General features: G+C 65.3%; 54 protein-coding genes (2 of these 54 running past the window's edge). 30 read left to right on the forward strand and 24 right to left on the reverse strand.

The features are described 5' to 3' along the window. Positions 1–260, forward strand: the 3' end of a protein-coding gene (gene phnE, locus QA639_RS12055) for a phosphonate ABC transporter, permease protein PhnE (protein ID WP_028334542.1). It extends 589 nt beyond the left edge of the window; only the last 260 of its 849 coding nucleotides appear in the window; its start codon lies off the left edge, out of view; its stop codon occupies positions 258–260. A 170-nt stretch (positions 261–430) separates the two neighbouring features. Here phnE and phnF read toward each other — a convergent pair whose 3' ends face one another. Further along, a complete protein-coding gene (gene phnF / locus QA639_RS12060) occupies positions 431–1,156 on the reverse strand; it encodes a phosphonate metabolism transcriptional regulator PhnF (RefSeq protein ID WP_028334541.1) in 726 nt (241 codons plus the stop codon). Positions 1,157–1,272: 116 nt separating this feature from the next. On the opposite strand from phnF, the gene phnG reads away from it, so the two are divergent. The 9 genes from phnG (at position 1,273) to QA639_RS12105 (ending at position 8,278) form a co-directional block, all read left to right on the forward strand. Continuing rightward, positions 1,273–1,734, forward strand: a complete 462-nt coding sequence (phnG, locus tag QA639_RS12065; protein ID WP_283089834.1) for a phosphonate C-P lyase system protein PhnG — start codon at positions 1,273–1,275, stop codon at positions 1,732–1,734. A gap of 4 nt (positions 1,735–1,738) precedes the next feature. After that, the gene (gene phnH / locus QA639_RS12070; RefSeq protein ID WP_283089835.1) at positions 1,739–2,347 is read left to right on the forward strand and encodes a phosphonate C-P lyase system protein PhnH; all 609 of its coding nucleotides are present in this window, start codon (positions 1,739–1,741) and stop codon (positions 2,345–2,347) included. A gap of 3 nt (positions 2,348–2,350) precedes the next feature. Further along, positions 2,351–3,454, forward strand: coding sequence for a carbon-phosphorus lyase complex subunit (locus QA639_RS12075; protein ID WP_050387858.1), 1,104 nt, complete (start codon positions 2,351–2,353; stop codon positions 3,452–3,454). Next, positions 3,451–4,335, forward strand: coding sequence for an alpha-D-ribose 1-methylphosphonate 5-phosphate C-P-lyase PhnJ (locus QA639_RS12080; protein WP_283089836.1), 885 nt, complete (start codon positions 3,451–3,453; stop codon positions 4,333–4,335). Before QA639_RS12075 ends, QA639_RS12080 begins: the two co-directional genes overlap by 4 nt. Further along, positions 4,328–5,125 (forward strand): phosphonate C-P lyase system protein PhnK, encoded by a 798-nt coding sequence (phnK, locus tag QA639_RS12085; RefSeq protein WP_050387857.1) that lies wholly within the window; start codon positions 4,328–4,330, stop codon positions 5,123–5,125. The genes QA639_RS12080 and phnK overlap by 8 nt, the downstream gene beginning before the upstream one ends. Positions 5,126–5,133: 8 nt before the next feature. Then, positions 5,134–5,832 (forward strand): phosphonate C-P lyase system protein PhnL, encoded by a 699-nt coding sequence (phnL, locus tag QA639_RS12090; RefSeq protein ID WP_225646316.1) that lies wholly within the window; start codon positions 5,134–5,136, stop codon positions 5,830–5,832. Positions 5,833–5,845: 13 nt separating this feature from the next. Then, the gene (locus QA639_RS12095) at positions 5,846–7,000 is read left to right on the forward strand and encodes an alpha-D-ribose 1-methylphosphonate 5-triphosphate diphosphatase (RefSeq protein WP_028334535.1); all 1,155 of its coding nucleotides are present in this window, start codon (positions 5,846–5,848) and stop codon (positions 6,998–7,000) included. Continuing rightward, a complete protein-coding gene (gene phnN, locus QA639_RS12100) occupies positions 6,997–7,590 on the forward strand; it encodes a phosphonate metabolism protein/1,5-bisphosphokinase (PRPP-forming) PhnN (protein WP_028334534.1) in 594 nt (197 codons plus the stop codon). Before QA639_RS12095 ends, phnN begins: the two co-directional genes overlap by 4 nt. Before the next feature lie 76 nt (positions 7,591–7,666). Further along, positions 7,667–8,278 carry a pyridoxamine 5'-phosphate oxidase family protein gene (locus QA639_RS12105; protein WP_028334533.1) on the forward strand — a complete coding sequence of 204 codons (612 nt, stop codon included), beginning with the start codon at positions 7,667–7,669 and terminating at the stop codon, positions 8,276–8,278. 110 nt (positions 8,279–8,388) lie between these two features. Here QA639_RS12105 and QA639_RS12110 read toward each other — a convergent pair whose 3' ends face one another. Further along, the gene (locus QA639_RS12110) at positions 8,389–10,113 is read right to left on the reverse strand and encodes a SulP family inorganic anion transporter (protein WP_283089837.1); all 1,725 of its coding nucleotides are present in this window, start codon (positions 10,111–10,113) and stop codon (positions 8,389–8,391) included. Positions 10,114–10,182: 69 nt separating this feature from the next. Then, on the reverse strand, positions 10,183–10,782 hold the full coding sequence (locus tag QA639_RS12115) for a TetR/AcrR family transcriptional regulator (RefSeq protein ID WP_283089838.1): 600 nt from the start codon (positions 10,780–10,782) through the stop codon (positions 10,183–10,185). A gap of 204 nt (positions 10,783–10,986) precedes the next feature. Between QA639_RS12115 and QA639_RS12120 the strand changes: the two genes are divergently transcribed. Together QA639_RS12120 and QA639_RS12125 are read left to right on the forward strand one after the other, a co-directional pair. Further along, a complete protein-coding gene (locus QA639_RS12120) occupies positions 10,987–12,231 on the forward strand; it encodes an efflux RND transporter periplasmic adaptor subunit (RefSeq protein WP_028334530.1) in 1,245 nt (414 codons plus the stop codon). Positions 12,232–12,254: 23 nt separating this feature from the next. Further along, a complete protein-coding gene (locus QA639_RS12125; protein ID WP_028334529.1) occupies positions 12,255–15,437 on the forward strand; it encodes an efflux RND transporter permease subunit in 3,183 nt (1,060 codons plus the stop codon). Between the two features lie 136 nt (positions 15,438–15,573). Here QA639_RS12125 and QA639_RS12130 read toward each other — a convergent pair whose 3' ends face one another. The 4 genes from QA639_RS12130 to QA639_RS12145 all read right to left on the reverse strand — a co-directional run bounded on the left by QA639_RS12130 (position 15,574) and on the right by QA639_RS12145 (position 18,362). After that, a complete protein-coding gene (locus tag QA639_RS12130; RefSeq protein WP_016845043.1) occupies positions 15,574–15,792 on the reverse strand; it encodes a hypothetical protein in 219 nt (72 codons plus the stop codon). A 216-nt stretch (positions 15,793–16,008) separates the two neighbouring features. Next, on the reverse strand, positions 16,009–16,809 hold the full coding sequence (locus tag QA639_RS12135) for an SDR family NAD(P)-dependent oxidoreductase (RefSeq protein WP_028334527.1): 801 nt from the start codon (positions 16,807–16,809) through the stop codon (positions 16,009–16,011). A 1-nt stretch (position 16,810) separates the two neighbouring features. After that, a complete protein-coding gene (locus tag QA639_RS12140) occupies positions 16,811–17,365 on the reverse strand; it encodes a carboxymuconolactone decarboxylase family protein (protein ID WP_050387849.1) in 555 nt (184 codons plus the stop codon). 46 nt (positions 17,366–17,411) lie between these two features. Then, positions 17,412–18,362, reverse strand: a complete 951-nt coding sequence (locus tag QA639_RS12145) for a hotdog family protein (protein WP_157345574.1) — start codon at positions 18,360–18,362, stop codon at positions 17,412–17,414. A gap of 233 nt (positions 18,363–18,595) precedes the next feature. Between QA639_RS12145 and QA639_RS12150 the strand changes: the two genes are divergently transcribed. The 4 genes from QA639_RS12150 (at position 18,596) to QA639_RS12165 (ending at position 25,427) form a co-directional block, all read left to right on the forward strand. Then, positions 18,596–22,069 (forward strand): indolepyruvate ferredoxin oxidoreductase family protein, encoded by a 3,474-nt coding sequence (locus QA639_RS12150; protein WP_157345576.1) that lies wholly within the window; start codon positions 18,596–18,598, stop codon positions 22,067–22,069. A 124-nt stretch (positions 22,070–22,193) separates the two neighbouring features. Then, positions 22,194–22,625 carry a hypothetical protein gene (locus QA639_RS12155; protein WP_157345577.1) on the forward strand — a complete coding sequence of 144 codons (432 nt, stop codon included), beginning with the start codon at positions 22,194–22,196 and terminating at the stop codon, positions 22,623–22,625. A gap of 247 nt (positions 22,626–22,872) precedes the next feature. Continuing rightward, positions 22,873–24,441, forward strand: coding sequence for an alkaline phosphatase D family protein (locus QA639_RS12160; RefSeq protein ID WP_283089839.1), 1,569 nt, complete (start codon positions 22,873–22,875; stop codon positions 24,439–24,441). A 167-nt stretch (positions 24,442–24,608) separates the two neighbouring features. Further along, positions 24,609–25,427: an aldo/keto reductase gene (locus QA639_RS12165; protein ID WP_157345581.1), complete on the forward strand. Its 819-nt coding sequence runs from the start codon at positions 24,609–24,611 to the stop codon at positions 25,425–25,427. A 70-nt stretch (positions 25,428–25,497) separates the two neighbouring features. Here the strand turns inward: QA639_RS12165 and QA639_RS12170 are convergent, their stop codons facing one another. After that, entirely contained in the window at positions 25,498–25,728 is a 231-nt protein-coding gene (locus QA639_RS12170) for a hypothetical protein (protein ID WP_028352140.1), read from the reverse strand. Between the two features lie 232 nt (positions 25,729–25,960). On the opposite strand from QA639_RS12170, the gene QA639_RS12175 reads away from it, so the two are divergent. After that, complete coding sequence (locus QA639_RS12175) at positions 25,961–27,241, forward strand: amidohydrolase family protein (RefSeq protein WP_283089840.1); 1,281 nt, start codon at positions 25,961–25,963, stop codon at positions 27,239–27,241. 121 nt (positions 27,242–27,362) lie between these two features. Here the strand turns inward: QA639_RS12175 and QA639_RS12180 are convergent, their stop codons facing one another. Both QA639_RS12180 and QA639_RS12185 read right to left on the reverse strand, forming a co-directional pair. Then, positions 27,363–28,601 (reverse strand): aminotransferase-like domain-containing protein, encoded by a 1,239-nt coding sequence (locus QA639_RS12180; RefSeq protein ID WP_157345583.1) that lies wholly within the window; start codon positions 28,599–28,601, stop codon positions 27,363–27,365. 60 nt (positions 28,602–28,661) lie between these two features. Continuing rightward, positions 28,662–29,204, reverse strand: a complete 543-nt coding sequence (locus QA639_RS12185) for a DUF3124 domain-containing protein (RefSeq protein ID WP_028334518.1) — start codon at positions 29,202–29,204, stop codon at positions 28,662–28,664. A gap of 59 nt (positions 29,205–29,263) precedes the next feature. On the opposite strand from QA639_RS12185, the gene QA639_RS12190 reads away from it, so the two are divergent. From QA639_RS12190 to QA639_RS12205, 4 genes are all read left to right on the forward strand, one after another. Beyond that, entirely contained in the window at positions 29,264–30,997 is a 1,734-nt protein-coding gene (locus QA639_RS12190) for a cation:proton antiporter (protein ID WP_028334517.1), read from the forward strand. 247 nt (positions 30,998–31,244) lie between these two features. Further along, complete coding sequence (gene ribB / locus QA639_RS12195; protein WP_157345587.1) at positions 31,245–32,321, forward strand: 3,4-dihydroxy-2-butanone-4-phosphate synthase; 1,077 nt, start codon at positions 31,245–31,247, stop codon at positions 32,319–32,321. 130 nt (positions 32,322–32,451) lie between these two features. Further along, a complete protein-coding gene (locus QA639_RS12200) occupies positions 32,452–33,666 on the forward strand; it encodes an acyl-CoA dehydrogenase (RefSeq protein WP_028334515.1) in 1,215 nt (404 codons plus the stop codon). Positions 33,667–33,798: 132 nt separating this feature from the next. Next, complete coding sequence (locus QA639_RS12205; RefSeq protein WP_157345589.1) at positions 33,799–34,716, forward strand: MBL fold metallo-hydrolase; 918 nt, start codon at positions 33,799–33,801, stop codon at positions 34,714–34,716. A gap of 96 nt (positions 34,717–34,812) precedes the next feature. On the opposite strand, the gene QA639_RS12210 is transcribed toward QA639_RS12205, so the two are convergent. Then, positions 34,813–35,670 carry a DUF1499 domain-containing protein gene (locus QA639_RS12210; RefSeq protein ID WP_157345591.1) on the reverse strand — a complete coding sequence of 286 codons (858 nt, stop codon included), beginning with the start codon at positions 35,668–35,670 and terminating at the stop codon, positions 34,813–34,815. A 288-nt stretch (positions 35,671–35,958) separates the two neighbouring features. Further along, complete coding sequence (locus QA639_RS12215; protein ID WP_028334512.1) at positions 35,959–37,587, reverse strand: fatty-acid--CoA ligase; 1,629 nt, start codon at positions 37,585–37,587, stop codon at positions 35,959–35,961. A gap of 76 nt (positions 37,588–37,663) precedes the next feature. Here QA639_RS12215 and QA639_RS12220 point away from each other — a divergent pair, with 76 nt between their 5' ends. Continuing rightward, positions 37,664–38,812 carry an extensin family protein gene (locus tag QA639_RS12220; protein ID WP_050387836.1) on the forward strand — a complete coding sequence of 383 codons (1,149 nt, stop codon included), beginning with the start codon at positions 37,664–37,666 and terminating at the stop codon, positions 38,810–38,812. Positions 38,813–38,829: 17 nt separating this feature from the next. Here QA639_RS12220 and QA639_RS12225 read toward each other — a convergent pair whose 3' ends face one another. Further along, on the reverse strand, positions 38,830–39,507 hold the full coding sequence (locus tag QA639_RS12225) for a L,D-transpeptidase (protein ID WP_018270352.1): 678 nt from the start codon (positions 39,505–39,507) through the stop codon (positions 38,830–38,832). Between the two features lie 338 nt (positions 39,508–39,845). Between QA639_RS12225 and QA639_RS12230 the strand changes: the two genes are divergently transcribed. Continuing rightward, entirely contained in the window at positions 39,846–40,823 is a 978-nt protein-coding gene (locus tag QA639_RS12230; RefSeq protein WP_028334510.1) for a magnesium transporter CorA family protein, read from the forward strand. A 130-nt stretch (positions 40,824–40,953) separates the two neighbouring features. Further along, positions 40,954–41,178 (forward strand): hypothetical protein, encoded by a 225-nt coding sequence (locus tag QA639_RS12235; RefSeq protein WP_028334509.1) that lies wholly within the window; start codon positions 40,954–40,956, stop codon positions 41,176–41,178. Positions 41,179–41,311: 133 nt separating this feature from the next. On the opposite strand, the gene QA639_RS12240 is transcribed toward QA639_RS12235, so the two are convergent. Then, positions 41,312–42,064, reverse strand: a complete 753-nt coding sequence (locus QA639_RS12240) for an SDR family NAD(P)-dependent oxidoreductase (protein WP_018270354.1) — start codon at positions 42,062–42,064, stop codon at positions 41,312–41,314. 154 nt (positions 42,065–42,218) lie between these two features. Beyond that, positions 42,219–42,860 carry a pyridoxamine 5'-phosphate oxidase gene (pdxH, locus tag QA639_RS12245; RefSeq protein ID WP_018270355.1) on the reverse strand — a complete coding sequence of 214 codons (642 nt, stop codon included), beginning with the start codon at positions 42,858–42,860 and terminating at the stop codon, positions 42,219–42,221. A 108-nt stretch (positions 42,861–42,968) separates the two neighbouring features. On the opposite strand from pdxH, the gene QA639_RS12250 reads away from it, so the two are divergent. Beyond that, positions 42,969–43,376, forward strand: a complete 408-nt coding sequence (locus QA639_RS12250; RefSeq protein WP_028334508.1) for an RT0821/Lpp0805 family surface protein — start codon at positions 42,969–42,971, stop codon at positions 43,374–43,376. A gap of 119 nt (positions 43,377–43,495) precedes the next feature. After that, positions 43,496–44,455 (forward strand): DnaJ C-terminal domain-containing protein, encoded by a 960-nt coding sequence (locus tag QA639_RS12255; protein ID WP_157345593.1) that lies wholly within the window; start codon positions 43,496–43,498, stop codon positions 44,453–44,455. A gap of 388 nt (positions 44,456–44,843) precedes the next feature. Here the strand turns inward: QA639_RS12255 and QA639_RS12260 are convergent, their stop codons facing one another. Next, on the reverse strand, positions 44,844–45,608 hold the full coding sequence (locus tag QA639_RS12260) for an anti-sigma factor family protein (protein ID WP_157345596.1): 765 nt from the start codon (positions 45,606–45,608) through the stop codon (positions 44,844–44,846). A 67-nt stretch (positions 45,609–45,675) separates the two neighbouring features. Continuing rightward, positions 45,676–46,164 carry a sigma-70 family RNA polymerase sigma factor gene (locus QA639_RS12265; protein ID WP_028334505.1) on the reverse strand — a complete coding sequence of 163 codons (489 nt, stop codon included), beginning with the start codon at positions 46,162–46,164 and terminating at the stop codon, positions 45,676–45,678. A 227-nt stretch (positions 46,165–46,391) separates the two neighbouring features. Between QA639_RS12265 and QA639_RS12270 the strand changes: the two genes are divergently transcribed. The 3 genes from QA639_RS12270 (at position 46,392) to QA639_RS12280 (ending at position 49,448) form a co-directional block, all read left to right on the forward strand. Next, positions 46,392–46,991: a histidine phosphatase family protein gene (locus QA639_RS12270; RefSeq protein WP_157345599.1), complete on the forward strand. Its 600-nt coding sequence runs from the start codon at positions 46,392–46,394 to the stop codon at positions 46,989–46,991. Between the two features lie 130 nt (positions 46,992–47,121). Further along, positions 47,122–48,210 carry a chorismate synthase gene (gene aroC / locus QA639_RS12275; protein WP_050387833.1) on the forward strand — a complete coding sequence of 363 codons (1,089 nt, stop codon included), beginning with the start codon at positions 47,122–47,124 and terminating at the stop codon, positions 48,208–48,210. A 44-nt stretch (positions 48,211–48,254) separates the two neighbouring features. Then, a complete protein-coding gene (locus tag QA639_RS12280) occupies positions 48,255–49,448 on the forward strand; it encodes an adenylate/guanylate cyclase domain-containing protein (RefSeq protein WP_157345601.1) in 1,194 nt (397 codons plus the stop codon). Here QA639_RS12280 and QA639_RS12285 read toward each other — a convergent pair. Next, a complete protein-coding gene (locus QA639_RS12285; RefSeq protein ID WP_244978630.1) occupies positions 49,445–50,209 on the reverse strand; it encodes a hypothetical protein in 765 nt (254 codons plus the stop codon). The two genes, QA639_RS12280 and QA639_RS12285, sit on opposite strands and share 4 nt — an antisense overlap. 90 nt (positions 50,210–50,299) lie before the next feature. Then, positions 50,300–50,605 carry an ATP-dependent Clp protease adapter ClpS gene (gene clpS / locus QA639_RS12290; protein ID WP_021076758.1) on the reverse strand — a complete coding sequence of 102 codons (306 nt, stop codon included), beginning with the start codon at positions 50,603–50,605 and terminating at the stop codon, positions 50,300–50,302. A gap of 232 nt (positions 50,606–50,837) precedes the next feature. On the opposite strand from clpS, the gene QA639_RS12295 reads away from it, so the two are divergent. Next, a complete protein-coding gene (locus QA639_RS12295; protein ID WP_028334500.1) occupies positions 50,838–51,689 on the forward strand; it encodes a DUF1194 domain-containing protein in 852 nt (283 codons plus the stop codon). Positions 51,690–51,793: 104 nt separating this feature from the next. On the opposite strand, the gene QA639_RS12300 is transcribed toward QA639_RS12295, so the two are convergent. The 5 genes from QA639_RS12300 to dxs form a co-directional block, all read right to left on the reverse strand. Continuing rightward, positions 51,794–52,627 (reverse strand): nucleotidyltransferase domain-containing protein, encoded by an 834-nt coding sequence (locus QA639_RS12300; RefSeq protein WP_157345602.1) that lies wholly within the window; start codon positions 52,625–52,627, stop codon positions 51,794–51,796. Between the two features lie 54 nt (positions 52,628–52,681). Further along, positions 52,682–53,923, reverse strand: a complete 1,242-nt coding sequence (locus QA639_RS12305; RefSeq protein WP_283089841.1) for a class I SAM-dependent RNA methyltransferase — start codon at positions 53,921–53,923, stop codon at positions 52,682–52,684. Then, positions 53,916–54,677, reverse strand: a complete 762-nt coding sequence (locus QA639_RS12310; RefSeq protein ID WP_283089842.1) for a TlyA family RNA methyltransferase — start codon at positions 54,675–54,677, stop codon at positions 53,916–53,918. The genes QA639_RS12305 and QA639_RS12310 overlap by 8 nt, the downstream gene beginning before the upstream one ends. Beyond that, entirely contained in the window at positions 54,674–55,237 is a 564-nt protein-coding gene (locus tag QA639_RS12315) for a nucleoside 2-deoxyribosyltransferase (protein ID WP_028334496.1), read from the reverse strand. The genes QA639_RS12310 and QA639_RS12315 overlap by 4 nt, the downstream gene beginning before the upstream one ends. Positions 55,238–55,340: 103 nt before the next feature. After that, a protein-coding gene (gene dxs, locus QA639_RS12320) for a 1-deoxy-D-xylulose-5-phosphate synthase (RefSeq protein ID WP_028334495.1) crosses the window boundary here: on the reverse strand, positions 55,341–56,437 show its 3' portion. 832 nt of this gene lie beyond the right edge of the window; the window shows 1,097 of its 1,929 coding nt (coding positions 833–1,929); the start codon falls outside the window, past its right edge — the gene reads right to left on this strand; it ends in the stop codon at positions 55,341–55,343.

Here is a 56,437-nt window from a genome sequence, read left to right on the forward strand (position 1 = left end):
GCTTCGGCCTGCTGCCGCAGGTGCTGCCCGTGATCGCCGGGCAGGTGCTCTACTTCATCGAGTCGAATACCCGTTCGGCGACCATCATCGGCATCGTCGGTGCCGGCGGCATCGGCTTGCAGCTCGCCGAGCAGATCCGCGTGCTGGAATGGCAGAAGGTGTCGTTCCTGATCCTGATGATCCTGATCGCAGTTGCCGCGATCGACTTCATCTCGAGCAAGCTGCGCTTTGCGATCATCGGGCAGCGTGCGGTGGTGTAGCTTCTTCTTCGCCTCTCCCCGCGTGCGGGGAGAGGCCGGAATTTTCGCGCAGCGCAAATTCCGGGTGACGCGGACTCTCCGGGGACTCACAGCTTCCGGATTCGCGGAGACAGGCCCCTCACCCCCACCCTCTCCCCGCCAGAGCGGGGCGAGGGAGAAGTGCTCAGTCGTCAACCATTCTCGACCAGAAACTCCACGCGCTCGGCGGCGAAGCGCGAGCGCTTGGTCACCAGCGGCTGGTCCAGCATGTCGACGTCGGTTGCGTCGACCACCAGCACCGGCCGTCCCAGCGGCAGGTCGAGCCGCGCGGCGTCGGTCGCATCGACGATCGCCGCGGTGATCCGGGTCGAGGCGCGGTGGTAGTCCTTGACGCCGTAATGGCCGAGCAGCTTCGTCATCGAGCGGACGTTGGCGAATACGCTGCCGGCATCGGGAAACCGCTCGGCCGACAGCCAGGTGGTGGAAACACAGATCGGCGTTCGGTCGGCGAGCCGCACCGCTTCGATCCGGATCAGCGGCGCACCGATCTTCAGCCCCAGCTCGCGCGCGATCTCGCGATTGGCGGTGTCGCTGCTCGCATCGATCAACTGGCCGCGCGGCTCGTGGCCGCCGGCGCCGACGATCTCGGAAAACCGCGTGCGTGAGCGCAAGGGATAGGCGAGGCGCTGGGCTTCGACATAGGTGCCGCTGCCGCGTTCCGCGCGCACCAGGCCGCGCTCGGCCAATGCGGCGAGCGCCCGCCGCACGGTGTGCCGGTTGACCCGGTACGTCTCGGCGATCTCCATCTCGCCGGGCAGCTTTTCGCCGGCGGCAAAGCGGCCGTCAGCGATGCCGCGCTCGATGCCGTCGGCGACCTGCCGCCACAAGGCGACGCCGGAACTTTCCTGCATGCTCATGGCGCGGTGATACCAGAAATCTTTGGTTTGTCACGAAACAGTCATGGCGCTCCGCTATCAAGTTGTCTAGTATCATAGACAACTTGATGCAAGCAAGGTTGCCCAAAGGTTTGCCCATGAGTTCGACCGGACCAAACAGCAAACAGGCCCAGCGCAAGGCCGCGATGACGGTGCTGGCGCACGCCGCCGTTGCGGACATCGCCGGCAGGTTGGCGGCGATCGCGGTGCCCGCGCATGAGAACCTGCGCGAGCCGGAAAACGGCCTTGTGATGCTGCGCGGGCGGATCGGCGGCGACGGTGCGCCGTTCAATCTCGGCGAGGCGACGGTGTCGCGCGCGGCGGTGCGGCTTGCGACCGGCGAGGTCGGCTTCGGCCACACGCTCGGCCGCGACGCGCGGAAGGCGCAGATGATCGCGCTGTGCGACGCCATGGTGCAGTCGGCGGAGTTGTCCGGCGAGGTGGAGGCCAAGGTGATTGCGCCGCTGCGCGTCGCCATGAACGCCGAACGCGGCCGCAAGGCAGCGGAAACCGCGGCGACGCGGGTCGATTTCTACACGATGGTGCGCGGTGAGGGATGATGCAATGACGACGATTGCCGAAATGCCCGCGGGCTTTGCCGACAAGGTGCTGTCGGCGCAGTCGACTTTCCGTTCCGTGATGGATGCGATGGCGCGTCCGGGCAGCGTGCAGCGCGTCGCCGCGAGCGTGGGAACACCGGCCGGCATGATGCGCGGCTCGGCCGCGATCGCGCTGACGCTGTTCGATCACGACACGCCGATCTGGCTCGACGCCGCGATGTCGGCGACGCCGGACGTCGCCCGCTGGCTGAAGTTTCACGCCAGCGCGCCGGTGGTGGCCGATTCCTCGATCGCGAGCTTCGCTTTGATCGGCGATGCCGCGAGCCTGCCGGCGCTCGATTGCTTTGCGTTCGGCAGCAGCGAGTATCCTGACCGCTCGACCACGCTGATCCTGCAGGTCGACAGCCTGTCGCAGGGGCCGGCCTTCGAGCTGAAAGGACCCGGCATCGACGGCAGCGCCGTGCTGCAGGCGATGATCAAGCCGCGCGACCTGTTCCAGCGGCTTGCGATCAACGAAGCCCTGTTCCCGCGCGGCATCGATGTCGTGCTGGTCCATGACGATGCCATTGTGGCGATCCCGCGCACCACGCGGCTGATCGCAAGCGGAGTGTGAGCGATGTATGTAGCCGTCAAGGGAGGCGAGCGCGCCATCGAGAACGCCCATCGTCTGCTCGCGCATGAGCGGCGCGGCGACCGCGACGTGCCCGAGGTGACGCTGGCACAGATCTCCGAGCAGCTCGCGCTTGGTGTCGACCGCGTGATGACCGAGGGTTCGCTTTACGACCGCGAGCTCGCGGCGCTCGCGATCAAGCAGGCGCGCGGCGACATGATCGAGGCGATCTTCCTGGTCCGTGCCTTCCGCGCCACGCTGCCGCGCTTCGGCGCCACTGAGCCGGTCAACACCGGCGAGATGCAGGTGCGGCGGCGGATCTCCTCGACCTTCAAGGACGTTCCGGGCGGCCAGATCCTGGGCCCGACATTCGACTACACCCATCGCCTGCTCGATCCGCAGCTCGCGGAAGGCTTTGTGCCGGAGCAGCCGGCGACCGCGGACGCCTCGCAGGCCGCCACGCCGCGGGTGACCGACATTCTCGGCCGCGATGGCCTGATCGAATCCTCACCGCAGGCAGATAGCAACACGCCGGTCGGCGACCTCACGCGCGAGCCGCTGAGCTTTCCGGCCGACCGCGATTTGCGGCTGCAGAATCTGGCGCGCGGTGATGAGGGCTTCCTGCTCGCGCTCGGCTACTCGACGCAGCGCGGCTACGGCCGCAACCACCCGTTCGCCGGCGAGATCCGCTTCGGCGAGGTCGAGGTCGAGTTCTTCGCCGAGGACGCGGGCTTTGCCGTGCCGCTCGGCTCGATCGAGTTGACCGAGTGCCAGATGGTCAACCAGTTCAAGGGCTCGACGACCGAGGCGCCGTGCTTTACCCGCGGCTATGGCCTCGCCTTCGGCCAGAGCGAACGCAAGACCATGTCGATGGCGCTGGTCGATCGCGCGCTGCGCGCGCGCGAGCTCGGCGAGGAGGCGGCGGCGCCGGCGCAGGACGAGGAGTTCGTGATGTCGCACTCCGACAATGTCCAGTCGACCGGCTTCGTCGAGCACCTCAAGCTGCCGCACTACGTCGACTTCCAGTCCGAGCTCGGCCTGTTGCGCAAGCTGCGGCAGGAGTTCGCGGAAGCCAACGAGGCCGTGGAAATGCAGGAGGCCGCGGAATGAATGCGCCGACGTACAATTTCGCCTATCTCGACGAGCAGACCAAGCGGATGATCCGCCGCGCGATCCTCAAGGCGATCGCGATACCCGGCTATCAGGTGCCGTTCGCGAGCCGCGAGATGCCGATGCCCTATGGCTGGGGCACCGGCGGCGTGCAGGTGACCGCCGCGATCCTCGGTCCCGACGACGTGCTGAAGGTGATCGACCAAGGCTCGGACGATACCACCAACGCGATCTCGATCCGCAAGTTCTTCGGCAAGACCGCTGGTGTCGCGACCACGACCTCGACCACGGACGCGACCGTGATCCAGACCCGGCATCGCATTCCCGATGCGTCGCTGCATGCCGGGCAGGTGCTGGTCTATCAGGTGCCGATCCCCGAGCCGCTGCGCTTCCTCGAGCCGCGCGAGACCGAGACGCGGCGCATGCACGCGCTCGCCGAATACGGGCTGATGCACGTCAAGCTCTACGAGGACATCGCGCGCTTCGGCCATATCGCCACCGCCTACGCCTATCCGGTGAAGGTGAACGCGCGCTACGTGATGGACCCGTCGCCGACGCCGAAATTCGACAATCCGAAGATGGACAATTGCGCGGCGCTGCAGCTGTTCGGCGCCGGCCGCGAGAAGCGCATCTACGCGATCCCGCCCTACACCACCGTGGTGTCGCTGGATTTCGAGGATCACCCGTTCACGCGCTACCGCTTCAACGCGCCCTGCGCGCTCTGTGGCGCCGACAATTCCTATCTCGACGAGATCGTCACCGACGACAAGGGCGGGCGGATGTTCGTCTGCTCCGACACGGACTTTTGCGAGCAGCGCCAGGCCGCCGGCCATCACGGCACCGAGAGCGCAGCGCCGCACAAGGAGAAGGCGCATGTCTGAGCTCTCGAGCCTCGAGAACGACGAGCCGCTGCTGCTGGCCGAGGGGCTTGCCAAGAATTACGGCCGGCTGGCGGCCTGCCGCGACGTCTCGTTCGCGCTCTATCCCGGCGAGGTGCTGGCGATCGTCGGCGAGTCCGGCTCGGGCAAGTCGACGCTGCTGCAGCTGCTCTCGGCGCAGCTCGCGCCGAGTGCGGGGCAGGTGTCCTACCGGATGCGCGACGGCGTGCTGCGCAATCTCGCCGAATTGGGCGAGGCCGAGCGGCGCTTCCTGTTCCGCACCGACTGGGGCTTTGTGCACCAGGATCCGGCGCAGGGGCTGCGCATGGGTGTCTCGGCCGGCGCCAATGTCGGCGAGCGGCTGATGGCGGTCGGCTGGAATCATTACGGCCGCATCCGTGACACCGCGTCGACCTGGCTGGAGCGGGTCGAGATCGATACCGGCCGCATCGACGACGCGCCGAAGACCTATTCCGGCGGCATGCGGCAGCGGCTGCAGATCGCCCGCAACCTCGTCACCGAGCCGCGGCTGGTGTTCATGGACGAGCCGACCGGCGGCCTCGACGTCTCGGTGCAGGCGCGTTTGCTCGACCTGATGCGCAACCTCGTCAGCGAGCTCGGGCTCGCCGCGATCGTCGTGACCCACGATCTGGCGGTGGCGCGGTTGCTCTCGCATCGCGTGATGGTGATGAAGGGCGGCCGCGTCATCGAGACCGGCCTCACCGACCAGGTGCTCGACGATCCGCGCGAGCCCTACACCCAGCTGCTCGTTTCCTCGATTCTTCCGCCATGAGCGTGCCAATGACCGCGATGATCGAACTTGCCAACGCCGAGAAGACCTTCACCATGCATCTGCAGGGCGGCGTCGAGCTGCCGGTGGTGCGCGGCGTCTCGTTCCACGCCGATCCGGGCGAGTGCGTGGTGCTGTCGGGCCCGTCGGGCGCCGGCAAATCCTCCATCCTGAAGATGATCTTCGGCAACTACCGCTGCGACAGCGGCCGGATCGGCATCCGCCATCACGGCAAGGTTGTCGACCTTGCCACCGCCGAGCCGCGCCAGGTGCTGAGCATCCGCCGCTCGACCATCGGCTATGTCAGCCAGTTCCTGCGCGCCGTGCCGCGGGTCGCGACGATCGACGTCGTCGCCGAGCCCTTGATCGTCAACGGCGTGGCGCGCGAGGAGGCCCGCGCGCGCGCCGGCCAGCTGCTGCGCCGGCTCAACATTCCGGAGCGGCTGTGGACCTTGCCGCCCTCGACCTTCTCCGGCGGCGAGCAGCAGCGCGTCAACATCGCGCGCGGCTTCATCTCGGACCTGCCGATCCTGCTGCTGGACGAACCGACAGCTTCGCTCGATGCGGCCAATCGCGCCGTGGTGGTCGAGCTGATCGCGGAGAAGAAGACCAAGGGCGTCGCGATGGTCGCGATTGTCCATGACGACGAAATCCGCCATCTGATCGCCGACCGTATCGTCGACGTGACCTCGTTCGCGGCTGCTGCCTGAAGGACCGTTTGAAATGACCGCCAAGCAAGACACCATCATCGGCAACGCCCGGCTGGTCCTCGCCGATCGCGTGATCGAGCAGGGCTGGGTCGCGATCGCTGATGGCAGGATCGCGGAATTCGGCGAGGGCAGGGCGCCCGAGGCCGCCGAGGATGCCGGCGGCGACCTCCTGATGCCCGGGCTGATCGAGCTGCACACCGACCATCTCGAGATGCACTATGTGCCGCGGCCGAAAGTGTTCTGGAATCCGGTCGCGGCCGTGATCTCCTATGACGGTCAGCTCGCGACCTCAGGCATCACCACGGTGCTGGATTCGCTCCGGGTCTGGCGCGAGGACGGCGCCGAGGATGTCGACGGGCGCGCCGGCGTGCTGGCGGCGGCGATCTCGGCGGCGCGCGAGGAGAATCTACTGCGCGCCGATCACTTCCTGCATCTGCGCTGCGAGGTCCCGATGCCGGACGTGGTCGCCGAGGCCAAGGAACTGATCGACCGGCCGGATGTGCGGCTGATGTCGCTGATGGACCACACGCCGGGTCAGCGCCAGTTCCGCGACGAGGTCAAGCTGCGCGACTACTATCGCGGCAAGGGCGGCGGCATGACCGACGCCCAGCTCGACGTGCTGTTCGCGCGGCGCTTCGCCTATCAGAAGGAATATGCGGTGGCGAACACCCGCGCGATCGTCGCGCTGGCGCATGAATACCGGATCCCGCTGGCGAGCCATGACGACACCACCGACGAGAACGTGGTCGACGCCGTCAACGACAAGGTCGCGGTGGCGGAGTTCCCGACCACGATGGAAGCCGCGCGGGGCTTGCACGCCGCCGGCATCGACATCCTGATGGGCGCGCCGAACGTGGTGCGCGGCGGCTCGCACTCCGGCAACATCGCAGCCGTCGATCTCGCCAATGAGGGCATGCTCGATATCCTGTCGTCAGACTACATCCCGTCCAGCCTTTTGATGGCGGCGCTGCAATTGCCGCGGCACGTGCCGGCGATCGATCTCGCTTCGGCCGTGCGCACCGTGACCAAGACGCCGGCCGAAGCGGTCGGGCTCAACGACCGCGGCGAGATCGCGCTCGGCCGCCGCGCCGACCTGATCCGCGTGCACGTCGCGCGCGATCTGCCAGTCGTGCGCAGCGTCTGGCGCGAAGGAGGGAGGGTCGCATGACCGATGCATCCGTCGTCGCCGATCGGCGCGCCGGAATCGGTCCCGGCCGGCTGATCCTGGTGGTCGGTCCGAGCGGCGCCGGCAAGGATACGCTGCTGGGGTTCGCCAAGGCGGCCTGTGGCGATGATCGCGATGTCGTGTTTCCCCGTCGGCTGATCACCCGCAAGGCCTCGGCGTCGGAGGACAATGAGGAGGTCAGCGCGGAAAGCTTCCAGCGCGCGGTAACCGCCGGCGACTACGCCATGCACTGGGAAGCGCACGGCCATCGCTACGCGCTGTCGCGGTCGATCAACGACGATTTAGGCGCCGGACGCACCGTGATCGCGAACGTCTCGCGCACCGTGATCGCCGCGGCGCGCCGCAACTATGCCAATGCTGTCGTGGTGCTGGTCACGGCGCCGCCGGATGTGCTGGCCGCGCGGCTCGCAATGCGGGCGCGCAGCAGCGACGGCCTTCTCGAGCAGCGGCTGGCCCGCACCGTCGACGAGAGCACGTCGACGCCCGATTTCACCATCGTCAATTCCGGCACCGCCGACTATCATGCGCGACAGCTTGTCCGCATCATCAAGGGCGAACGCTGGGACGACTAGAGCGTTTTCGAGCGAAATGGATACCGGTTCGCGTCAAGAAAATGCGTCGAAAGGCAGCAAAGGGAGAAGAGCACGAATGTCGGTGATCGAAACGGTCGAGCAGCTCGAGGCGATCTACGGCTTCCCGAATGACGCGTCGACCGTGAAGGTCGCCGACCACGTGACGCCGCTCTATCGTGTGCTCATCGAGAAGTCGCCGTTCGTGTCGCTTGCCACCGCAGGCCCCGAAGGGCTCGATTGCTCGCCGCGCGGCGATCTGCCGGGCTTCGTGCGCATCCATGATGCGAAGACGCTGATGATGCCGGATCGCCGCGGCAACAATCGCTGTGATTCGCTGCGCAACATCGTTCGCGATCCCCGCGTCGGCTTGCTGTTCCTGATTCCCGGCTCGGGCAGCACGCTGCGCGTCAACGGCCGCGCCTATGTCACGGCCGAACCGGAGCTGCTCGCCTCCTTCATGATGGAAGGCAAGGCACCGCGCACGGTGATCGTGATGCATGTGGAGGAGATCTATTTCCAGTGCGCGCGCGCGATCGTGCGCTCCGATCTCTGGAATCCGGACAGGCGGGTCGATCCGAAGGTCTTGCCGACGCCGGGCCAGATTCTTGCCGAGATGAGCGAGCACACGGTCGGCGGCGAAAAATACGATCGGGAATGGCCGGAGCGCGCGCGGCAGACGATGTGGTGACGGGCCCGGACGGCTGGGAAGCATGATCCGGAAAAGTGCGAAGCGGCTTTCCGAAAGATCATGCTCAAACAAAAGTGCCATAGCGCGCTGGCGATTGAACCCATCGCGCTTTAGGCCTCGGCGCGGTCTTCCCAGTCCTCCCAGGTCACGTCAGCATTGATCTCGAGGTAGCGCGCAACGGCAACGCCGATGGTCGGGAAGAAATTGTTCTCGCCAAGCTGCGCCAGCAGGCCGAATTTCTTCAGCTTGTCCTTGACGGGGTCCTTGAGCTCGGCAAAGCACAGCTCGATCTTCTGTGCGTGCAATGCCTCGTCGAGCTCGGCGAGAATGTCGCCGGCGGTCACATCCACGCTGGTGACCGGCTCGGCCGTGACCACCAGCCAGCGCACCGCCGTCGGGGATTTTGCCACCGCATCCAGCGCGCGTTCCTTGAAGAACTCGGCATTGGCAAAGAACAGCGGCGCATCCCACCGGAACAGCACCAGCCCGGGGATCTGGCGCGCATCAGGGTATCGCGTGATGTCGTGATAGCCCTTCACGCCGGAGGCGCGGCCCAGCACGGCGGAATGCGGCCGCCAGCCGTCCCACAGGAATTCGACGATCGCGAGCACGATGGCGAGGCCTATTCCCGGAATCACGCCGAGCACGGCTACGCCGACGAAGCAGACCATCGATAGCCAGAACTCCCACTGCTGAATGCGGTAGATTCGCCTGAGGTCGCTGATCTCAAACAGGCCGAGCGCAGCGGCGATGACGACGGCGGCCAATGCTGCGTTGGGCAAGTGCTGCAGCAAATTCGGCGCTATCAGCAGCAGGAAGGCGATGGCCAGCGCGCCGATGACGCTGGTCAATTGCGTGCGCGCTCCGGCAGCTTCCGCAACGGGCGTGCGCGATCCGCTGCTGCTGATCGGAAAACCCTGAAAGAAGCCAGCCGCCAGATTCGCCGCGCCGAGTCCCACCATCTCCTGATTGGGATCAACGCGATCGCCCAATCGTCCCGCATAGGCGCGCGACAGCACGCTGGTATCGGCGAACGACACCAGCGCGACGGCGCTGCCGCCGATCAGCACCTGCACGACGTCGCCATAGCCGATCCTGGGAATGGCGAATCCCGGCAAGCCCTGGGGAAGCGAACCCAGGACGGTCACGCCGAAGCGGGCCCCGAGATCGAAAACCCCGGTGACGACCGTCGCCGCGACGACGGCAATCAGAATGCCGGGCAACCGCTTGTTCCGGGCGAGCAGCAGGATCACCGCCAGCGTCGCAAGGCCGATCCCGAGGGTCGCCCAATTCGTCTTTCCGTCGACGATTGCTCCGACGACCGCCCAGAGACTGCGCAGAGGTCCATCGCCTTCAATGGAAAAGCCGAACAGCTTTGGCAGCTGGCTGATCAGCACGGTCAGGGCTATTCCGTTCATGTAGCCGTAGCGGATCGGCTTGGAGAGAAGCTCGGTCAGGAATCCGAGCCGCGCGATACCCGCGACGATGCATATCGTCCCGGAGACGACCGCCATCATGGCGGCCAGGGTTGCCGCACGCATCGGATCGCCGCCAGACAGCGGTACGACGACGCCGAGGATGATGGCCGCAAGCGCCGAGTCCGGTCCAAGGACAAGGATGCGGCTCGGCCCGAACAGCGCGTAGACCAGCAGCGGGATGATCGTCGCATAGAGCCCGTAGATGCCGGGCAGGCCGGACGCTTCCGCATAGGCGATGCCGACCGGGACCAGCATGGTCGCGAGCACAAGCCCGGCGACGATGTCGTGTGGAAGCCACGCCGCTTGATATCGACGCAGCGTGGTGAGACCTGGCAGCCAGCCGGTCCAATGCTTCATCGCCGGTCACTCCCAACGTCGTTGGGGCAGCAGGCGCTTGACGTGAACCGCTCTACCCCTTCAACCGCTCTACCCCTTCGCCTGCTCATCAAACGCCTTCAGCGATACCGCTGCAATCTCGCGCAGCGCGTTGCGGTCGGCGCCCGAGGAAGCCATCACGCACATGCCTGATGTCACCGCGGAGAGATAGCGGGCAAGGGTGGCCGGATCGGCGCTTTCGCCCAGGTCGCGTTCGGCCTTCGCACGGACAAAACGCTCGTGCAACTGGTCCTCGGTTCGGGTGCGGCGCGCTGCCAGTTCAAATGGAACATTCTCCGAGCCGGTGCCGCAGGCAAGGCCGCCCTGGACCAGCAGGCAGCCGGGCGGGTTGGCGGGATCGGTCTGGGCGTCCGCGTGCTCCATCAGAAATCGTTCGGCCACCTCTCGGGCGGTGGAGGCGCCCAAAACCTTTTCCATCCAGGCGTCGCGCTTCTCGGTGTAGCGGTCGAGCGCGGCCTTCAGCAGGCCCTCCTTGCTGCCAAACGCGGCGTAGAGGCTGGGCGGATTGATATGCATTGCCTCGGTGAGCTGCGCGATCGTCGCGCCCTCGTAACCATGGCGCCAGAACACATCCATGGCCTGGTCCAAAGCGGCGTCCGCGTCGAAAGCGCGGGGGCGTCCCATTCCCATTTTTCATTGCTCCGTAAGCCGGGTGCCGTTTCTATGACGGATTGTCCCTGGCTTATCCTCTTGTTGCACGTGATGTTTTTCCGCGACTTCCCATTGCCCCATGAATGAGATAAGAAATTCATAGTGCTCGATACATAAGTATCTTGCGAACCGGCGTCCAGCTCCACATCTGTAGCGAACACTACAGATATCTGGAGCGCGTTAATGCCTTCGTCAATCCAAAATCCCCGTTCCGGCCGCTTCCGACGTGTCGTCGGCGGTATCGTGATCCTTGGCGGCCTCGCGGTGGCCGGTTCGATCGCGACCGGCCACTATTTTCATGCCGCACAGGCGACCGCGACTGCCGCGGCTCCCGAGCCGGCGGTCCCGGTCACCGTCGCCGTGATCCAACCGCGGTCGACCACGCTGTTCGATGACTTCTCGGGCCGGCTCGAAGCCGTCGACCGTGTCCAGCTCCGGCCGCGGGTGGCCGGTGCGATCCTTTCGACCAACTTCACTGAGGGCGCGCTGGTGAAGTCCGGCGACATCCTGTTCAAGATCGACCCCGCGCCCTACGCGGCCGAGGTCGATCGCGCCCAGGCACAGCTCGAGGCCGCCAAGGCCCGCGTCGTGTTCACCACGAGCGAAGTCGAGCGCGGCGCGCAGCTGGTCGGCAACAACATCGTGACCAAGCGCGATTTCGACCAGCGCGACAACGCCAATCGCGAGGCAATCGCCAACGTCAAGGCCGCTGAGGCCGCGCTGCAGACGGCCAAACTCAATCTCGACTACACCGAGGTGCGGGCGCCGGTCGACGGCCGGGTCGGCAGGATCGAGGTCACCGTCGGCAATCTCGTCGCCGCCGGCACCTCGTCGCCGGTCCTGACCTCGCTGGTCTCGGTCAATCCGATCTATGCGAGCTTTGATGCCGACGAGGAGGTCGTGCTGCGCGCGCTGAACTCGATCGCGGACGCCTCCGGCAAGCGAGGCAATCTCGACCAGATTCCGGTCGACATGGTGACGTCGGGCGGCCTCGGCGCCAAGGGGCACATCCAGCTGATCGACAACCAGGTCAACGGGCAGAGCGGCACCATCCGCGTCCGCGCCGTGTTCAAGAACGATGACGGCCGGCTGATCCCGGGGCAATTCGCCCGCGTGCGCATGGGCCAGCCCAAGCAGCAGACGCTGGTGCTGATCGACGAGCGCGCCGTCGGCACCGACCAGGACAAGAAGTTCGTCATGTTGGTCGGCGACGACAGCCGCGCCGTCTATCGCTCCGTCACGCTCGGTGGCTCGGTCGACGGCCTGCGGATCGTCACCGCCGGCCTGAAATCCGGCGACCGCATCGTCGTCAACGGCTTGCAGCGCGTGCGTCCGGGTGCGCTTCTGAAGATGGAAGTCGCCGAAATGGGCGCGCGCAGCATGCAGCAGGCATCCACTGAAACCAACCAGCACGTCGTGCAGCGCTAGGCGCTGCGCGCGGGGGCGGAGCCATGAATCTCTCAAAATTCTTTATCGACCGGCCGATCTTCGCCGGCGTGCTTTCGATCCTGATCTTCCTGGCCGGCCTGATCTCGCTGCTGGCGATGCCGATCTCGGAATATCCCGATGTGGTGCCGCCGTCAGTCGTGGTGCGCGCAACCTATCCCGGCGCCAATCCGAAGGTGATCGCCGAGACCGTCGCAACGCCGATCGAGGAGCAGATCAACGGCGTCGAGGGCATGCTCTATATGTCGAGCCAGGCCACCACCGACGGCGCGATGACGCTGACGGTGACGTTCCGGCTCGGCACCGACCCCGACAAGGCGACGCAATTGGTGCAGAACCGCGTGCAGCAGGCCGAGCCGCGCCTGCCGGCTGTGGTGCGCCAGCTCGGCATCATCACCAAGAAGAGCTCGCCCGACCTCACCATGGTCGTGCATCTGCTGTCGCCGAACAACCGCTACGACATGACGTATCTGCGCAACTACGCCGTGCTCAACGTCAAGGACCGGCTGGCGCGGATCGACGGCGTCGGCGACGTCCAGCTCTATGGCGCCGGCGACTATTCGATGCGGGTCTGGGTCGACCCGCAGAAGGCCGCCGAGCATGCGCTGACCGCAAGCGACGTGGTGCGCGCGATCCAGGCGCAGAACGTCGAGGCCGCCGCCGGCGTGGTCGGCTCCTCGCCCAGCGTCAAGGGCCTCGACCTGCAGCTCTCCGTCAATGCCGAGGGACGGCTATCGACCGAAGAGCAGTTCGGCGACATCGTGGTCAAGACAGGTTCGGCCGGCGAGGTGGTGCGGCTGCGCGACGTCGCGCGGATCGAGCTCGGCGCCTCCGAATACGGCCTGCGTTCGCTGCTCGACAACAAGCAGGCGGTCGCGATCCCGATCTTCCAGGCGCCGGGTTCGAACGCGCTGGAGATCTCCGACCATGTCCGCGCCACGATGGCCGAGATCAAGAAGAACATGCCGGAAGGCGTGTCGTACCAGATCGTCTACGATCCGACGCAGTTCGTGCGTTCCTCGATCGAGGCCGTGATCCACACGCTGCTCGAGGCGATCGCGCTCGTCGTGCTGGTCGTGATCCTGTTCCTGCAGACCTGGCGCGCCTCGATCATTCCCTTGATCGCGGTTCCGGTGTCGATCGTCGGCACCTTCGCGGTGATGCATGTGTTCGGCTTCTCGATCAACGCGCTCAGCCTGTTCGGCCTGGTGCTGGCGATCGGCATCGTGGTCGATGACGCCATCGTCGTGGTCGAGAACGTCGAGCGCAACATCGAGTCCGGCTTGTCGCCGCGCGACGCCACCAACCAGGCGATGCGCGAAGTGTCCGGCCCGATCATTGCGATCGCGCTGGTGCTGATCGCGGTGTTCGTGCCGCTCGCCTTCATCTCTGGTCTCACCGGACAGTTCTACAAGCAGTTCGCACTGACGATCGCGATCTCGACCGTGATCTCGGCTGTGAACTCGCTGACGCTGTCGCCGGCGCTGTCGGCGCTGCTGCTGAAGGGCCATCACGAGCCGAAGGACTGGCTGACCCGGATCATGGAGAAGTCGCTGGGCTGGTTCTTCCGCGGCTTCAACAAGGTCTTCACCAAGTCCTCCGAGAACTACGGCCGCACCGTCACCAAGGTGATCTACGGCAAGGCGGTGGTGATCGGCCTCTATGTGCTGCTGATCGGCTTGACCGGCGTGCTGTTCAAGCAGGTGCCATCAGGCTTCGTGCCGGGCCAGGACAAGCAGTATCTGGTCGGCTTTGCCCGGCTGCCCGACGGCGCGACGCTCGATCGCACCGAGGAAGTGATCCGCAAGATGAGCGACATCGCGCTGACCCAGCCGGGTGTCGAGAGCTCGGTGGCGTTCCCTGGTCTGTCGATTTCCGGCTTCACCAACTCCTCCAATGCCGGCATCGTGTTCTCGACCCTGAAGCCGTTCGACGAGCGCAAGGATCCGTCGCTCAGCGGTCCGGCGATCGCGATGGCGCTGAACAAGAAATATGCCGGCATCCAGGATGCCTTCATCGCCATGTTCCCGCCGCCGCCGGTCAACGGCCTCGGTACCATCGGCGGCTTTAAGCTGCAGATCGAGGACCGCGCCGGCCTCGGCTATGAGGCGCTGAACGACGCGACCAAGGCGTTCATGGCGGCGATGCAGAAGGCGCCGGAGATCGCCGGCGTGTTCTCGAGCTTCCAGGTCAACGTGCCGCAGCTGTTCGCCGATATCGACCGTACCAAGGCGTTGCAGCTCGGCGTGCCGGTCACGGAAGTCTTCAATACGCTGCAAATCTATCTCGGCTCCTACTACGTCAACGACTTCAACAAATTCGGCCGCACCTATTCGGTCTATGTGCAGGCGGACGCGCCGTTTCGCGCGCGTGCCGACGACATCAGGCAGCTGAAGGTGCGCTCGTCGTCGGGCGACATGGTGCCGCTGTCGGCGCTGTTGAAGGTCCGCCAGAGCGCTGGGCCGGAACGTGCGATCCGCTACAACGGCTTCCTGTCGTCCGACATCAATGCCGCTGCTGCACCCGGCTATTCCTCCGGCCAGGCGCAGGAGGCGGCGACGCGGATCGCCGCCGAAACGCTGCCGCCCGGATTCGCCTTCGAATGGACCGATCTGACCTATCAGGAGTTCATCGCCGGCAATTCCGGAATCTGGGTGTTTCCGCTGGCGATCCTCTTGGTGTTCCTGGTGCTGGCCGCGCTCTATGAGAGCCTGGCGCTGCCGCTCTCGATCATCATGATCGTGCCGATGGGGCTGTTGGCGGCGATGTTCGGCGTCTGGCTGTCGAAGGGCGACAACAATGTCTTCACCCAGATCGGCCTGATCGTGCTGGTCGGATTGTCAGCCAAGAACGCCATCCTGATCGTCGAATTCGCGCGCGAGCTCGAATTCGCCGGGCGGTCACCGATCCGTGCCGCGATCGAGGCGAGCCGGCTGCGGTTGCGGCCGATCCTGATGACCTCGATGGCGTTCATCATGGGCGTGCTGCCGCTGGTGCTGTCGACCGGCGCGGGCTCGGAGATGCGGCGCGCGATGGGCGTCGCGGTGTTCTCCGGCATGATCGGCGTCACCGTGTTCGGCCTGTTCCTGACGCCGGTGTTCTACGTGCTGCTGCGCAGCCTCACCGGGATGAAGCCGCTGACGCAGCACGGCGAGACGACTATCCCTGGAAAAGCACACGCGGCATGATGCCGCGTGTACAGAACGTTTTCGAGCGAAGTGGATACCGGTTCGCGTGAAGAAAACGCGGCAAAACAAAAAAACGAGAGCTTCGGCTTTGATTCAATCAAAACTGAAGCTCTCGTTCGTGTCATTTTCGGCGAGGTCAGGCTGCGATATCGAGCAGCAGCAATGACGAACCGCGGACCAGCACCTTCCGGCCCGCGGGCGTCAGCTCAAACGAGTCTCCTCGCACCGCAACATAGCCGAGCGTGACCAGGCTCTCGACGGCAAAGCGGTTCAGCCGTGAAGGGTTTGCTGCGGGAGCCCGCAACGCTTTCAGCGCATCCCACTGATCGGGTCTGAGTTCGAATTCTTCGCTCATCGGTCCAGGCACTCCAGAAGTTCTTGGCGAGCGAGATACAGAGCGCAGATGAATTTCGTGCGACCACAACGAGTCAGGATTTCGATTTATGTGGACGCGTCGTCACATCGCCGTGTCATTGGAATACTTCAATTTTTTCGAATCGTTGCGGCGCAATAACGCGTGATTTCGTCACAGTGATTAATCCCAAATTGTCACACAGGTTAATCGTCTCGATTAACCGCGCCGCACACTTGCGCCCCCATCGACCGGCAACGTGACGCCGGTCACGAAATCCGCTTCATCGGACGCGAGAAACAGCGCGGCATTGGCGACGTCCCAGCCGGTGCCCATCTTGTGACGCAGCGGCACCTTGCTGTCGCGTTCGGCCTCGACTTCGGCGCGGCTCTTCTTGAATTCGCGGGCGCGCGTGTCGACCGCCATCGGCGTGTTCATCAATCCCGGCAGGATCACGTTTGCGCGAATGCCATATTGCGCATTCTGGTAGGCGAGCTGTTCGGTGAAGGCGATCATCGCCGACTTGGTCGCCTTGTAGGCGACGTAGGGATAGGTCGTGATCGCGGCCATCGACGAGATGTTGATGATCGAGCCACGCTGCTGCGTGCGCATGATCGGAATCACATGCTTGGCGGCGAGGATGCAGCTCTTCAGATTGATCGCCACGCAGCGATCGAACGCCTCTTCTGATATGTCGAGCAGTTCGGCATCGCCGCCGGAGAGGCTGACGCCGACATTGTTGTGCAGGATGTCGACGCTGCCCCAGCGGCCATGTGCATCAGCCACCATCGCCTTGATGTCGGCGTTCTTGGTGACGTCGGCCTTGAAGGCGACTGAAGTGCCGCCCTTGGCCGCGATCAGGTCGACGGTCTCCTGCGCCGATGCCAGATTGTGATCGACGCACAGCACCCTGGCGCCTTCGCGCGCGAAGGTCAGCGCGGTGGCGCGGCCGTTGCCGATCCCCTCGCCGGGGCTTTGGCCGGCACCCACGACGATGGCGACGCGATCTTGCAGGCGCATGTCACTTCACTCCCTGTAGCGGGTACTGCTGCAGTACCTCCTTGTAGTAAGGCTCGTTGTCGATCTGCATGGTGGCGAGCACCCGCACCACGGCGCAGTAGAATGCGATCGTCAGCACGAGGTCGGTCATGTGCTCGTCGGACAGCTCGCGCTTGATCTCGGCGAAGGTCGCCTCCGACATCGCGAGCTCGCGCACCATCTCGCGGGCGCCCTTCAGGATCGCTTTCGCCAGCGGCTCGAGCTTCGACGGCTGGCCTTTGGTCTCCGCGATCAGGCCCTGGATATCCTCGTCGGTGACGCCGAACTCCTTGCCGATCTTCACATGGTGGGTGAATTCGTATTCCGACTGCTCGAGCCAGCCGACCTGCAGGATCGCGAGTTCGCGCAGCCTGGGATCGAGCTTGCTCTTGAAGCGGATATAGCCGCCGACGCCGTTGAAGGCGCGCGCCATGTCCGGCGAGTTCACCAGCAGCTTGTGCAGATTGGTATTGCGCTTGAGCATGTCGCGATATTCGGGGGCGACCTGATCGGCTTCGAGATAGGGCAGGCGGGCCATTATTGTTGTCCTTTTTCGGCGGCTTGCGGGAGAGACGGCTGTTGTTTCAGCCGTAGAGGGCTTTGTGCTCGCTTTCGTAGTTGGCGTAGGAATCCTTCATGCTGGCGCCGTTGAGCAGCATCGTTGCGACCACCGCGTTGTCGGCATCGAACACGGTCGAGCGCACCCACATGCTCTCGGTGCGCTTGCTGCCGGAAAGCGCCACGACCTCGCGCTCGACCCAATAGGTCTCGCCGGGGAAGAGCGGCCCGCGCAAAAGACGGATCTCCTGGTCGGCGAACAGCCCGACCGCGGGGCCGCGGACCGGCAGCCGGTCCTCGCGCGCGCGGTACTGGAACAGCACGCTCAGCATCTCCATCGGGATGATGGCGCGGCCCCAGGGATTGTGCTCCAGCGAATAATAATCCGAAGGCTCGGTGATCACCCTGAGCTTGTCGGCGAGCGAAAACGGATAGAGATCGCCCATGTTCTGGTCGAAATCCATCTTGATCGCCTGCCGCGGCGTCTTCATGCCGACCTTGATATCGGCGAGGATCACGGGATCGGTCAGTGGCTTCAATTCGCCGAGCCGGTGACTGAGCGCCGTCTCGCTGCCGTCGCCGTCGATCGAGGCGGTGCCGCGCAGGATCTCGGTGCCGTCACGCTTGATCATCCCGATCGTGCAAACGGTCTGGCCGGGCTTCGGCTTCTCGATCTGGGCCTGCACCTCTTCGCCTTCGAACACCGGGCTGCGGTAATGCGCCGAGAGGCATCCGGTCATGAACCAGGCCCGGCCCCAGATCCGCTCGCACAGCGGCGCGAACTGGCTGAAATGGGTCGGCCCCTCGATCGTGCCGCCGCGGAAGCCGAGCTTCTGCGCGGTTGCATCGTCGTGAATCGAGGCGTGGGAATCGTAGGTCTGGGCTTGCAGCATCTGCTTCGGGCTGCGCCAGGGACCCACCAGCAGATCGCCGTTCTCCACGATTTCCGTCGTGAACGCGGATTCGACTGTAATCATCCTTGGTCTCCCTTGCGCGCCACCGTTTCAAAGATGCCGGGGTTCGGCAAGGCCTTGCAGAGCAGCAAGGCCTCGCAGAGCGACAAGGCCTCGCATGCGCAACATGAGATATGTGCTGCGGCCATGGAACGGGGCTGTTCATGCATAACAAAATCAGTGCATGCTGATGCATGATCATTTCGGAAGATAATCAGACCGGTTCGGACCGGCGTGGCTGACTGACGGGGAAACTGATGGCGTTGATGGAAGTTGGACTGGACGACAAGTACCGGTTGGATACGAAACGAATCTTCCTCTCCGGTACCCAGGCGCTGGTCCGATTGCCCATGTTGCAGCGCGAACGTGACCGCGCGAACGGGCTGAACACCGCCGGTTTCATCTCCGGTTACCGCGGCTCGCCGCTCGGCATGTACGACCACGCGCTGTGGCGGGCGAAATCCTTCCTCAGGGAACATGACATCGCCTTCGTCCCCGGCCTCAACGAGGATCTGGCGGCGACCGCGGTGTGGGGCAGCCAGCAGGTCGGCATGTTCCCCGGCGCCAAGGTCGATGGCGTGTTCGGCATCTGGTACGGCAAGGGCCCCGGCGTCGACCGCTCGCTCGATGCGCTCAAGCACGCCAATTCCGCCGGCACCTCGCCGAACGGCGGCGTGATCGCGCTGGCCGGCGACGACCATGGCTGCCAGTCCTCCACCTTGGCGCATCAGAGCGAGCAGGTGTTCGCCTCGGCGCTGATGCCGGTGGTCAATCCGGCGACGCTGCAGGATTATCTCGACCTCGGCATCCTCGGCTTCGCGCTGTCGCGCTATTCCGGCTGCTGGGTCGGCTTCAAGGCGATCTCGGAGACGGTGGAAAGCTCGGCCTCGATCGTCAGCGATCCCGATCGCATCAAGATCATCATCCCCGACGATTTCGAGATGCCGCCGGACGGGCTCTCGATCCGCTGGCCGGATCCGCCGCTCGAAGCCGAGCGCAGGCTGCACGGGCCCAAGATGGAGGCGGTCGCGGCCTTCGCCCGCGTCAACCGCTTCGACCGCATCGTGCTGGATTCCAAGCCGGCGCGGCTCGGCATCATGGCGACCGGCAAGGCCTATCTCGATCTGCGTCAGGCGCTCGCCGATCTCGGCATCACCGATGCCGATGCGCAGGCGCTCGGGCTGCGCATCTACAAGGTGGCGCTGACCTGGCCGCTCGAAGCGCGCGGCGCGCGCGCCTTCGCTGAGGGCCTGCAGGATGTGCTGGTCGTCGAGGAGAAGCGCGGCTTCATCGAGGACCAGCTGGTCCGCATCCTCTACAACATGGACGCCTCCAAGCGTCCCTCGGTGGTCGGCAAGCGCGACGAGAGCGGGGCGCCTCTGCTGCCGAGCGAGGGCGAGCTGACGCCGACCATGGTCGCCGCCGCCGTGGTGGCGCGGCTGCGCAAGCTTGGTCACCGCAGCCCGCTGCTGGAGCAGCGTTTGGCAAAACTCGAGGCGTTCGATCGCCCGGCCGAGGGCACGGGCACCGCGAAGCTGCAGCGCACGCCGTATTTCTGCTCCGGCTGCCCGCACAACTCGTCGACCAAGATTCCCGAGGGCAGCCGCGCCATGGCCGGCATCGGCTGCCACGGCATGGCGCTGTCGGTGCCGAACCGCAACACCCAGACCATCTCGCATATGGGCGCGGAGGGCGTGAGCTGGATCGGGCAGGCGCCGTTCACCAGCGAACAGCATGTGTTCCAGAATCTCGGCGACGGCACCTACACCCATTCCGGCTTGCTGGCGCTGCGCGCGGCGGCCGCGGCCGGCGTCAACATCACCTACAAGATCCTCTACAATGATGCGGTGGCGATGACCGGCGGGCAGCCGGCCGAGGGCGGCTTCACGGTGTCGCAGATCGCGCATCAGGTCGCGGCTGAAGGCACCAGGAAGCTTGCGATCGTCTCCGACGATCCGGACAAATATCCCGCCAATTATTTCCCGTCCGGCGCCACCATCCACCATCGCCGCGAGCTCGATGCCGTGCAGCGCACCCTGCGCGAGGTCGAGGGCCTCACCGTCCTGATCTACGACCAGACCTGCGCCGCCGAGAAGCGCCGCCGCCGCAAGCGCGGGCTGTTCCCCGATCCCGCCAAGCGCGTCTTCATCAACGAGCGCGTCTGCGAGGGTTGCGGCGACTGCTCGGTGGCGTCGAACTGCGTCTCGGTGCAGCCGCTGGAGACCGAGCTCGGCCGCAAGCGCCGCATCGACCAGTCGAACTGCAACAAGGATTTCTCCTGCATCGAGGGCTTCTGCCCGAGCTTTGTGATGGTGCAGGAGCCCAAGCTGCGCAAGGCGGACCGCGCCGCCGCCGATCCCAAGGCGTTGTTCGCCGATTTGCCGACGCCGCCTGCGGCCGCGTTGAGCAATCCCTACAACATCCTGATCACCGGCATCGGCGGCACCGGCGTCATTACCATCGGCGCGCTGCTCGGTATGGCTGCGCATGTCGAGGGGCTCGCCTGCTCGACGCTCGACTTTACCGGCCTGTCGCAGAAGAACGGCGCGGTCATGAGCCATGTCCGGCTCGCGCCCGCCTCCGACATGCTGACCACGGTTCGCATCGCGCCGGGCAACGCCAACCTGATCCTCGGCTGCGACCTGGTCGTCGCCACCAGCGTGCCGGCCCTGAGCCGCGCCGAGCGCGGCGTTACCCGCGCCGTGGTCAACGCCGATCTCTTGCCGACCGCGAGCTTCGTGATCGATCCCGATATCGACTTCGAAGCCAGCTCGATGCGCGATGCGCTGAACGGCGCCGTGACGCCAGGCGATCTCGACATCCTCGATGCTACCGGGCTTGCCACGGCGCTGATGGGCGACAGCATCGCCACCAACGCCTTCATGCTCGGCTTCGCGTTTCAGCGCGGCGCGATCCCGCTGTCGCTGGAAGCGATCCTGAAGGCGATCGAGCTCAACGGCGCCGCCATCGAGATGAACAAGACTGCGTTCTCATGGGGCCGGCTCGCCGCGCACGATTTGCAACGCGTAGTCAGCGCCGCGCGCTTCAAGAGCGCCGGTGCCGCGCCGGCCAAGAAGACGCTCGATGAGGAGATCGCGTTCCGCGCCAAATTCCTCACCGACTATCAGGATGCGGCTTACGCCAAGCGTTATCTCGACGATGTCGCGCGCGTCCGCACCGCCGAGGCGGCGGCCGCGCCGGGCTCGCAGGACCTGACCGAAGCCTTCGCAAAGGGCCTGTTCAAGCTGATGGCCTACAAGGACGAATACGAGGTCGCGCGGCTCTATTCCGACGGCGAGTTCAGCAAGGCCTTGAGGGAGCAGTTCGAAGGCAATTCCGGCTTGAAGGTCTTGCTGGCGCCGCCGCTGCTGGCCCAGCGTGATCCCGTCACCGGGCGGCTGCAGAAGCGCGAATTCGGTCCGTGGATTTTCACCGCGTTCGGCATGCTCGCAAAGCTGAAGGGCCTGCGCGGCACCGCCTTCGACATCTTCGGCTATACCGCCGAGCGCAAGATGGAGCGCGCATTGCCGGTCGAGTATTCGACAATGATCCTGCGTCATCTCGACGGTAAGAAGCCGCTCGACTTGCCGCGCCTCGTGGCGCTGGCGAAGGCGGCGGACCTCGTGCGTGGTTATGGCCACATCAAGGAGGGCAACGTCGCCCGCTACCGCACCGAATGCGCGCGGCTGGAGCGCGCGATCAGCCAGCCGCTGGCGCAGGCGGCTGAATAGGGGCCGGGGAACTTTCCGCGGCCGCCCTGGTGACCGGTAACTCTGCCCGCAACCAGCGGCTGGATTCGCGCGGCCGAGCCCCTACATGATGGCTGTCTGTTCGAGTGATTTCAGGAGGCCGTTGATGGTCCTGAAAAACGCTTTTGTTGCAATCGTTTGCACCGCGTGCCTGACTTGGGGTGGCGTGGCGTTGGCCGACGAGTACGGCCCCAGCGAATTCTTCAGCCTCGATCTCTCCAAGGCGGTGCTGTCGCCGAAGCGGCTTGGCCCGCCGACGCAGTTCGAGCCCGTTCCGGTCGAGGCGAAGACCGACCATGGCCCCGATCAGCATGCAAATGTCGAGCCGCAGGTCGAGGAGCCGAAAGTCGCGCCGAAGAAAGCCGTGCGGACCACCAGGGTGACCGCACCGCACGAGAAGAAGCGCGCGGAAGTGCGCGTGCCCGCCCGCGCCAAGCTCGCGCGCCGCCACTCGAACCCGCTCGATGCGGAGGCCCGCGACACACGGATCCAGACCTGGCCGTGCCGCACCGGCGGCATTTGCAACTGGCATCGGTGAGGCGGCGCTCTCGCGCAGATCCACGTGCGCATCCACAAGAATGTTAAGCCCGTCATCCTTCGAGGCTCGCTCCGCTCGCGCTTCAGGATGACGGGTTTAGATCGAATGCTCGGCGTGCTGCGTTTCCAATCGACGTAACCGAGTCATCCCGCCGTCGCAAAACCGTCGGCAGAGAGTCAAGAAACCGTAAGGCCGGAGTCAAGGAGCGCAGGCAAAACCTTCGTTGCGATTCGACGAAGGTTATTCGATGCCGACAGCGATCTCCGCGGGGCGGCGAGGCCAGCTTCTGGTGCGCTCGGCGTCGACCGCCGCGCTGGCGGGATTCGGAGCGCTGGCCAAACCATATCTGAGCCGCGCCGCGGATCGGCCGGCGATCGCGGGCATCCAGTCCGGCGACGTCGCAAGCGATTCCGCTGTCATCTGGGCCCGCGCCGATCGCGCGGCGCGGATGCACGTCGAATGCGCCGCGGTCGAAAGCTTCGCCAGCATCCTGCGCGCCGCGTCCGCCGATGCGGTGCCCGAGCGCGACTTCACCGCCAAGTTGCTGCTCGACGGCCTGCCGCCGGGCCAGGACCTGTTCTATCGCGTGCGCTTCGAGGACCGCGACGGCACATCAGGCGAAAGCCGGGTCGGCCATTTCCGAACCGCGCCGGCCGACCGGCGTCCCGTCTCGTTCGTCTGGTCCGGCGACGTCGTCGGGCAGGGCTGGGGCATCGACCCCGCGCGCGGCGGCCTGCGCAGCTACCGCACCATGCTGAACGAGCGCCCGGACTTCTTCATCCATTCCGGCGATCACATCTACGCCGATTGCACGGTGCCGTCGGAGCAGAAACTCCCCAACGGTGAGATCTGGCGCAACATCGTCACCGAGGAGAAATCCGCCGTCGCGCAAAGCCTCGATCAGTTTCGCGGCAACTACAAATACAACTGGCTCGACGACAATTTTCGCACCTTCCACGCCGAGGTGCCGATGTTCGCGCAGTGGGACGACCACGAGGTGGCCGACGACTGGTCGCCGCTCGGCACCACCGATGCGACCGGCTATGAGGCTGACGGCAGCTCGCGCCTGGTGGCGCGGGCACGCCGCGCCTTCCACGAATTCATGCCGATGCGGCTGATGCCGGAGCGCGATGGCCGGGTCTACCGCAAGATTCCCTACGGGCCGCTGCTCGACGTCTTCATCATCGACATGCGCTCCTACCGCGATTCCAGCTGGAACCAGCAGGGCGATCCGGACCAGGCCCGCATCCTCGGCCAGAGCCAGCTTGCCTGGCTGAAGCGGGAGCTGGTGGCGTCGGATGCTGTCTGGAAGGTGATCGCCGCGGATCTGCCGATCGGTCTCGTCAGCCTCGATGCGGTCGCGCTCGGCGACGGTCCGCCCGCGCGGCGCGAGCACGAGATCGCCGATCTGTTGTCCTTCATGAAGCGCGCCGGGGTCCGCAACACGGTGTGGCTCACCGCCGACATGCACTACACCGCCGCGCATCATTATGATCCGAACCGCGCGGTGTTCCAGGAGTTCGAGCCGTTCTGGGAGTTCGTCTCCGGTCCGCTGCATGCCGGCACCTGGTCGCCGGGTGAGCTCGACAACACCTTTGGCCCGAAGGCGATGTACCAGAAGGGCTGCTCGACCGAGCAGGGCGACAATCTCGCGCCGTGCTTCGGGCTGCAATTCTTCGGCCGCGTCGACATCGACGGCAAGACCGGCGTGATGACGGTGACGCTGAAGGACGTCGACAACCACGACCTCTGGTCGGTCGATATCGAGCCGCGGCCGGACGCGCGGCCCGGCCAGATCATGGCGCAGCACATCTAGCGCCCTCTCTGATCCCGTCGCGACATCTTGATTGCCGGCGTCTTGCCCGAGGGGCCGGTTTGCGGGCAGACTGCGTGTCGGCAGTCCTGCCAATTTCATTCCCACGAAACGATTTGCTGGCGTGACGTCGTCGATGGCATCGGCGTCCCACGCGTCAGGAGCCATCCATGGAAAATCTGCAGACACAGGGCATCAGCCTGCCGCAGCTCGGGCTCGGCACCTTCCGCATGCAGGGCGATACCTGCCGCGCGGCGGTCGAGAGCGCGCTTGGGCTCGGCTATCGGCATATCGACACCGCCGAGATGTACGGCAATGAAGAGGCGATCGGGGCGGCGATCGCGGCCTCGAATGTCGCGCGCAAGGACCTGCACGTGACCACCAAGGTCTGGCACGAGAACCTGGCGCCGGATGCGATCCGAACAGCGTTCGACGCCAGCCTGAAGAAGCTGCGGCTCGATCACGTCGATCTCTATCTGGTGCACTGGCCGTCGCGGAGCATGAAGCTGCCTGCCGTCTTCGAGACGCTGATGAAGCTGAAGGAGGAAGGCCGCACCCGCGCGATCGGCGTCGCCAATTTCACCACCGCGTTGCTCAAGACCGTGGTCGAGGACATCAAGGCGCCGATCGCCTGCAACCAGATCGAATATCACGCGATGCTGGACCAGGCGCCGGTGCGCAAATATCTCGCCGCGAAATCGATCCCGCTGGTGGCCTATTGTCCACTCGCCCAGGGCCGCTTCGCCACCGACGAGACGCTGGCGAAAATCGGCAGCAAGCACGATGCGACCGCGGCGCAGGTGGCGCTGAAATGGCTGCTCGATCAGGATGGCGTGGCGGCTATTCCGAAAGCCTCGCGCGCCGAAAGCCAAAAGGCCAACCTCGACGCACTGAAGGTCAAGCTCGACGACGAGGACCGCAAGGCGATTGCGGCGCTGCGCAAGGACATGCGCTGCGTCAATCCGGGGTTTGCGCCGGCGTGGGATTGAGGCCGCTGGCCCTGAGGAAGCAGAAAGAAAAAATGGCTCCGTGAGGAGCCATTTTCCGTTGTCTCGGTCTTTAGTAGTGATGACGCTTGATGATCACCGTCCGGTCATGGCCGTGATGCCAGCCGTGATGCCAACCGCGATGCCAGCCACGGTCATGGCGCATTTCGGCGCGTGCGCCCCAGCCGCGGTCCCAGTGATGATGATCGCCATGTCTGATCACGACCGTCTCGGCGCTCGCGATCGACGGGACGGCCACCGCAAGCGCACCAACCGCCGCGAGAACAAAGCCAATCTTTTTCATCTCATCCTCCTCAAATAAGCGAAGAGAAAACCGTACGGAGATTGAAACGTTCCGCAGGAACCAGAGGAGTTTTCTGAACGCTTGTTCAGCAACTGCCTCGAACGCTGCTGCCGTCGCGTGTTGGTACGCACAACCGATGAGCGAGCGCACGGGCTGCTTTCCCGGCCTTGCCTAACCGCTGCGTCCGACGCATCATCGCGCCATAAAAATCAATGTTCGGGGGGACGTTGCCGTGAGCGAATTTTCACGCCGGGATTTTTTGAAAGTGACGGGATCGGCCGCTGCCGCAGCCATCGCGAGGCCAGCCGCTGCGACGATGGGGCCGGACGACAAGTTCGACCTCGTGATCAAGAACGGCGATGTCATCGATCCCAGCCAGTCGCTGCGCGGCAAGCGCGACATCGGCATCCGCTGGGGCATCGTTGAGGCGATCGAAGACGAAATCCCGGCCGCTCGCGCCGCCAGGACTATCGACGCCTCGGGCAAGCTCGTGATGCCCGGCCTGGTCGATCTGCACTGCCACGTCTACCCGTACGGATCGGCGATCGGCATTCCCGCCGACGAGCTGGTGCAATTCCAGGGCACCACGACGGTGGTCTCGGCGGGCGACGCCGGCGTCAACAACCTCGCGGCGCTGCGGCGCTTCATCGTGGCGCAATCGCGGGCCAGGATCTACGCCTTCGTCCACATCGCCAACAACGGCCTGTCGGCATTCCCGGTGGCCGAGCTCTACAACATCGACAACGCCCAGGTCGAAGCCTGCGCGATGGCGCTGGCCGAGAACCCCGACTTCCTGATCGGGGTCAAGGTGCGGATGTCGGAAAACGTCATCTTCAAGCACGGCCTCGAGCCGCTGAAGCGCGGCATTCAGGCCTGCGAGATGTGCGGTTGGCCGGCGCGGATGATGGTGCATATCGGCGGCGTCGAGACCAGGGAGCTGATGTCCGACATCCTCAATCTGCTGCGGCCGGGCGATATCCTGACCCATGCCTATTCCGGTGCGCCGAACATGTCGGGCGCTTTCACCAATATCGTGCAGGAGGGCAAGCTGTTGCCGGCGGCGCTCGCGGCCAAGCAGCGCGGTGTGCTGTTCGATGTCGGCCATGGCGGCGGCAGCTTCGATTTCACGGTGGCCGAGATCGCGATCCCCGCCGGCTGCACGCCCGATACGATCTCCTCCGACATCCACGTCTTCTCGGGCAACTCGCCCGGCATCCCGTTCCTGCCGAACGTGATGAGCAAGTTCCTCGCGATGGGCTCGTCGCTGGATCAGGTGGTGGCGATGGCGACCTCGGTGCCAGCGCGGATCATCAACCGGACCCCGAAGGTCGGCACGCTGCAGCGTGGCGCGCCCGGCGACGTCGCGATCATGGATCTCGTCGAAGGCCCGGTGTCCTTCGTCGACACCCGCAACAACAAACGCGACGGCAATCTGCTGCTGAAGCCGGTGCAGACCGTGGTCAACGGCGTGCCGTTCGGCCGGCCCTATCAGGCGCCATTTTCGGTGAGGTGAGGGCAGGTGGAGAGATGGATTGCTTCGCTTCGTCCGCAACGACGACGCAACCAGCCGTCATTGCGAGGAGCGTAGCGACGAAGCAATCCATCTTGCCGCTTGGACCACCTATTCGAAGTCGTTAGCCGCGCTTCTCCACATTGCTGCTGCGCGCCGGCACCCCGAACTCCTTGCGGCACACCTCGGCCAGCACGGCAACGCCCTCGCGGATCTGCTCGTGCGAGGGGCTGGCGAAGCAGAGGCGGAGCCGGCTGCCGGAATGGGCCTTGCTGGTCGACCATTCCGGTCCCGGATTGATCGAGACGCCGGCGGCAAGCGCCGCCTGATAAAGCTTCAACGTGTCGACATTGTCGGGCAGCTTGACCCAGAGGAAGATGCCGCCCTTGGGCGCCTCGAACTCGGCCGCGGTGCCGAACTGCTCGTTCAACGCCTCCATCAGCGTATCGAGCTTGGCGCGCAGGCCCTTGGTCAGGCGCGGCACGTGGGTCGAAAAATGCGGCGCGCAATATTCCGCGAGCACCATCTGCTCCAGTGCGCCGGAGCCGGCGTCGGTCTTCAGCGGCAGCATTCGCGACATGATCTCCCAGGGCGCGACGATGAAGCCGACGCGCAGCGCAGGCGCGATCGACTTCGAGAACGAGCCGATATGGATCACGCCGCCATGCTTGCTCATGGCATAGATCGCGGGCGGCCGTTCGCCGCTCCAGATCAAATCGGCATAGCAATCGTCCTCGAAGATCGGCACGCCGTATTCCCTTGACAGCTTCAGCATCTCGGCGCGGCGGCTCTCGGGAAGGATCGAGCCGGTCGGGTTCTGCACCGTCGGGATGGTGTAGATGTATTTCGGCGTGATGCCGCGCCGCTTGTGATCGGCGAGTGCTGCAGCCAGCGCGTCGATCCTGATGCCTTCGCCATCGAGGGGAATGCCGACCGCATTGACGCCAAGCCGTGTCAGCCGGTTCAGTGAGCCCTGATAGGTTTCCTGTTCGATCAGCACGGTATCGCCCTTGGCGAGCAAGGTGTGATTGACCAGATCGAGCGCCTGCAGCGAGCCGGAGACGATCATGATCTCGTCCGGCGTGCAGGCAATCCCGGCGTCGCGCTTCAGCTTCTCGGTCAGGAACTGGCGCAGCGGCAGATAGCCCTGCGGCCCGTGCGCGAGGTTGTAGGTCGCGAGATTCCTGCCCTCGCGCGTCAACACGGCGTTGACCGCCTCCAGCAGCCCGTCGACCGGGACCTGGTCGGGATCGTTGTTGCCGCCGACGAAGCTGTATCTGGCGAGCCCGGTCCAGCGTGCGGCCGGGGCAGGCAGGCCGGCCGGGAGCAGCGGTGCAAAGTCGAACTGGGCTGAGGTGGACATGGACGTTTCGCTCCGTGTTGTTATCGTTGAGAAGGCCGCGGCGAGCGGCCTTCCATGAGGTTAGTTCTTGCCGACCGGCCGCATCGGCCGGCCCTGGCTGATGAAGGCGTAGTGCCCTGCGCCGACACTGCCGACCATCAGGGCCTCGACCGCCGGTTCCGCGATCTCGCCGGCGGCCGCCCAATCGACCACGAAATTCGCGCCGGTGCCGCCGCGGGTATCGGTCGTGGCGATCGCGACCTCGACGGTCGCAAACGGTTTTAGCGCGACCGGCGATTTGAGGTAGCTCTCCACCATCTTGCCTGATGTGTCGAAATAGGCGATCCGCTTCAGCACCAGCGGCTTCGTCTCGGAAGCGTTGTGCACGCTGAGCGTCACCGAAAAATCGGCCCTGAGCTTGCCCTGGCTCATCGACACGCTGGAATACACCGGCACGTAGAATGCACCGGAGGCGGTGAGGCCCTCCGATGGCACCGCCGTCAACGAGTTCGCGAAATTTTGTTCAATACCTGCCGAGGATTGTGCTAGCGCCTCTGACATGCGCACGGTGAGCAGGCAGAGCAAAACTGCGAGAAAAATGCCGCCTGCGCGGATGTGACACATTGCTCGGTTGATCCTCACGCCCGGCCCTCTAGGTTGCGGCAACAGGAAGTCTTTGACGCATGCATGAACTGATTCCCGATATCACGCTCTGTATCCTGTTTGCCTGGGGGATTGGGCTGCTGGCCCATTTCTCCCGACAACCGCTGATACTGGCCTACCTTATCGCCGGCTTTTTCATTGGTCCATTCGGCATGGGCTGGGTCAAGTCCCAGGAATCGATCAGCGTCATCTCCGAGCTCGGCCTGATCTTCATGCTGTTCATGATCGGGCTGGAAATCGACCTCAAGAAGATCATCCGTGCCGGCAAGGTCATCCTGTTCGCCGGAGCCGGCGAGCTGATCGGCGGCTGCCTGATCGGCGTGGCGTTCTTTGCGGCTATCGGGCTTGCGGTCGGCGGCGGCAAGTTCGACGCGATCTATCTCTGCGTCGCCTGCGCGCTGTCCTCGACCGTGATCATCGTCAAGGTGCTCTACGAGAAGCGCGAACTGGACACGCTGCCGGGCCGCATCACGCTCGGCGTGCTGGTGCTGCAGGACATCTTCGCGATCCTGTTCCTGGCGGTGCAGCCGAGCCTCGACAATCTGCAGATCAGCGTCGTGCTGCTGTCGATCGCCCGCGTCGCGGTGCTGGTCGCGACCGCGCTGGTGCTGAGCCGCTACGTGCTGCCGCGGCTGTTCCACCAGATCGCGCGGCGGCCCGAACTCGTGCTGCTCGGCGCGCTCGCCTGGTGCTTCCTGATCGGCGAGATCGCCGAGCGGCTGCATCTGTCGCGCGAGATGGGCTCGCTGGTCGCCGGCGTCTCGATCTCGACCTTTCCCTATGCGCTCGACGTCACCGCCAAGGTCACGACGTTGCGGGATTTCTTCATCACGCTGTTCTTTGTCGCGCTCGGCATGACGATCCCGATTCCGGGCCTCTCGGTGATCTGGCTTGCGCTCGTCATCGCGGCCTTCACGGTGGCGAGCCGCCTGATCACGACGTTCACGCCGCTCTATCTGATGAAGCAGGGCCTGCGCGCCAGCCTGCTGCCGGCGATCAACCTGGCGCAGATCTCGGAGTTCTCGCTGGTGGTGATCCAGACCGGCGTCGCCGCCAACCACATCGGAACCGAAACCGCGAGTGCGGCCTCGTTCGCCTTCGTCGTGCTGGCGGTGCTCTCGACCTTCGCGATGGGGCGCAGCGACCAGATCGTGCGCGGCCTGATCGGTCCGTTGAAGCGGATCGGGCTGCGCGACCTCGACCAGGAAGGCCAGGGCCGCGGCGAGGCCGGGCACGAGGGCGGACATGGCGAGATCCGGCGCATCGTCATCCTCGGCTTTTTCCGCGCGGCGAGCGCGCTGATCAGCCAGATCGAGCGGCAGAACCAGTCGCTGCTCGAGCAGATCAGCGTGATCGATTTCAACCCGCTGGTGTTCCGCACGCTGTCCGACCGCGGCATGCATGTGATCTATGGCGACATCAGCAATGTCGACACCCTGGTTCATGCCGGCATCGGCAACGCCGAGATCATCATCCTGAGCGTGCCGGATTTCCTGCTGGTAGGCGCCGACAACGAGAAGCTGGTGCGCCACGTCCGCGCCCTCAATCCGACCGCGCGGATCGTTGCCACCGCGGACCTGTTGACCGGCGTCGACGACCTCTACGGCGCCGGCGCCGACTACGTGACGGTGACCCGGCTCAGCGACGCCGGCGAGCTTTACTCCGTGATCGAGGCGGCCGACGCCGGTCTGCTCGACGACAAGCGCGCCGAGCTGGACGCCCAGCTCAGCGACCGGCGCGAGGTGCTGCCGTAGGCGAGCCGGTTTTGTAGCCCGGATGGAGCCAACGGGTCGCGCGAACGCACGCCCGATGACAGGCTCCGCGAAATCCGGGGATCGTGCACGCGGAAATGTCCCGGATTGCGCTTCGCTCCATCCGGGCTACGGAAACCGTAACCGCCCTGGTATCCCTGCCGGATGCATGGCGGGTTGCATAATGATACTGGCGCTGACATCGGAACCCGGCTAATCCACTGCCTGCATATAGCGAGATGTCAGGACAATGGCCGATACGATCCAGGAAGTGCTGCAAGCCTTTGCGAAGGGTGAACTCGTTGTCGTCACCGACGATGACGACCGGGAAGGCGAGGGCGATCTGATCGTCGCGGCGTCGCTCTGTACGGCGGAGAAGATGGCTTTCATCATCCGCCACACCTCCGGCATCGTCTGCGCGCCGATCACCACCGAGGACGCCCGCCGGCTGCGGCTCGACCCGATGGTGGCGCACAACGAGTCCAACCACACCACTGCCTTCACGGTCTCGATCGACTACAAGCCCGATGGCGGCACCGGCATCTCCGCCGAGGAGCGCGCCTCCTGCTGCCGCGCGCTCGCCAATCCCAATGCCGGCGCCAATGATTTCGCGCGCCCCGGTCACATCTTCCCGCTGATCGCGCGCGACGGCGGCGTGCTGCTGCGCTCCGGCCACACCGAGGCGGCGGTCGATCTGTGCCGGCTCTCCGGGCTGCCGCCGGTCGGCGTCATCAGCGAACTGATGAACGACGATGGAACCGTGATGAAGGGCGAGCAGGTCGCGAAATTCGCCGCCGCCCACAAGCTCAAGCATGTCACGATCGCGGACATGATCGCCTATCGCCAGGCGCGCGAGAAGCTGATCGAGCGGGTCGCGACCTTCACCACCGAAAGCCCGATCGGCCCGCTGCAGGGTTATGCCTATCGCTCGCCGTTCGACGAGATCATGCATGCCGCCTTCGTCTATAACGGCATCGGCGACGGCCGGGACGTGCTGACGCGGCTGCACAAGCCCAACATCGTGAAAGACCTGTTCACCGGGCCGGCGCGAATGGAAGCCGTGCTGCGGCACTTCAAGGATGCCGGCCGCGGCGTGCTGGTATATCTGCGCGATGGTGCCGCCGGTGTTCCGGTCGAGCCGGTTGGCGAGCAGAAGACGGCGGAGGCCGATCGTCACAGGCAATGGCGCGAGGTCGGCGTCGGCGCACAGATCCTGCGTGATCTCGGCGTCACCTCGATCCGGCACCTGACCTCGTCGGTGCATGACTACAAGGGATTGTCAGGTTTCGGCATCGAGATCGTGTCGAACGAGAAGCTGGAGACCTGACGTCAGTCATTCCGGGTTCGATGCTGTGCATCGCCCCGGAATGACGGTGAGAGGATCACCAATTGCGCTTCGCAGCATAGCGCTTTAATTTATCCGCCAATTTCCGATAGACGATGCGAAAGGATGTTTCATGAGCGTGCGCCCCCAGGCCAAGGACAAGCCGGCTGCCGCCAGCTTCCAGTGGGATGATCCGTTCCTGCTCGACGACCAGCTCACCGAAGACGAGCGCCTGATCCGCGACACTGCGCGGGCCTATGCGCAGGACAAGCTGCTGCCGCGGGTCACCAAGGCCTATCTGGAAGAAAAAACCGATCGCGAGATCTTCAACGAAATGGGCGAGCTCGGCCTGATCGGCGTGACGCTGCCCGAGGAGTATGGCTGCGCCAACGCGAGCTACGTGGCCTATGGCCTCGTGGCGCGTGAGATCGAACGTGTCGATAGCGGCTATCGCTCGATGAACTCGGTGCAGTCGTCGCTGGTGATGTATCCGATCTACGCCTATGGCGACGAAAACCAGCGCAAGAAATATCTGCCCAAGCTTGCGACCGGGGAATGGGTCGGCTGCTTCGGCCTGACCGAGCCGGACGCCGGTTCCGATCCCGGCGGCATGAAGACCCGCGCCGAAAAGGTCGCCGACGGCTACAAGCTGAACGGTGCCAAGATGTGGATCTCGAACGCGCCGATCGCCGACGTGTTCGTGGTGTGGGCCAAGTCGGCGGCGCACGACAACCAGATCCGCGGCTTCATTCTCGAGAAGGGCATGAAGGGCCTGTCGGCGCCGAAGGTCGGCGGCAAGCTGTCGCTGCGCGCCTCGATCACCGGCGAGATCGTGCTCGACAATGTGGTGGTGCCGGAAAGCGCGCTGCTGCCCAACGTCTCCGGCCTCAAGGGTCCGTTCGGCTGCCTCAATCGTGCCCGCTACGGCATCTCCTGGGGTGCGCTCGGCGCCGCCGAGGACTGCATGCACCGCGCGCGGCAGTACACGCTCGACCGCAAGCAGTTTGGCCGGCCGCTCGCCGCCACCCAGCTGGTGCAGAAGAAGCTCGCCGACATGGAGACCGAGATCGCGCTCGGCCTGCAGGCCTCGTTGCGCGTCGGCCGCCTGATGGACGAGGGCAAGATGGCCCCCGAGATGATCTCGATCGTCAAACGCAACAATTGCGGCAAGTCGCTCGACATCGCCCGCATGGCGCGCGACATGCACGGCGGCAACGGCATCCAGATCGAGTATCACGTGATGCGTCACGCCGCGAACCTCGAGACGGTGAACACCTATGAGGGCACGCACGACGTCCATGCGCTGATCCTCGGCCGCGCGATCACCGGCATCCAGGCGTTCTCGTAATCCTTTCGCAGTCATTCCGGGGCGATGCGTCAGCATCGAACCCGGAATCTCGAGATTCCCCGAGGCGCAATTGCGCCCCTGAGGTTCAGCCCTGTCGGGCTGCCCCGAAATGACGTCGGAGTGAAATTCCAGATGGCCGACAACGACGACATCCCGTTCAACCGCGATTTTCCGCTGAAGCCCGGCTTGGTCGAACAGGTCCGCCCCGGCGTCCGCCGCGTCCTCTGCAACAATCCGAGCCCGTTCACCTTCACCGGCACGGTCAGCTACATCGTTGGCGAGGGCAAGGTCGCGATCATCGATCCCGGTCCCGACGACGAGGCGCATGCCAAGGCGCTGCTCGATGCGGTCAAGGGCGAGACCGTGACGCATATCCTCGTCACCCATACCCATCGCGATCATTCGCCGAACACGCCGCGGATCAAGGCCGCGACCGGCGCGCGGGTTTATGCCGAGGGACCGCACCGCGCCTCGCGCCCGCGCTTCGAGAGCGAGAAGCACAATCCGGAATCCGGCGCCGACCGCGATTTCCGGCCCGATGTGCAGGTCAAGCACGGCGACGTCATCGAGGGGGCGGGCTTTGCGCTGGAGGCGGTCGCCACCCCCGGCCACACCGCCAACCATCTGGCGTTCGCCTGGGCCGAGCGCAGCATCAATTTCGTCGGCGACCATGTGATGGGCTGGTCGACCTCGATCGTGGCGCCGCCGGACGGCTCGATGATCGATTACATGGCCTCGCTGGAGCGGCTGGAACAGCGGCCCGAGCAGCTGTATTTCTCCGGCCACGGCCCGGAGATTCCGGAGGGGCCGCGCTACGTCCGTTTCCTGGCGCGGCATCGCCGGGCGCGCGAGGCGTCGATCCTGCATCGTCTCGGCAAGGGCGAGGCCGACATTCCGACCATGGTGCGGGCGATCTATATCGGGCTCGATCCGCGGCTCGCCAATGCCGCCGGCTATTCGGTGCTGGCGCATCTGGAGGACCTCGTCGCGCGCGGCGTCGTGGCGACCGACGGCGATCCCGCGATCGGCGGGACGTACCGGATGGCGTAGTTTAGTTCGTCATTCCGGGATGGTGCGAAGCACCAGACCCGGAATCTCGAGATTCCGGGTTCATCGTGCGCGATGCCCCGGAATGACGCTACCGCGTCACTTCTTCACCGTCTTCGCCGGCGGCGCCTTTGGCGCGACAGGAGCCGCCTTCTTCGCCGGCTTGGCATTGTCGTTCTCGGCCGCGCTGTTGAGGTCTTCGATCAGCTTCTTGACGCGGGCGGCGTTGCTGCCGAGATCAGTATCGAAATAGCGCGACGCCGAGCGGATATCGACACGGGAGTCCTCGTCGTCAGGCGTGACCCGGATCGAGACGTCCTCGCGGAAACCCATGATCGGCGTCCGCGCCACCGCCTCGATGCGGCCGATGCGGCGTGGCGGCTGCGGCGCGCGCGCGTCGATGACGAGCCATTTGCGGCGGTTCACCAGCCGCAGCGTCAGCTCATAGGCGCGGTCGACCGGGGTTTCGAGCTCGACGGTTTCGATATCGGGATAGGCCGCGCGCTGCCGCTCGGCCGAATAGAGGCCGGCATAGGCGGCAGGATTGGTGCCTTCCCCGGTGCGCAGCCGCGCCAGCGCCTCGAATTTCGGCGGGTCGATCGCGTCGGTGGTGACGTCGTAGATCCGCGGCAGCTTGCGGTACTGATAGATGAGGTAGGCCGGGTAGGCGAGGATCGCCGCATCGATCAGCAGCGCGAGCAGGATCCGGCCCATGCCGCGGGTGCCGTTCTGCCAGATCGCGGCAAAGGCAGCCAGCCCAAGCAGGATCGACAGGCCGGCCAGGCCTAGCGCGCCGAAAAAGGTCGCCAGCGCCGGCTTGATCTCCAGGAACCCGAAGCGGACGATCAGGATCGAGACCACCACCGCGACGACCGAGAAGATGGCGAGGTTGCGCGACCAGGTGGCGAGACCGGACACGGGCTCCTGCTGGTAGGGAGCGGAAAACCTGCGCGCCATCGTCGAAAAATCTGCCGGTTGCGATGTCCTCAGGCGACCTCGGCCGCCGCGATCAGTCGTGTGAGACCACGGACCTGCGGCGAATTCAAGGGATTTGGATGGTGCTGTTCACCCTCCCCTGGAGGGGGAGGGCGACGCGAATGAAATGAGCGGCGGGGTGGGGTGATCCCTCAGCACGGGCACCTGTCTCAACGGAGGGACTGTCACCCCACCTCGGTCCGCATTCCGCTGCGCTTCATGCGAACCGATCCCCCCTCCAAGGGAGGATAAGGGAGGATGCGAGCCTGCCTACGCCGCGGCGGTCGGGAAGGTGTAGTCCTTGAACTGGTCGCGCAGCGCCGTCTTCAGGATCTTGCCGGTCGCGGTGTGGGGAATGCCGTCGACGAAGGCGACGTCGTCGGGCATCCACCATTTGGCGATCTTGCCGTCCATGAACTTCAGGATGTCCTCGCGCGTGGCGCTCTGGCCCTGTTTGAGTTGCACGATCAGCAGCGGCCGCTCATCCCATTTGGGGTGATGGACGCCGATCACGGCGGCTTCCGCGACGGCCGGATGGCCGACCGCGAGGTTCTCGAGATCGATCGAGGAGATCCATTCGCCGCCGGACTTGATCACGTCCTTGGAGCGGTCGGTGATCCGCATGTAGCCGTGCTCGTCCATGGTCGAGACGTCGCCGGTGTCGAAATAGCCGGCATCGTCGAGGATGTTGCTGTCGACCCGGAAATAGGCCTTGGCGATCGCGGGGCCGGAGACCTTGAGACGGCCGAAGGTCTTGCCGTCCCACGGCAGCTCCTTGCCGGCATCGTCGGTGATCTTCATCTCGACGCCGAACGGCGGATAGCCCTGGGTCTGCAGGATGTCGAGCCGCTCCTCGCCGGTGCGCTCGGTGAACGGCGGCTTCAGCGTCGCCAGCGTGCCGAGCGGGCTCATCTCGGTCATGCCCCAGGCGTGGCGCACCTGGCTGCCCATGTCGAGGAAGGCCTGGATCATCGAGCGCGGCATCGCCGATCCGCCGCAGATCACCATTTGCAGATCCGGCAGCTTGACGTTGTTGGCGGCCATGTATTGCAGCAGCATCAGCCAGACCGTCGGCACGCCGGCGGTGTGCGTGACCTTCTCGGTCGACAGCAGCTCGTACACCGAGGCACCGTCGAGCTTCGGGCCCGGCATCACGAGCTTGGTGCCCATCGACGGTGCTGAGAAGGCGATGCCCCAGCTGTTGGCATGGAACAAGGGGACCACCGGAAGCATTGTGTCCGACGCGGAGGTGCCGAGCGCGTCCTTCGAGTTGGCCATCAGCGCGTGCAACACGTTGGAGCGGTGCGAATAAAGTACACCCTTGGGATCGCCCGTCGTGCCGGAGGTGTAGCACATCGCCGCCGCGGTGTTCTCGTCGAAGGTCTTCCACTCGAACTTGCCGTCGGATGCCGCGATCCAATCCTCATAGGCGACCGCGTTCTTCAGCGTGGTCTGCGGCATGTGCGCCTTGTCGGTCAGCACCACGTAGCGCTCGACGCTCGGCAGCTGGCCTGCGATCTTCTCCAGCACCGGAACGAAGGTGAGGTCGGTGATGACGATGCGGTCCTGGGCGTGGTTGACGATCCAGGCGATCTGTTCCGGAAACAGGCGCGGATTGACGGTATGGCAGATCGCGCCGATCCCCATGATGCCGTACCAGACCTCGAGGTGGCGCCAGGTGTTCCAGGCGATGGTGGCGACGCGGTCACCGAGCTTGATGCCGTCGCGTTCCAGGCTCTGCGAGACCTTCAGGGCGCGGGCATGGATCTGGGCGTAGGTGGTGCGATGAATCGGGCCTTCGACCGACCGCGTCACGACTTCCTGGGTACCGTGATATTTGGCGGCGTGCTCAATAATCTTGTGACACAGCAAGGGCCAATCTTGCATCAAACCAAGCATACGCAAATCCCTCCTCGATCCTCACGCATGATCCGCCGGCATCTTGGACGGCCGGCAGTAAAATCATGGAACTGACATGAACTTTAGCGCGGAGAAAGCAAGCCGAAAATGGCCTGTTGGCGCGTTTCGTCGCGGGGGCGCGGCAATGGTTACCGCCGCTGTGCTGCTTTGCCTTGGCATGCAAGCAGGCCCCGCCGAGGCCGCCCGCCGCGCGCCCAGCTTTCCGTGGGACGATCTGTTCGGCACCCGGCCGCAAAGGCCGCACAAGGCAGCCCGCCGCGCAGCGGTGCCGCTGCCGAAGCCGCGCCCGGCTCAGGCGCCGGCGGAGCCTCCCGCCGCAGCCAAAACGCAGCCTGCGGTGCCCGCTGAGGCGGCCGGGCCCAGCGAGTCGGCCAAGCCGGTTGAGGCAGCGAAGCCGGCCGAGCCCGCTGCGCCGCAGCTTTCGGCCTGCCGGCAGGCGCTGACCGAGGAGATCGCGATCGCGCCGAGCATTCCGGATATCCACGGCGCCGGAGGCTGCGGCGGCGAGGATCTGGTGCGGCTCGAGGCCATCGTGTTGCCGGACAAGCGCAAGGTCGCGGTCAAGCCCGCGGCGATCCTTCGCTGCAAGATGGCCGCTGCGGTCGCCGACTGGATCCGCACCGATATCGCGCCGCTCGCGCAGAGCCTCGGGGGCGGGATCAGCAATCTCGACAATTTCGACTCGTTCGAATGCCGCGGCCGCAATCGCGTCGCCGGCGCGCAGCTCTCCGAGCATGGCCGCGCCAACGCGCTCGACGTGCGCGCCTTCGGTCTCGCCGACGGCAAGTCGATCTCGCTGACCGACCGCAGCGTGCCGCGGACCTTGCGCGAGACCGTGCTGCATTCGGTCTGCGCCCGTTTCTCCACGGTGCTCGGGCCGGGCTCGGATTGGTACCACGAGGACCACGTCCATCTCGACCTGATCGAGCGTCGCAACAATTACCGGATCTGCCAGTGGAACGTGGACGACCCGCTGCCGCAGGTCGCGCCGCTGTTGCCGGCCGAGCGCCCCGAAGAGGCGCCGCCGCGCGAGGTCGCCGCCAAATCCGACGCGCCGAAGGCGGATACATCCAAAGCTGACCACGGCAAGTCTGACACCAGCAAGCCGGACGCCACAAAATCAGATGATGCGGCCGCACCCGACCGCAGCGCCGAGACCAGGCCGCAGCCAACAAAAAAGCGCCGGCAAAGCCGGCGCTTTTGATCGCGATTGCGATTGGATCAGTAGGTCGTGCCGCCGCCGCCCTGCAGCGCCATCTGCGGCTTGTAGGGCGAGTCGCCGTGCTTCGGCTCCAGCACCACGACGATGGTGCCGAGCTTGACGCGGTTGTAGAGGTCGATGACGTCCTCGTTGGTCATGCGGATGCAGCCCGAGGAGATCGACGCGCCGATATATTCCGGCTGGTTGGTGCCGTGGATGCGGAACAGCGTGTCCTTGCCACCCGAATAGAGATACATCGCGCGCGAGCCCATCGGATTGTCCGGGCCCGGGGCCACGAAAGTCGGGACGCCGAGGCGCGAGATTTCGCCGGGGGTCGGGTGCCAAGCCGGCCATTCGGTCATGCTGCCGACCTTGGCGATGCCGGACCAGGCCATGGCTTCCTCGCCGACGGTGATGCCATAGCGGATCGCCTTGCCGTCGTTCAGCACGTAATAGAGGTAATGGTTGTCGGAATCGACCACGATCGAGCCGGGGGCTTCCTTGCGGTGGTACTCGACGATGGCGCGGCGGAACGGTTCAGCGACCGGTGTCTTGACGTAGGTGGTCTTGGCCAGGAGTTCCTTGTCACGCGGTTTGAAGTTCGCGGTGTTGGTTGCCTCATAGGTTGTGGCCTGCATGCAGCCCGACAACATCAGGCCCGCGGCCAGAATCCCGAAGGTAACTTTGAGCGACGACATGATTACATTCCAATCGAAAATCCGCGCCCGAAAGCGCCACTATTACGCCCCAAACGCCACGATTCCATTAGCGGCATTATTGCCGAAACGTGCCATTATTCCCAGACTTTAGATGCCTTTCCCGCATCGCGGGACGCTGTCTGTGGCTTTTTTGCCGCAACTGTTCTGGCGCCAGGTTGGTTTTTGTGCAAACAGGCAACGGTCGACGAGTCGGCGTCACGTCGCTGCCGCCTGGCCGCCACAAGTATGGATGCCCGGTTAATACCCCGGTCATGATGCGCCCCCCAGAATCGCGCTAAGTCGGCGGGTCCTGCCAGCCCTGTTTCGTGGAGTTCGTGATGCTGTCGGTGTTCGTTCCGTCCGAGTTCTCGCTCAAGAAGGCCACGGCGACCGACCTCGGCGCGCTGCCCGAGGGTGCGGTCTGGGTCGATCTGGTGAATCCGACCGTGGAGGAGGACCGGGCGGTCGAGAAGCTCGCGGGGATCGCGGTGCCGACCCGGGAAGACATGCAGGAGATCGAGATCTCCAGCCGGCTCTATATCGAGAACAGCGCGCGCTACATGACCGCGACGCTGATGTGCCAGTCCGACACCGACATGCCGCGCACCACGGCGGTCACCTTCATCCTCACCGGTCATCGGCTGGTGACGGTGCGCTACGACCTGCCGAAACCGTTCGCGCTGGTCGAGAACAAGCTGGCGCGCGCCTGTTCCCCCGGCATCACCGGGGAGCAGGTGCTGATGGAACTGCTGGACGCGGTGATCGACCGTTGCGCCGACATTCTGGAGCGCTGCGGGGCCGATATCGACCAGGTGTCCCACGACATCTTCGAGCCGGAGAGCGAGCGCCACGGCCACGCCAAGCAATATTCGCAGATCCTGATCGCAATCGGCCGCAAGGGCGACCTGACCTCGAAGGTTCGCGAAAGCCTGGTCTCGATCGGCCGCCTCGTCACCTTCCTCTCCGCGGTGGTCGAGGGCGTGAAATGGTCCAAGGACATGCGCGAGCAGCTCAAGACCATGCAGCGTGACGTGGCCTCACTGACCGACCACGCCTCCTATCTCTCCAACAAGATCACCTTCGTGCTCGACGCCATGCTCGGCGTGGTCAATCTGGAACAGAACAACATCATCAAGCTGTTCTCGGTGATGGCGGTGGTCTTGATGCCGCCGACGCTGATCGCCTCGATCTACGGCATGAATTTCAAGATGATGCCGGAACTCGAATGGACGCACGGCTATCCGTTCGCGCTGGTGCTGATGCTGATCGCGGCTGTCGTGCCGTACTGGATCTTCAAGTGGAAGAAGTGGCTGTAAGCCGGTTCCACGCGTCGCGTTTTGGGACGCGCTTCCTGCCTTATTTCCTCTGCTAAAATTTGAGCGTTGCGCTGAACGTTTGGGCGAAACTTGTCTGCGATAACGCCCGCCTCGAAGCCGGAGGACAGAAATGGTTGAGAAGATCATAACGCCACGGCGTAACGTCATCGACTTTGCGCGCTATCAACAGGACCGCGCAGCAGGCAAGGTGCAGGCGATCTCGCCGAGACTTTGCCGTTACTGTGGCGCTGCGTTGCTGGATGGCGAGGACGAAGACGAATGCTCCAGCGCGCTGAACGACGTCGCGCTGCGGCAGCCCGAGAAGAAGAAGTCGCGTCGGTTTTACGCAGACTAGAGGCCGAAGCCTCGGAGGCAGAAGCCTCGTTTGCGTTTGTTACGCCTGCAAGTGAAGCAATCCCAATGACGGCCGCGGCGGCGGCCGGGATCGCCTCAAAACTTCCCTCCCCGAAATACGGCTCTTCCCAAGCTCAGACGTGCTGACCACCGTTGATGTGGATTTCCGCACCGTTCACGTAAGAGCTGGTCTCCGTGCAGAGAACGTAGATGATCTTGGCGACCTCGTCCGGCGTGCCGAGGCGGTGCATCGGTATCTGCTGGTCGACGATCTTCTCGGTGCCCGGCGACAGGATCGAGGTATCGATCTCGCCCGGCGCTATGGCGTTGACGCGGACGCCGACGCGACCGAAGTCCGATGCCATCTCGCGCGTCAGCGCCGCGAGCGCGGCCTTCGACGTCGCATAGGCCGCGCCGGCAAACGGATGCACGCGCGAGCCGGCGATCGAGGTGACGTTCACCACCGCGCCCTTGGCGTGTTTCAACTCCTCGATCAGCCCGCGCGCGATCATGATCGGTGCGAAGAAGTTGACGTGGAAAACGTGGGTCCAGGTCTCGATGTCGGTGTCCATGGTGCCGAGCCGGCCGCCGCCCGCAGCCTTCGGCGAGATCGCGGCGTTGTTGACCAGCGCGTGCAGTTCATCGTTCTCGAGCCGTCTGCGGATCTCGGAGATCGCGCGCACGGTGTCGTCATGGCTGCCGAGGTCGACCTCGATGTGGTCTTCCGGCCCGGCGCCCCACGGGCAGACCTCGGGAAACGCATGCCGCGACAGGGTGATGACGCGCCAGCCGGCGGACGAGAACCGGATCGCGGTGGCATGGCCGATGCCGCGGCTTGCGCCGGTCAGGAGCAGCGTGCGCCGCGGTGCATTGGATGGGTGGGGCATCGACGGTTTCTTTCGTTTTCGTCATGCGCGGCGGCGTGCCGGGCATTCACGCCTTCGAACGACTTGGGATGACTTGGGATCAGACGTCGCTGGCCGGGTCATCTTACACGAAGATGCGCTCCGCGCTTTCGCCCCGCCATGACGGTCGCAGCTTTCAGGGATAGAGCCGCACCTTCGACCAGGCGCTGCCGGCGCCGTCGCGGCGGAATTCGATGCGATCGTGCAGGCGGTACGGGCGGTCGTGCCAGAACTCGAAGCGCTGCGGCGTGATCCGCCAGCCGCTCCAGCCCGGCGGCCGCGGCACCTCGCCGATGACGTATTTCGCACCGGTCTTGGCGATCGCCTGCTCGAAGGCGAAGCGGCTCTCCAGCGGCTGCGACTGCTTGCTGGCCCAGGCGCCGATCTGCGCCTGCTTCGGCCTGGTGGCGAAATAGGCGTCGGCCTCGGCATCGGTCACCGGAGTGACCGGCCCGCGGATGCGCACCTGGCGGCGCAGCGATTTCCAGTGGAAGAGTAAAGCGGCTTTAGGATTTGCGGCCAATTCGCGGCCCTTGGCGCTCGCAATGTGGCTGTAGAACACGAAGCCGTCGGCATCGAAGCCCTTCATCAGCACCATCCGCACGTCGGGCAAACCGTCGGGATCGACGGTCGCAAGCGCCATCGCGTTCGGATCGTTCGGCTCGGACTTGACCGCCTCCGCAAACCATTCGGCGAACAGGGCGAACGGCTCCTCCGCCGCGGTGAAATCACCCGATGTTAACGGTGTCGGGTGTTTGATGGAGGTCGTGTCGGTCATGTCAGGAGTCCCGATTTGCATCCGCCCGCGTCTGAAAGCGCGTTACTAGCCCTATATAGGGCATGGGGGCGCGTTGGCCTATCGGCGATCCACCCCGCAGGCGCGGTGGTGACATTGATCCTGATCGGCGTCGGCGCAAGCGGCTGCAGCCTGTCGCGCAGCGACGCCTTCGCCAAGCTGGACGACAAGGATGTGACGGGCTCGATCAGCCCGACCCAGGTCAATGCGGTGATGCCGACCGACACCGATCTCGCCTTCGCCCGCAATGCCGCCTCCGACGTGCTGACCAAGGGCGACAAGGATTCCAGCCAGCCCTGGGAAAACCCTGAAACCGGCGCGCGCGGCTCGGTGACGCCGCTGGCCCAGGCCTATTCGGGCGAGGACGGCAAGACGTGCCGGGATTTCCTTGCCAGCTACGTCAATGGAGCCACCGAGAGCTGGCTGCAGGGTGCCGCATGCAAGGCTGGACAAGGGCGGTGGGAAATCCATAGCCTGAAGCCCTGGAGAAAATCCTGAGAATTCCGGCGAAGCCGGGCTAAGTTGCAAAAATGCCACTGAGCCCCCACATGAAGGCGAAGTGGGCCCGGACGGGTTCCCGGCCAGGACTGATTTTTCCCGTGAAGGAGACGTGACGGATGCGCGACCCCTATGAGGTCTTGGGGGTGCAGCGGAGCGCCAGCGCTGCGACGATCAAGAGCGCCTATCGCAAGCTCGCCAAGAAGCATCACCCTGATAACAACAAGAACGACCCGAAGGCGGCGGCCCGCTTTGCGGAGATCAACACGGCCAACGAGATCGTCGGCGACGAGGACAAGCGCAAGCAGTTCGACCGCGGCGAGATCGATGCCGAAGGCAAGCCGCGCTTCCAGGGCTTCCCTGGCGGCGGCGCCGCCGGCGGTCGTGCCGGTCCGGGTGGCTTCGAGTACAGTTTCCGCTCCGGGTCCGGCGGCGGCATGGGCGGCGGCAGCTTCGAGGACATCCTCAACAGCATGTTCGGCAATGCGGCTCGCGGCGGTGGCGGCCGCGCGGGCCGGGCCAGTCCGTTCGAGTTTGACGGCGGCGGGGTCGGCGTCGACCTCGATCTTTCGGTCGCCATGACGGTGTCGCTGGAGGAATCGGTCAGGGGCGGCGATAAGCGCGTCCGCCTGCCGACCGGCCGCGAGCTCAATGTCAAGATTCCGCCCGGGGTTGCTGCGGGTCAGCAGATTCGGCTGAAGGGGCAGGGCGAGACCGCGCAAGGCCATCCGCCCGGCGATCTCCTGATCACGATCTCGGTCGCGCCGCACCCGTTCTTCAAGGTCGACGGCAACGACCTCAGGATCGACCTGCCCATCACCCTCTACGAGGCGGTGCTGGGCGGCAAGGTCCGCGTGCCGACGCTCGGCAGCGCGGTCGAACTCTCGATCCCGAAGAACACCTCGAGCGGCCGCACCTTCCGCCTCAAGGGCAAGGGGCTGTCGAAGGCGGGCGCCGTCGGCGATCTCTACGTCACGACCCGCATCATCCTTCCCGACGGGAACGATGCCGAGCTTGAGGCATTGATGCAGACGTGGGGGGATCAAAAACCCTACAATCCGCGTAGCGATCTCGGCTGACCGCCGAGAGCGTGCCCCAAAAGACGCGAAGACGCGAAACTGCAACTACCCCGGACTCTATCGGGGTAGACGCGGGCATTGCGGGCGCGTCAAAAGATGACCGGCCGCCGGAAGTCCCATCTGCGGCGTGCGGATGGGACGGCGGAAAGGAGTGCGGCCTCGAGAGGGGGACCAGCGCGGTACACAAAACCCCAATCGAGGCCGCGTGCGCCGATCGGCGGATCGGGCGCGGATCATCTTCGCGTGAGCATCCGGTGCGATAATGAGACGCGTCGATGACGCGAATCGAAGTTTTCGATGTCGGAATTGGGACACTGAGTGAGGCTGGATTCACTTACTCGAAATGACGCAATTTCGACGGCCTGATCTTCCGTAAATTTACCGGAGATCAGCTGCCGCTCTTCTCCATCTGATCGTAGACGGCCTGCGCGACCTGGGTCAGGCGCGTGCGATCGGTGCCGCCGCTGACGACATAGGCGACCCCCCGATCCGCCCAGAACAGCGCGCCGTCGCTGCCCTGCACGGCATAGCGCATCTGGGTCGCCTCGGTCTTCACCTTGGCGGTGTAGACCGTGAACCGCTCACCCGACGTGCTCTCATACATCAGGAACGACGCCGGGCCGCTCGGTCCGGGCAGCAGACGGCCGCCGACCAGCTTCAGCCCGGTCAGCTCCGGCGCGCGGACGTCCCAGCCGCAGCGCTTGGTCAGCCATTGCTGCAGGTGGTCGCGCTCGCTGCCCGGCACCTCGACGGGATGCCGGACCTCGACCACGTAGAGCCGATGCGCATCGAGTGCATCGACCGTGAAGCTCTGGAAGGCCGACGGCGTCGCCGAGGCGCCGCGCGCGATCCAGCCGGCGCCGCCACCGGCGACGAAGGCCATGACCGTCGCTGCTACCGCGCCATAGACCCAGCGGCGCGGCTGGCGCACCAGCCGCTCGAGCTCGAGCCGTTTCGGCACCGCCTCGTCCAGCACGGTGTCGTAGCGCGCATGCAGTGTCTCGGCCATCGCACGCCATGACTGCACCCGCGCCGCGTCGTCGGGATGTGCGGCAAGCCACGCCTCGACATCGCCGCGGCGTTCGGCCGGCAGCTCATTGTCGACGTAAGCGTGCAGCTCGTCTTCGGTGACGGGAATGTTCGGGTCGGTCATATCAGTGGTCTCTGCCAAATCTTGTTCGAAAATCGTTCATGCATAACGCCGGCCATCGCGCACATTATCATTTCACCCGCCGGAGCGCCGGGCGCTGGCCCTCGATCGAAGCCCGGACATGGGCGCGGGCGCGGGCGAGGCGGGACATCACCGTGCCGATCGGCACGCCCTGGATGTCGGCGACCTGCCGGTAGCTCATGCCCTCCAGCATGACGAGCAGCAGCACCGAGCGTTGCTCCTCGACCAGTGTCGACAGCGCGCGCTCGATGTCGCGTCCCTCGGCCTCGGTGCCGCTGGCGTCGGCATTGTTGTCGAGCAGCGGCACGAACGCCGGCCGCCGCGCCAGCGAGCGCCGGCGGTTCTTGTTCAGATTGGTCAGGATCGTGTAGAGCCAGCTCCTGACGTCGCCGCCGAGAAACAGACGCTCCGAGCGCAGCGCCCGCACCAGCGTATCCTGCACCAAATCGTCGGCGATATCCGTGTCACGCGCCAGCGCGCGCGCATAGCGACGCAGCGCCGGTATCATGGCTTCGACACTTTGACGAAACGCGGTCATGCATCCCAGTCTTCGATGGTCTCGGCGATAGCCGCCTTGTCCAACATAACACCCTGGCGGCGTGGCTATTCCGTCTGCGCCGATCTGCGCGCATACCGCCCAAGCTGCGGCCGATTTGGGCTTGTCGCCAGCCGAAGTGCTGGTGTACCTCCGATCCGAAAAAATTCGAAGCGTGGAAGCCTTGAGGCGGCCGACCTCTCGCGCAGCAGGGACCAGCCGTTACGGGAATGCCGGTACCGACGATCTATTACATCCGCCACGGCGAGACCTCGTGGAACGCCGAAGGCCGGCTCCAGGGCGTGCAGGACATCGCCCTCAATGAGCGCGGCCGCGCCCAGGCGGCGCATGCCGGGCGCATCCTCGCTGATCTCCTGGCGCGCGACGGCCGCGACAAGACGACGGTGCCGTTCGTCGCAAGCCCGCTGATCCGGGCGCGGGCGACCATGGAGCTGGTGCGCGCCGAGCTCGGCCTTGCGCCCGGCGACTACACCCTCGACGCGCGGCTGCGCGAGATCGGCTACGGGACGTGGGAGGGCTCGACCCTGGCGCAGGCGCAGGCTGCCGACCCCGCGCTGTATGCTCGCCGCCTGGCCGAGAAGTGGACGGTGTCGCCGGCCGGCGGCGAGAGCTATGTCGACGTCCAGGTGCGAATGACCGACTGGTATTGCTCGGTGACGGAAGACACGGTCGCGGTTGCCCATGGCGGCACGGCGCGGGCGCTGATGGTGGCCCTTGGCTTCGAGACGCCGGCCTCGGCCGCCGAGCTCTATATCGAGCAGGGGGCGGTCTACGTGTTCGGTGAACAGGGGCTGCGCCAATATAGTTAAGCATCCCGTCATTCCGGGGCGATGCGGAGCATCGAACCCGGAATCTCGAGATTCCGGGTTCGCCCTTCAGGCGCCCCGGAATGACAGCCTGGCTGTTTGACCCCGCTGCCTCCGCGCGTTACGACACGCCATGTCCTTCAATACTTTCGGCCATATGTTCCGCGTCACGACCTTCGGCGAGAGCCATGGGGTCGCGATCGGCTGCGTCGTCGACGGCTGCCCGCCGCTGATCCCCCTGACCGTGGAGGAGATCCAGCACGACCTCGACCGCCGCCGCCCCGGCCAATCGCGCTTCACCACTCAGCGCCAGGAGCCGGATGCGGTGAAGATCCTGTCCGGCGTGATGGCGCATCCGGAGAGCGGCGCGCAGGTGACGACCGGCACGCCGATCGCGCTGCTGATCGAGAACACCGATCAGCGTTCGAAGGATTATTCCGAGATCAAGGACAAGTTCCGGCCCGGCCATGCCGACTTCACCTATGAAGCGAAATACGGCCTGCGCGATTATCGCGGCGGCGGACGCTCCTCCGCGCGCGAGACCGCGACCCGCGTCGCGGCCGGTGCGATCGCGCGCAAGGTGCTGCCCGAGGTGAAGGTGCGCGGCGCGCTGGTGCAGATGGGGCCGCACAAGATCGACCGCGAGAAGTGGGACTGGGACGAGATTGCGAACAACCCGTTCTTCTGTCCCGACAAGGACAAGGCGGCGTTCTTCGAGAGCTATCTCGACGGCATCAGGAAGAGCGGCTCCTCGATCGGCGCCGTCATCGAGGTCGTCGCCGAGGGCGTGCCGGCCGGGCTCGGCGCGCCGATCTACGCCAAACTCGACAGCGACCTGGCGGCGGCGATGATGAGCATCAACGCGGTCAAGGGCGTCGAGATCGGCGCCGGCTTCGGCGCCGCCGAATTGTCGGGCGAGGAGAATGCCGACGAGATGCGGACCGGCAACAACGGAACGCGTTTCCTGTCCAACCATGCCGGCGGCGTGCTCGGCGGCATCTCGACCGGGCAGCCGGTGGTGGTGCGCTTTGCGGTCAAGCCGACCTCCTCGATCCTGACCACGCGCCGCACCGTGGACCGCAAGGGCGCGGATACCGACATCCTGACGAAGGGCCGCCACGACCCCTGCGTCGGCATCCGGGCGGTCCCGGTCGGCGAGGCCATGATGGCCTGCGTGCTGGCCGATCATTTTCTGCGCGACCGCGGGCAGACCGGGCGCTGATCCCTTATATAGTGGCGGTCGCCAGACCGCCCTGGGGGAATGCCATGAACGCGTCGGAGCTTCGGGACATCATCGAGTGGATGATCGGCGGCGCGCGGTCGGCGCCGACCCCGCCGCAGATGATGGCGGAATGCTGCGAGCGGCTGGTGCGGGCCGGATTGCCGCTGTGGCGCATCGGCGTCTTCGTGCGCACGCTGCATCCGGAGATCTATGGCCGCCATTTCTTCTGGAAGCCGGGCGCGGAGGTCGAAACCGGCACCGTCGATCACAACATCCTGGACTCCCCGGAATTTGCCGTCAGCCCGCTGTCGACCGTGTTCAGGCAGGGCGTTGAAGTACGCGCGCGCCTCGACGATCCCGCAAGCGCCCGGTTTCCGGTCGTCGTGGACCTGCAGGCCGAAGGCGTCACCGACTACATCGCCGTGCCGCTGGTCTATACCGACGGCTTCGTCAATGCCTCGAGCTGGACCACCAGGCAGCCGGGCGGCTTCACCGACGAGCAGCTCGATGCGATCCGGTCGATCGCCGTGCCATTGGCGCGCTATATCGAGATCATCACCCTGCGCCGCACCGCCTCGCTCTTGCTCGACACCTATGTCGGCAACCGTGCCGGCGAGCGCATCATGGGCGGCCAGATCCGGCGCGGCCATGCCGATACGATGGATGCCGCGATCTGGCTGTCGGACCTGCGCGGCTTCACCGCGCTGTCGGACCGCTTGCCGGCCGAGACTGTCGTGGAGATCCTCAACCTCTACTTCGATTGCCAGGTCACTGCGATCCGCGACCATGGCGGCGAGGTGCTCAAATTCATGGGCGACGGCCTGCTCGCGGTGTTCCCGGTCGACGAATATCTCGGCGACGAGGTGCAGGTCTGCTCACGCGTGCTGGAGGCCGCGCGCGCGTCCCGCGCCGGCGTCGAGGCGCTGCAATTCGCCAATGGCGATGCCGTCGAACGCTTCCGTTTCGGCGTCGCCCTGCATCTCGGGCGCGTGCTCTACGGCAATATCGGCGGCGGCAACCGGCTCGACTTCACTTGCATCGGTCCGGCGGTCAATCTTGCCGCGCGGCTGGAGAAGATCGCCGGCCGTCTCGGCCGCACCGTGGTGGCCTCGGAGCGCTTCGCCGGCATCAGCGACGGCGGCTGGAGCGATCTCGGCGAGTTTCCGATCGCGGGATTTGCCAAGGCCGAACGGGTCTACGGCCTGTACGACGAGGCGCCGGTCGCTGCCGCGAGCTAGCCGCCGCGGGCGTAAGACTGCTTCAGGCCGAAGGTCAGGATCGACAATGTGATCCACAGCCGCAGCATGGCGAAGCCTAAGATGAAGACGACGTAGATCAGGTTCTTGAGCGGCTGGTCCACCATCGAGATTTGCCAGAAGTGCCAGATCGCGGTGCGCACAAGCGCCTGCCCGTAGCCCAGCGCAACGTTGATCGTGCCCAGCACGAGCACCGCCGCGCCAAGCCAGAGCGCGTGCCGGCCAAGGTCCTTGACGGCGGCAAACAGCGCAACGCGGCCGCCATTGCCTTCCGCATTGACGATGATCAGCAGCACCAGCGCCGCGATCGCCGCACTCCAGAACCGGCCGAGATGGGTGACCTGATCGAAGGCCATGCCATCGAGGCCCGACAAGAGATACGGTGCAAACGACGAGAAGCCGATCGCGGCGGCGCCGAGTGACGCCACGATCATCACGAGCACGATCCGCCACAGGATCGACAGCGACAGTCTGATCTGCTCGGCCAGCGTCAATTCGCCAAGTGATGATCGACCTCCGGAAGCCTGGATCGAGTCCCGTGCCGTCGCGAAGAAGGCGAGCAGCACGCAAGCGTTGGCCAGCGCCAGCGCGGGCACGATCAGGCCGAGATTGCCGTAGCCGACGATCCGCAGCGCCGCCGCCATGATGAGCCAGGGCAGGGCGGGCAACGGGCGAAATGGCCCGAACGAGGTCTCCGGGCGAGTCTTCCGCAGGGACAGTTGTTGGCGCAGCGCGACGGACATGCCGCGTTCATGCCATGCGATCCCTAAAGCACCGGTCGCCGCGATCGCTAAAATTCGCGGCAAGGCCAGCGGCAATCCGGCGCTGGCGCGCTATTCCTCGGGCTCGGTGGTGAACAGCAGAGGATAGCCCTTGGCGCGGCCGGCGTCGGTGGCGCGCGTCGCCTTGGTCTCGGCGACGTCCCTGGTGAAGACTGCGACGACGCAGACGCCGCGCTGGTGCGCCGTCAGCATCACCTTGTAGGCCTGGTCATCGGTCATGCGGAATTCACCCTTCAGCACCGTGACGACGAATTCGCGCGGCGTGTAGTCGTCGTTGACCAGGATCACCTTGTGCAGGCGCGGCCGCTCGACCTTGGTCTTGGTCCTGGTTTTCGGCTTGACGACGGTATCCGGCATCGCACTCCCTCGCGATTGCCCGTAAGAATACCGTCTTCAGGCGCGCCTTGGAACCGTTCGATTTGCACGGCGTCATTGCGGCAACGGCACGGCGCGTGTCGCCGTATTCGAGGCAAGCGAAGTCTGACTTGAATGTGGACGTCTAACCTGAATGTGAAGGACAGCTGATATCTGCGCTTTTCGCCGCCTGAATTGCGTGTCACCATGACACTCATACGACGGGAGGGCCGCAATGCGCTGGTATGTCTCGATCGGAGCGGTGCTTGTCGCGGGCATGTTGGCCAGCGGCGATGTGGCCGGTGTTGCCGCGCCCGGCCCGGGAACCCAGCCCGGCCATCGCCTGGCTGAAAAGGAATCCACACCGAGCGTCGATATCGAGTTGATCATCGCGGTCGACGTTTCCTATTCGATGGATATGGACGAGCTCGCGATCCAGCGCGAGGGCTATGCGCAGGCGATCGTCTCCAAGGATTTCCTGCAGGCGCTGAAGGCCGGTCCGAACGGCAAGATCTCGATCACCTATTTCGAATGGGCCGCCTCCAACGATCAGAAGATCATCATCCCCTGGCGGGTGATCGACGGCCCTGAATCCGCCGATGCGGTCGCCGCCGAAATCATGAAGACGCCGGTGCGCCGCGCCTCGCGCACCTCGATCTCCGGCGCGATCTATTTCGCGATCCCGATGTTCGACGAGAATCCGCATCGCGGCCTCCGCCGCGTGATCGATATTTCCGGCGACGGGCCCAACAACAACGGCACGCCGATCACGCCCGCGCGCGATGCGGCGCTCGACAAGGGTATCGTCATCAACGGTCTGCCGATCATGGTGAAGGAACCGTCCTACTCGACGATGGATATCGAGAATCTCGACTATTACTACGAGGACTGCGTGATCGGCGGACCAGGCTCCTTCGTGGTGACGATCAAGGATCGTGAGAAGTTCAAGGAGGCGATCCGCACCAAGCTGCTGCTCGAAGTCGCCGGCCGCACCCCGGAGCGCCCGATCATGCGGACCGCCGACAAGGAGCCGCGGGTCAATTGCCTGATCGGCGAGAAGATCTGGCAGGACCGCTGGGGGCGGTAGCGATCATGGAAATCTCGTAGGATGGGTAGAGCGCAGCGAAACCCATCAATTCATATCCGCGGCGCGAATGTTGGGTTTCGCTGCGCTCTACCCATCCTGCGGTTCTAACTCGCCCTACAGATCTTCTGGAGCTCACTCTCTATCGCGCGCAGCATCTGCAACGCGGCGGCGTGCTCGGCCGCGCCGATCTCTTGCCATATTTGCGCGACACGTCCAGACAGTTCGCGAACCGTCACCGGAAAATTCGCGGCCTGTGCCAGCGCGCCCTTTTCGTTGATCAGATACGCCCCGTTCAGCGCAAACAGCACCTGCGCGATGCAGGCCAGCGCGCGATAGGCGCAGCCGGCGATATGCGTGCTGTCGCCGCGCGGCAAGGCGAGCTCGGCATTCTCGATGCTGAACTGGGCTTCCCATTGAAAGCGCCGCACCAACGCATCGCGCAGGGCCGGCGGGTAGGGCACGGTCCTCGCCTTCAGCGCCGCGACGAGGCCGTCGGGATCGTGCAGCGCACGGCACAGCGCGACCTCGCCCATCCAGATCGCCGAGCAGAAGTCGTGCGGATGGCCGGGCTGATAGTGCATGCTGATCTCGCCGTTCCGGCAAGCATCGATGACAGCGGAGACCCGATCGATGCTGCGGTAGAGCAGGTCGACCTTGCGGCCGTCGATCGTGAGCCAGGCACCGCCGACGATCCACGGTCCCCATTCGCCGACCGGCGTGACATGCGCAACAGCGGGATCGTCGACCAGACCCGTTACAGCTTCGCGCAACCGATCGATATCCGGCGCGGCGCCATCCCGATGATAGAGGCCGATATCGGTGTCGGAGGTGTCATGCGCCGTGCCGCGCGCCCGCGAGCCGCCGAGCACGATGGCGGCGACGCCCGGTACGGCGGCGAGAACGGGAATGATGCGTGCGAGCAGCGGATCGTCGGACATGGAGCGCAGATTATAGCGAGACTGCCCGCGCTCAGCGATAGTCGCTGCGTCCTGTCAGCGCGCGAACCGCGCCACCAGCTCGACATGGGGGGTGTGGCGGAACTGATCGACCGGCGTGACGTCCGCGATCCTGTAGCCGCCGTCGATCAGGATCTTCGCGTCGCGCGCAAACGTTGCGGCGTTGCAGGACACCGCGACGATCACCGGCACCTTGCTCGTCGCCAGCTGGGTGACCTGCGCCTGCGCGCCCTGCCGCGGCGGATCGAACACGACGGCGTCATAGTCGCGCAATTCCTGTGGCATCAGTGGACGGCGGAACAGGTCGCGGGCCTCGGCCTTGAGCGGCTTCAGCCCCGGCGTCGATTGCGCGGCCTTCTGCAGCGCGGTGATCGCACCCGTGTCGCTGTCGAAGGCCGCGATCCGCGCCTTCTCCGCGAGGCGCAGCGCGAACGGACCGACGCCGCAAAACAGGTCGGCGATATGCTTGGCGCGTCCGCAATGCGCGCGAACCAGCGCGGCCAGTGCCTCCTCGCCCTGAACGGTCGCCTGCAGGAACGAGCCGGGCGGCAGCACGACCTTCGCCTTTCCGATCGCAATCTCGGGAGAGGCGCGCTGCAGCACCAGCTCGCCGTGGCGTGTCAGCCGCGCCAGCCGGTGCTTCTCCGCGACGCGCGACAAAGTGGTGATCAGGCTGGTTGGCAGCGCGCCGGAGCCGCGCACGTCGATGTCGAGGCCGTTGACGGTTGCGGTCACCTGGATGTCCAGCGGCCTGCCGGTCGCGATCAGCGGCTCGGCTGTGGCCCAGGCCGCCTCGAGCGCGCCGTCGAGCGCAGGATCGAGGATCGGGCAGCGATCGACCGGGATGATGTCGTGCGAACCTGCCGCGGCGTAGCCGACCTTGAGGACCTCATGGCTGCCCATGCGGCCGTGCAACGTGATGCGGCGACGGCCCGCGCCATGGGCATCGATCAGCGCTGCGACTTCCGCCGCAATCTTCGCCTGCGCCAGCGTCTCGACCACGATGTTGCGCTTCCAGGCGTGGTAGGGCGCATCGTTCCAGTGCTGGATCGCGCAGCCGCCGCAGATCCCGAAATGCGGGCAGAACGGTACGATGCGCTCGGGGCTTTCCTGCACGACCCGCAGCAGCCGCCGCCGGTCGGGATGGTTGCCCGGGACGTCGTCGACCTCGACCATTTCGCCGGCCAGCGCATAGGGCACAAGGATCGATTGCGATCCCTCGATCGCGACGCCGTCGCCGCGGTGGCCGACATGGTCGATGGTAAGAAGCTCAGCCACGGCGCGCGCCGAGGAAGAATTCGATATTGCCGTCGCCGCCCGAGATCGAGGACGGGAACACCTGAATGTCGGTGCAGCCCTGCGAGGCGGCAAAGGCGGCGATGTCGTCGCAGATTTCCTGGTGCACCATCGCGTTGCGGATCACGCCGCGCTTGGAGTGTTTGCGCGCCGCCTCGAATTGCGGCTTGATCAGTGCCAAAAGATGCATCGGGGCTGCCGCCAGCGACAGCGCCACCGGCAGCACGAGCTTCAGCGAGATGAAGCTGACGTCGATCACCACGATGTCGGGCCGCGCCGGCAGGCGCTTGCCCTCGAAACTCCTGATGTCGGTCGCCTCCATGGAGACGATCTTCGGATGTCCCTGCAGCGAGGGATGCAACTGGCCATGGCCGACGTCGATGGCGAACACGAGACTTGCGCCGTTGGCGAGCAGCACTTCGGTGAAGCCGCCGGTCGAGGCGCCGACATCGAGGCAGACATGGCCCTCGACGTCGATCGGATAGTGCTCGAGCGCGCCGGCGAGCTTGACGCCGCCGCGCGAGACATAGGGATGCGCCGGTTCCGCCGAGAGTGCCGCGCCCGGTGCGACGATCTCGGACGCCTTCGCGATTTGCTTGCCGTCGGCGGTGACGAGGCCGGCGTCGATGGCGGCGCGCGCCCGCGCCCGGCTTTCGAACAGGCCGCGTTCCACCAGCAGCACGTCGATGCGCTTGCCGGGGGATGCGTCGTTGTCGTTGTTGCCCGCTCTGGTCACTTCGCCGCCTGCCGGCGCTGCGCGGCAGCGAGCCGCACGCACGCCTCGAAGGAGGTGAGGTCGTGCCAGAGGTCGGCCGACGGCTCGCGCGGGGTCACCAGCGGGCTGCCGTGCAGGTCGAGCGCGTGCATCATCATCAGATTATCCGGTAATCCAAACTCTTCCACCGTCAGCCCCTCCGCATCGATCAGGCGTCCGTCGGATGCCGGCACGACCTGACTGAGCCGCGCCACGCGATTGGCGTAGGACGTGGGATCGTTGGAATAGGCGAGACACAGTTTGTCGCGTCCCGCCATGTAGCCGAGTTCGTAAACCGTGCCTGCGTCGGCACTGGGGCCGCGAAACGGCGTCAAGTTGGCGATGATGGCGTCGGCAGACTCCATCATCGCCTCGTTGCTCTTGAAGATGGTGAGCGAGGCGCCGGCGGCGGTGGGATCGATGCTGTTATCGAGCGGATACAGCCCGGTCAGCCCGTGATAGGCGCAAACCTCCGCCTTGCGGCGGCCGATCTCCACGGCATCCGGCAGGAACACGTCAGGACCTGCCAGATAGATCTTCATGGACTTGCCGGGGCTGGTGCGTTTTCGAGCGAGAACCTGGAGCTTCGGTTCTGATTGATTCAATCAGAACCGAAAATGCTCCAGTGAGCGCCGCCCGCAGCGATCAGGCGAGCTTGACGGTCTCGGTCTTGTAGTCCTTGCCGAGGGTTTCGAATACCTTGGCAACGATGCTCTTGGCGTCGAGACCGGCGCGGGCATACATCGCCGCCGGCGTGTCGTGGTCTAGGAACACGTCGGGCAGGATCATCGAGCGGAACTTGAGCATGCCGCTGTCGAGCATGGCGTTGTCCGACAGGAACTGCATGACATGCGAGCCGAAGCCGCCGATCGAGCCTTCCTCGATCGTGATCAGGATCTCATGGTCGCGGGCGAGCTTCATGATCATTTCTTCGTCGAGCGGCTTCATGAAGCGCGCGTCGGCGATCGTGGCGGAGAGGCCGTGCGCTGCGAGCTCGTCGGCCGCCTTCTCGCACTCGGCGAGACGGGTGCCGAACGATAGCAGCGCGACCTTCTTGCCCTCGCGGATGATGCGGCCCTTGCCGACTTCCAGGGCAACGCCGACTTCCGGCATCTCGATGCCGCGGCCTTCGCCGCGCGGATAGCGCAGCGCGCTTGGACGATCGTTGATCGCAACCTGCGTCGCCACCATGTGGACCAGTTCCGCCTCGTCGGCGGCGGCCATGATCACCATGTTCGGCAGACAGCCGAGATACGCATTGTCGAACGAACCCGCGTGCGTCGCGCCGTCGGCGCCGACCAGGCCGGCACGGTCGATCGCGAAGCGGACCGGAAGGCTCTGGATCGCGACGTCATGGACCACCTGGTCATAGCCGCGCTGCAGGAAGGTCGAGTAGATCGCGCAGAACGGCTTGTAGCCTTCGGTGGCGAGGCCGGCGGCGAAGGTCACCGCGTGCTGTTCGGCTATGCCGACGTCGAAGGTGCGGTCCGGGAACGCCTTGTTGAAAATATCGACTCCGGTGCCCGACGGCATCGCCGCGGTGATGGCGACGATCTTGTCGTCCTTCTCAGCTTCCTTGACGAGGCTCTGGCCGAACACGTTCTGGTAGGCCGGCGCATTCGGCTTGGCCTTGGCCTGGGTGCCGGTCGCGACGTCGAACTTGACCACGGCGTGGTACTTGTCGGCGGAGGCTTCGGCCGGGCCGTAGCCCTTGCCCTTCTGGGTCACGACGTGAACCAGGA

It is taken from the genome of Bradyrhizobium pachyrhizi, from assembly GCF_029714545.1.
In the GTDB taxonomy this organism is placed as follows: Bacteria; Pseudomonadota; Alphaproteobacteria; order Rhizobiales; family Xanthobacteraceae; genus Bradyrhizobium; species Bradyrhizobium pachyrhizi.

Bases quoted from the DNA above. Each gene is read 5' to 3' on its own strand.
- phnG (WP_283089834.1), top strand. From the start codon at position 1,273: ATGAGTTCGACCGGACCAAACAGCAAACAGGCCCAGCGCAAGGCCGCG.
- phnF (WP_028334541.1), bottom strand. From the start codon at position 1,156: ATGAGCATGCAGGAAAGTTCCGGCGTCGCCTTGTGGCGGCAGGTCGCC.
- QA639_RS12295 (WP_028334500.1), top strand. From the start codon at position 50,838: ATGCGCTGGTATGTCTCGATCGGAGCGGTGCTTGTCGCGGGCATGTTG.
- QA639_RS12220 (WP_050387836.1), top strand. From the start codon at position 37,664: ATGAACTTTAGCGCGGAGAAAGCAAGCCGAAAATGGCCTGTTGGCGCG.
- QA639_RS12205 (WP_157345589.1), top strand. From the start codon at position 33,799: ATGGCCGACAACGACGACATCCCGTTCAACCGCGATTTTCCGCTGAAG.
- QA639_RS12140 (WP_050387849.1), bottom strand. From the start codon at position 17,365: ATGGCCCGCCTGCCCTATCTCGAAGCCGATCAGGTCGCCCCCGAATAT.
- QA639_RS12145 (WP_157345574.1), bottom strand. From the start codon at position 18,362: ATGATTACAGTCGAATCCGCGTTCACGACGGAAATCGTGGAGAACGGC.
- QA639_RS12125 (WP_028334529.1), top strand. From the start codon at position 12,255: ATGAATCTCTCAAAATTCTTTATCGACCGGCCGATCTTCGCCGGCGTG.
- QA639_RS12200 (WP_028334515.1), top strand. From the start codon at position 32,452: ATGAGCGTGCGCCCCCAGGCCAAGGACAAGCCGGCTGCCGCCAGCTTC.
- phnL (WP_225646316.1), top strand. From the start codon at position 5,134: ATGACCGCGATGATCGAACTTGCCAACGCCGAGAAGACCTTCACCATG.
- clpS (WP_021076758.1), bottom strand. From the start codon at position 50,605: ATGCCGGATACCGTCGTCAAGCCGAAAACCAGGACCAAGACCAAGGTC.
- QA639_RS12180 (WP_157345583.1), bottom strand. From the start codon at position 28,601: ATGTCCACCTCAGCCCAGTTCGACTTTGCACCGCTGCTCCCGGCCGGC.
- QA639_RS12235 (WP_028334509.1), top strand. From the start codon at position 40,954: ATGGTTGAGAAGATCATAACGCCACGGCGTAACGTCATCGACTTTGCG.
- QA639_RS12280 (WP_157345601.1), top strand. From the start codon at position 48,255: ATGAACGCGTCGGAGCTTCGGGACATCATCGAGTGGATGATCGGCGGC.
- QA639_RS12080 (WP_283089836.1), top strand. From the start codon at position 3,451: ATGAATGCGCCGACGTACAATTTCGCCTATCTCGACGAGCAGACCAAG.
- phnN (WP_028334534.1), top strand. From the start codon at position 6,997: ATGACCGATGCATCCGTCGTCGCCGATCGGCGCGCCGGAATCGGTCCC.
- ribB (WP_157345587.1), top strand. From the start codon at position 31,245: ATGGCCGATACGATCCAGGAAGTGCTGCAAGCCTTTGCGAAGGGTGAA.
- QA639_RS12165 (WP_157345581.1), top strand. From the start codon at position 24,609: ATGGAAAATCTGCAGACACAGGGCATCAGCCTGCCGCAGCTCGGGCTC.
- QA639_RS12225 (WP_018270352.1), bottom strand. From the start codon at position 39,507: ATGTCGTCGCTCAAAGTTACCTTCGGGATTCTGGCCGCGGGCCTGATG.
- QA639_RS12160 (WP_283089839.1), top strand. From the start codon at position 22,873: ATGCCGACAGCGATCTCCGCGGGGCGGCGAGGCCAGCTTCTGGTGCGC.
- aroC (WP_050387833.1), top strand. From the start codon at position 47,122: ATGTCCTTCAATACTTTCGGCCATATGTTCCGCGTCACGACCTTCGGC.
- QA639_RS12075 (WP_050387858.1), top strand. From the start codon at position 2,351: ATGTATGTAGCCGTCAAGGGAGGCGAGCGCGCCATCGAGAACGCCCAT.
- QA639_RS12105 (WP_028334533.1), top strand. From the start codon at position 7,667: ATGTCGGTGATCGAAACGGTCGAGCAGCTCGAGGCGATCTACGGCTTC.
- QA639_RS12120 (WP_028334530.1), top strand. From the start codon at position 10,987: ATGCCTTCGTCAATCCAAAATCCCCGTTCCGGCCGCTTCCGACGTGTC.
- QA639_RS12215 (WP_028334512.1), bottom strand. From the start codon at position 37,587: ATGCTTGGTTTGATGCAAGATTGGCCCTTGCTGTGTCACAAGATTATT.
- QA639_RS12300 (WP_157345602.1), bottom strand. From the start codon at position 52,627: ATGTCCGACGATCCGCTGCTCGCACGCATCATTCCCGTTCTCGCCGCC.
- QA639_RS12185 (WP_028334518.1), bottom strand. From the start codon at position 29,204: ATGTGTCACATCCGCGCAGGCGGCATTTTTCTCGCAGTTTTGCTCTGC.
- QA639_RS12170 (WP_028352140.1), bottom strand. From the start codon at position 25,728: ATGAAAAAGATTGGCTTTGTTCTCGCGGCGGTTGGTGCGCTTGCGGTG.
- phnK (WP_050387857.1), top strand. From the start codon at position 4,328: ATGTCTGAGCTCTCGAGCCTCGAGAACGACGAGCCGCTGCTGCTGGCC.
- QA639_RS12230 (WP_028334510.1), top strand. From the start codon at position 39,846: ATGCTGTCGGTGTTCGTTCCGTCCGAGTTCTCGCTCAAGAAGGCCACG.
- QA639_RS12130 (WP_016845043.1), bottom strand. From the start codon at position 15,792: ATGAGCGAAGAATTCGAACTCAGACCCGATCAGTGGGATGCGCTGAAA.
- pdxH (WP_018270355.1), bottom strand. From the start codon at position 42,860: ATGACCGACACGACCTCCATCAAACACCCGACACCGTTAACATCGGGT.
- QA639_RS12190 (WP_028334517.1), top strand. From the start codon at position 29,264: ATGCATGAACTGATTCCCGATATCACGCTCTGTATCCTGTTTGCCTGG.
- QA639_RS12155 (WP_157345577.1), top strand. From the start codon at position 22,194: ATGGTCCTGAAAAACGCTTTTGTTGCAATCGTTTGCACCGCGTGCCTG.
- QA639_RS12270 (WP_157345599.1), top strand. From the start codon at position 46,392: ATGCCGGTACCGACGATCTATTACATCCGCCACGGCGAGACCTCGTGG.
- QA639_RS12135 (WP_028334527.1), bottom strand. From the start codon at position 16,809: ATGCGCCTGCAAGATCGCGTCGCCATCGTCGTGGGTGCCGGCCAAAGC.
- QA639_RS12265 (WP_028334505.1), bottom strand. From the start codon at position 46,164: ATGACCGCGTTTCGTCAAAGTGTCGAAGCCATGATACCGGCGCTGCGT.
- QA639_RS12150 (WP_157345576.1), top strand. From the start codon at position 18,596: ATGGCGTTGATGGAAGTTGGACTGGACGACAAGTACCGGTTGGATACG.
- phnH (WP_283089835.1), top strand. From the start codon at position 1,739: ATGACGACGATTGCCGAAATGCCCGCGGGCTTTGCCGACAAGGTGCTG.
- QA639_RS12210 (WP_157345591.1), bottom strand. From the start codon at position 35,670: ATGGCGCGCAGGTTTTCCGCTCCCTACCAGCAGGAGCCCGTGTCCGGT.
- QA639_RS12255 (WP_157345593.1), top strand. From the start codon at position 43,496: ATGCGCGACCCCTATGAGGTCTTGGGGGTGCAGCGGAGCGCCAGCGCT.
- QA639_RS12260 (WP_157345596.1), bottom strand. From the start codon at position 45,608: ATGACCGACCCGAACATTCCCGTCACCGAAGACGAGCTGCACGCTTAC.
- QA639_RS12240 (WP_018270354.1), bottom strand. From the start codon at position 42,064: ATGCCCCACCCATCCAATGCACCGCGGCGCACGCTGCTCCTGACCGGC.
- QA639_RS12110 (WP_283089837.1), bottom strand. From the start codon at position 10,113: ATGAAGCATTGGACCGGCTGGCTGCCAGGTCTCACCACGCTGCGTCGA.
- QA639_RS12285 (WP_244978630.1), bottom strand. From the start codon at position 50,209: ATGTCCGTCGCGCTGCGCCAACAACTGTCCCTGCGGAAGACTCGCCCG.
- QA639_RS12095 (WP_028334535.1), top strand. From the start codon at position 5,846: ATGACCGCCAAGCAAGACACCATCATCGGCAACGCCCGGCTGGTCCTC.
- QA639_RS12315 (WP_028334496.1), bottom strand. From the start codon at position 55,237: ATGAAGATCTATCTGGCAGGTCCTGACGTGTTCCTGCCGGATGCCGTG.
- QA639_RS12115 (WP_283089838.1), bottom strand. From the start codon at position 10,782: ATGGGAATGGGACGCCCCCGCGCTTTCGACGCGGACGCCGCTTTGGAC.